The organism is Sulfurimonas sp. NW7 (assembly GCF_051132265.1).
Lineage (GTDB): Bacteria > Campylobacterota > Campylobacteria > Campylobacterales > Sulfurimonadaceae > Sulfurimonas > Sulfurimonas hydrogeniphila.
Map to the genome: position 1 here is coordinate 632,825 of NZ_CP093235.1, position 57,671 is coordinate 690,495.

A 57,671-nucleotide genomic window follows, 5' to 3' on the forward strand; every position below is an offset into this window, starting at 1 on the left:
TAATTAATAATTCAAAGGAATATTTTATGTATACGGTACAAATGGAAAAAGAGTGTGAGTGTTTTAAAAAAAGTGAATACGAAAACAATGTTACATTTCAAACACAGCAAGAAGCATATAAGTATGCAAATATAGTAGCTGAACTTATGAATGAAGAGTTCTGCGGGAAACACACTTTTGATGCACAGTTGGCCGAAGGTGATAAGTTTGTAATAAGAGTGGCTTTGAATGCTACCGCGGTTTCTGGTTGCAGCACAGGTGTGAGTTGTGATGTTGGCTGTGAATCTACCGATGACTGGTCTCTTGAATCAACACAGAAGTCCAATGGCGGCAGCTGCGGCAGTGGATGTGGTTGTGCTTAAACACAACTATTTTGATATAATAAAAAAAATAGAATCTACAGGCAGACTAAAAGAGAGAGTATTAATGAAAAAAGCATTTACATTACTGGAACTGGTATTTGTAATAGTTGTGATTGGGATATTGGCTGCTGTTATTCTCCCCAGAGTAAAGACAAACCCGGTTGCTGAAGCAGCTGTTCATTTACTTTCACAAATCAGATATACACAGCATTTGGCAATCATAGATGACAAGTTTACCCAAAATAATACTTGGTACAAAGACCGGTGGCAAATTGTTTTGAATGGCAACAGGTTTTCCATAGTGAGTGATAATAACACAAGATTTGCAAAAGATCCGCAAACTGACACTGATATAAGTAGTGTAGTTTTAAAAGGGGTAACTTCAGTTACAACTTCTGGCGGCTGTGCCAATCAGTCTATAATCAGTTTCGATCATTTAGGCAGACCGCTTGTCGGAAGTCTTGCCGCAACAACGGCTGCATATACTGTACCGGGTAATAATGGTGCACTTTTAACCGTTGATTGTAATCTTACACTTGCAAACGGCAGTGATGAGAATGTTACTATAACTATCAGACCGGAAACAGGATATGCGAGTATTGAACCGTGAAGCGCACTTACGCTCCACCACCAATTTCGGCATGCAGGTCAAGATAATGTTTGTCATTTCGGGGCATAGTATCACTCATATCACGGGCTTCTTCAAGTGCTTTGATAACTTCATCGAGTTTTTCATAAGGCAAATGTACTTTCCAGTCATGGTCGTCATCCCCTTCAAGTGAAATTCCTATACTAACGACGGGACTGCTGAAGTCACCATACGGTTGTTCAATATGAGCAACACTTATCTCTCCATACCTTGAATTCGGCAACTGAATTGTAGCTATTGATAATGCTGATTTAGGCATCTCTTCTCCTTAATTGTCAAGAGCACATAATAATCATAAAAAGTTATTTTTTCTGATTCAAATGTCTTGTATAAAATCTTATCAAATAAGACTGAAAATCTTTTCTTAAATAATATTTAATTATTTAACTACAGTAAAATAAACCGGAGATTATAAATAATTATATATCAGATTTTATTATATTATAAGAATTTAAATAATTATGATAATCATTCATATAAAAAGAGGATCTAAAGTCAGTCAGTATGCCCCTGCACGCAGTATATAAAAAAAAGAATCTATAAGTATGCTTTTATTTGAAGAAATAAAATTAGATTGTTTTTTTAAATTTTAGAATTAGTTTAATTTCAGTATATTGTACATAGACTTTGAAAAACTCTTTACTGAGTGCATGTCATTGATTGCCATAGTCGTCACATCAGATTTGATACTATGGTTTCTTGCAATATCTTTTATTATAAGAGTGCTTTTTCTGTAAGCATCCGCAATTCTTTTGTAAATTTCATCCATCTCTTTCATGGAATCTTCATCTCCCTGGATGGCTTTGTTAAAAGCCTGAATATTTTTGAGTATTTGATAGCGTATGTTTTTGTAAAACTGCTGTTCTTCTTTTGTATGTGCATTATAAAAATAATCCAAATCATACAGCATATCTTTTATGACTTTAGCGGCAGTGGCAAGATAATTGACTTCTTTTATGAGTCTGTTTAGCTTATCATTGTACTCTTCATCATTATTGACAGCAGAAAGTTCAGAGGCATAACGGTATATTTCACCTTCCAAAAGACGTATTTTTTCATATACTTTTTCAAATTCTACATTAAAACTGTGGGTGTATTTATCTAAAATTTTATCTATCGCCATATGCTCGTCAAGAACTTTTGACGGAGGCACATTGATGGCAAGCAGGGCAAACTCCTGAACTTTTTTCAAAAGATGCTCTATCTCTTTTTTGAGTGCTTCTATAGCAATTTGTGGAACTTCTGTAGATACATTACATATAAATTTTGTAACTTTGTCCTGTGCCTGGTGAAAGTATTTTTGTGTAAATGCCGTTAAAAATGATATAAAAGGATACCAGATAAGAACGCCCAGTATGTTAAACAAGGTATGAAAAATTGCAATTTTTATAACGCCGTCTGTATGCGGAAATGCAAAATTTACCAAACTAATCAATTGATATAAAAAGAGTAAACTGATAACTCCGGTAGAGACATTGAAAAGCAAATGGGCCAGTGCCACTCTTTTTTTATCCGCAATACCGCCAATACTGCCAAGTAAAGCTGTTACGGTTGTTCCTATATTTGTTCCAATTACAAAAGCAGCTGCAGCTTCAAAACCGATTACATGTGTGTAAAGCGCACTTTGTGCAATGGCTATGGAAGCTGAACTTGATTGTATGACAGCGGTTAAAGCGAGTCCTATTAAAGCATACCAGTAGGGTGTCGAAAACTGATATGCGGTCATATCAAAGTTTCGGGCACTGTCACTAAAACTCTCTTTCATTCCCTCAAGCCCTAAAAATATAAGACCAAAACCAACCAAAACACCAAAATAGTTTTTCCATTTGGATGTGTCAGAACTTAAGACCTGTCCCATGCCTCCTATTCCTATAACAGCATAGGAGAGCAGTTTTATATCCATGTTAAAGCCGATAACAGCAACAATCCATGCAGTGACAGTTGTTCCTATATTGCTTCCGAGTATAATGGCTATACTGCTTTGCAAACTCATCAGCTGGGTTCCGACAAGAGAAAGAGCCATAAGTGTCACTACGGAAGAGCTTTGAAATACAGCTGTTGAAAAGATTCCTGTAAGCAGGCTTTTAAAATGTGTTTTTGTTGCATTTTGGACAAATCGCTTAAAAGCATACCCTGCGGAAGATTTGATTTGTTCTTCAAGGTAAAGCATTCCGAAGAGGAAAAGTCCCAAACCGGAAAAGGCTTCAATCCAAATCTTATAATGCTCCATCTAGTGTCCGTTGCCAGGTTGACGCTTTCTTTTCAGATTGTCGGCGGGAACATAAAATTCTAAATTTCCGACCTTTTTAACCATGACAGCATTACATGTAAGCAAATTGTTCAGGTTCTCTCTGCTTTTTTCATCAAAAAGCAGAGCAATATCCTCCGGAGTCAAAGGACGCTTGTCTAAAGTATTGAGTACATCTTCTTTTGTATAATAGGAATTGTTTGGCTCTGCATGGAGCCGTGAAGCTATATGGATGGGTAAATCGGCATCAAACATAAGGGCTATGGTATGCAGCTCTTTGTAGCTTATTCCTGTCACAGGGTAGGCCGGAGGTCTGTCTATCGTACCGATATCTACTCTCTGACATTTTATTTTATGCAAAACTTCATTTAGTTTTTGTATCTCCTCTTTTGTATCATTCAAGCCATGTACAAAGAGAATCTCTATAAAAAGTTTTCCTCTATATTTTTGAGAAAAATCTATGACTTTTTGGACAACATTTTCTATCTTGATAGAAGGATGGGGTCTGTCTATCTTTTTAAATATTTCATGGCTTACAGCATCAAGAGAAAGTTTTACCTGGTCAAGTTTTAAAAGGGAGTTGAAAACTTTTTCAGTAACAAGCGTAGCACTGTTTGTCAGTATCAATGTTTGAGTATCTTCTTTTATCTCATTTATGGCATCTATAAGTCTGTCAAGATGAGGGTAGAGTGTAGGTTCTCCGTTGGCAGTCAGTGTTATGACATCTATTTTATCATGAAGGTGCTTACGCAGTTCAGTAATAATTTCATCAACTGAAACGATAAGTGTCTGTTCTTTTACTGTCGCACTTGGTGCCAGTTCGCAGTAAAGACAGTCAAAATTGCACTGTTTTGCTGATGGTGAAAGATCCACACCCAAACTCATACCGAAACGGCGTGAGTTGACAGGTCCGAAGATGATATTATTTTTTGCTGACACGGTGGCACTCTTGTATGAAGTGCTTTGCATTTTCAACAGGAACATCTGGAAGGATTCCGTGTCCGAGGTTGAATATATGGCGTTTTCCCTGCATAATATTTTGAATCTCTTCTACCGCCTCAGTCGTTGCTTCTTTTGAGTATAGACGGCATGGTTCCATATTGCCCTGAAGAACATATTTGTCACCGAGTTTTTCTTTGGCCAGTTCCATAGGTGTGGACCAGTCAACACCGAAAACATCGAAATTGCCGTATATTTTATCTAAAAATGCCGGAATGCCTTTGGGAAACATAATTACAGGAATATGGGGATATTTTTCTTTTAGATATTCGGCAATTTCTACCATATATTTCCAGGAAAACTCATCATATTTGTTTGGCTCAATCGCAGCAGCCCAAGAGTCAAAAATCTGTACAACATCTATGCCTGCTTCTATCTGTTTTTGCATGTAAAGTTTTACGACCTCAGTCACTTTTGCAAGAATTTTGTGCAGAAGTTCAGGGTTTGAATACATCATTTTTTTGCATACATTGTATGTTTTTGTTCCCTGTCCTTCTATCATATATGTTGCAAGTGTCCACGGGGAACCTGTAAAACCTATGAGAGCTTTGTCCTCAGCAAGCTTTGTTTTAATGAGTTTGATGGTGTCATACACATAGGTAAGTTTGCTCGCAGCTTCTTCCCCGCCTGTGAGCCTGTCAATATCTTCCTCATTCTTAATCGGGTCAGAAAATTTCGGGCCTTCTCCTTTGACAAATGACAAATCCATACCCATTTCATCAGGAATTACAAGGATATCGCTAAAAAGTATAGCCGCATCAACACCAACTATATCTACAGGCTGAAGAGTGACTTCACAGGCCATTTCCGGATTGTGACAAAGATTTAAAAAATCTCCTGCTTTGGCACGTACTGCCATATACTCCGGCAGATAACGCCCCGCCTGTCTCATCATCCATACGGGAGTGTATGGTGTCTCTTTTCCAAAACATGCATCTACAAATATTTTATTTTTTATTCCCATTTTTTTTCCTTAGTGATTGTGTCCGACTTTACTTAAAAAATACAAACCGACAGCAACGGCAGTAATAGATAAAGCCAAATAGAGTAATTCTAACGGTGTCTGGTAGCTTGCAAGTCCCACTTTTTTAAAGAAGCCTACAACCAAAACCATCACAATTACTTTGGATATTTTGTCTTTGAGCTGATCAAGCGAGTGAATAGACAAAATTTTGTTTTCTCTCGTAGTATCTTCTCTCGCCGCATCAATATCCGAGATAAACAATTCATACAATCCGAAAGAAAACAACAGCATAACAACGCCGATAAGATATAAATCCACGGCACCTATAATTCCACCGACAACCAGTTCATGAAAGTGCTCCGGGTGATGATGGTTCACATAGGTGTTTATTACAAGTTTAGCTGTATCATATATGTCAAAACTTGCAACAATAAAAAGCGCTACAGCTCCGATCAGACCGAAAATTACGGCCATTAAAACCATAAAGCGCGAACTCCAGAGTCCGCTTTCAAAGATTTTTTCAATCATTTACGATCCTTCTTCCATCTCTATCCATTTTTGGGCAATTCTTACTGCATTTGTAGCAGCGCCTACTCTTAAATTGTCTGCAACGACAAACATATGCAGCATATTGTTTGAAAAGAGGTCATTTCTGATACGCCCGACAAATGTTTCATTTTTGTCTATGCATGCAGCAGGCATAGGGTAGAGTGCTTCATCAGGATTGTCCAAAACCACTATGTTGGGTGCTTTTTTTAGGATTTCTCTTGCTTCGTTTGCATCTATTTTAGAATCAAAAGTCATAGTGATTGATTCTGCATGACCGCGAAGTGTCGGAACACGAACACAGGTAGCGCTCAGAGCAATTTCTTTGTGCATGATTTTTGTTGTCTCGTTCACCATTTTCATCTCTTCTTTCGTGTAACCGTTGTCTGTAAATACATCAATTTGAGGGATGACATTGAGTGCAATCTGATGGTTGAATGCCTTGTGCTCTGCTTCATCAAGTTTAAAGGCAAAAAATGCCTGCATTTGGCTGACCAGCTCTTCCATAGCGGTTTTTCCTGCACCGCTGGTTGCCTGGTATGTATCAACATCAACACGAACCAAATCATATGCTTCGTCAAGAGGTTTGAGTGCCTGTACCATTTGGATAGTGGAACAGTTTGGGTTGGCTATGATTCCTGTTTCTTTCCATTGCGCAATATCCTGAGGATTGACCTCAGGGACAACAAGAGGAACATTCGGATCCATTCTGAAGTGAGAGGTGTTGTCAATTACAACAGCACCTGCTGCAACTGCGGAAGGGGCAAATTCTGCGCTGACACTGCCTCCGGCACTAAAGAGGGCAATATCCACCTCTTCTTTTTCAAAGACATCATGTGTCAGTTCTATAATATCAAAGCTTTCCTTGTTAAACTCTACCTGCTTGCCGACGCTTCTTGCACTTGCAAGCGGTACCAGTTTTTTAAGAGGAAAATCAATTTCTTCCAATACTCTTAAGATCTCTTCACCGACAGCACCGTTTGCACCGACAACAGCTACATTATATTTTTTCATTCAATTTTCTCCTGTTCTATTTTCTGTTATTTAAAAAAAGTTCGTCTTTTTGAATTTCACTGGTTTCACTGAGTATGACAGAACGCTCCACTACTGAAAGCAACTCTCGAATATTTCCGGGCCAGGTATATGATAAAAGCTCACTTTCTGCCTCAGCAGAGAGCCTTTTTGTATCAAAACCATACTTTTGACAGTTGTGTGCAATCATCTTTTGTGCAATTTCCAATATTTCGTCTTTTCTTTCTCTCAAAGGTGGAATATGGAGAGGAATAGTATTGAGTCTGTAATACAGGTCCTCTCTGAATTCTCCTTTTTTTATCTTCTCGTTTAAATTTGCGTTTGTTGCCGAAACGACGCGTATGTCTATTTTAATGGCTTTTGCAGAGCCAAGTCTGCGCACCTCTTTTTCCTGTAGGGCCCGAAGCAGCTTTGCCTGAACACCATAGGGCATTTCCCCTATCTCATCCAAAAAGAGTGTTCCTCCGTTTGCCAGTTCAAACTGTCCCGCTTTAGCTTCGGTCGCATCGGTAAATGCCCCCTTTTCAAAGCCAAAAAGCTCACTCTCTATCAAGTTCTCAGGAATTGCCGCCATATTGATAGCAATAAAGGGTTTTTTTGCTCTTGGAGAGTTTTTGTGTATATAAGAAGCAAAAACTTCTTTGCCGACACCGCTTTCTCCCAAAAGCAAAATACTTGCATCTGTTTTGGAAGCCTTTTGGGCAATGCCTAAAACTTTTGTAAGTGCTTCAGACGAGCCTAAAAAATCATTCGTCGTTTTTTTGCTTTTTTGCGCCGATTTTTTTACTTTTTGGACAACTGCCTCGCGTTTAATCGCATCGACAAGCGTGTCTACATCAAAAGGTTTGAGCAAAAAATCTTTGACACCAAGATGGATAGATTCGATAGCCCGACTCAGTGTTGCATTCCCTGTCATGATAATAACTTCGTATCTGCCGCCCAGTTCTTTGACAAATTCTATGCCGTCCATTCCGGGCATATTGATATCGGTAATGACCAGATCAAAACTGTCATCAAGGACTTTAAGTGCATCTTTGGCATTTTTAAATGTTTTTACTCTAAACTCTTTGTAATCGCCCATAGCAATTTCAAGAGATTTACGCATATTGATATCATCTTCGACTATGGCTATTTTCACAAAAAGTCCTGTTTTTATTCGGCTATTTTAAAGCTGATATTCTAACAAAATTATCATTAAAATCGACTTTGAAGCATTGTGTGAAAAAAGTAATTGTGGTATTTGTGTGTGAATTGACTGTATCAAAAGAGTCATAACTCTTTACATGTAGTCCGAGTTTTTGGAAAAAATCAATCATTTTTTCTTTTTTTTCTTTTATGAACTTTTCAAATGTTTTATTGTTTTCTTTTTGAAAGATTACAGATTGACTGATGCTGCCAGAGCAGGACTGCATTGCTTTTGAAACAAGAATTTGTTCATTATAAAGTTGAAAATCTTTTACCACATATTTATAGGATATGTAGTAAAAGTCAGCATATGCTAAAGTAGAAAGTAGAATAAAATTAACGAATAATATCCGCATATTTAAGCTTTATTTCCATTTCTACTTGACATAGACCATCTTTAAAGCTTGTCTCTACTATATTAGTATTTCTTAAACATGCTGCCACATGTGTACGAATTGTTGATTTTTTAATCATCATATTCTTCACATAATCATTTCCCTCTACGTACACACCTTTTACTTTTTCTGCAATAAGACGATATGCATCTGCTATGGCAGCTCTTTTTGCTAAGGCTAAGGCTTGTGCTGGTGAACATGCTCCATTGCATGGTGCAACACCTTGCCCTACAACGCTGATTCTGAGCGGTTTGTTACACTGCAGAACTTGTGTGTTCTTAGGTAGTGTCGGTAATGTTTTTTTTGCTGTTTGAATAGTTTTTACTTTTTGTTTCACTATCGGCGGCTTTTGTGCATTACATTGTTTAGTAGTGTTGTAACTTCTGTATGTTCTATCTATATATGAATGACCACATTCGTCAGTGCCACACTGTTGTTTATAGGCACAGGCTGAAAATCCTAATGCTAAGATAGTAATAACACTTCCTGTAATGATATTTTTTTTCATGCTAAGTTCCTCTTTATTAAGTAGTATTTGACTTTCAGCAATTACTATTCCAAGTCTAAAGAAGGAGATGTGTCTTCCTCATCCTCTTCGCTTTTTTCTTCTTTCGGACAGCGTGAAATACTGACAACTTCATCCCCTTTTACTATATAGACCCCGGAAGTGTTTCTGCTTGATTTGGAGATTGTCTGCATATCAACACGTATCATTTTACCGGCTTTTGTGAGCGCCATCATATCCATGCCCTCATCTACCATTAGGCAGCCGACAATATGTTTGCCTGTTTTTGCAGTCATTTTCATGGCAATGACACCGGAACCGCCACGGTTTGTCAGTCTGTATTCTCCTGCATCCGTACGTTTTCCTATCCCTTTTTCAGCGACAATCAAAATCTCCTGATCATCACTTGCTATAATGTTTGCATCGACGACTTCATCACCTTCGTACTTGAACTTAATCCCTCTTACTCCACGTGTACTTCGTCCTTGTTCCCGGGTTTTTTCAATTTCAAATTTGATGCACTGTGCAAGTTTTGTCACAATAAAGAGGTATTTAATGCTTTTGTCCGCAATTTTTGCTGTAATGAGCGCATCATCCTCATCAAGAACAATTGCTCTGACACCGTTGCTTCTGATATTGCTGAATTCGCTTAAATTTGTTCGTTTGACAATTCCGTTTTTTGTAAAGAAAACCAAAGATTTCTCTTCGCTGAAATCAGTTGTCGGAATAATAGACTGAATTTGCTCATCCGCCATTAAATTAAGTAAATTGACAACAGCTTTTCCTTTGGCTGTACGACTTCCTTCAGGTATACGATAGACTTTCAGCCAGTGGAGTTGTCCTCTGTCTGTCACAAAAAGGAGCGTATCGTGCGTATTACATGTAAAGAAGTTTTCTATAAAGTCATCTTCATAGGTTGTAACAGCAGTTTTTCCTTTGCCTCCGCGTTTTTGCTTTTCATAGCTTGCAAGCGGTACACGCTTGATGTATCCTCTGTGTGTAATTGTGACAACCATCGGTTCATTGGGAATCAGGTCTTCTATGTCTATATCATCATAGTCATCTTCGATGTCAGTTCTTCGTTTTGTGGTATATGTTTGTAAAATTTCATCAAATTCATCACCTATTATACCGTGCAGTACTTTTTCGCTTTGTAGAATTGACTCAAGAAACTCAATTTGTTTCATAAGTTCTGCCAATTCATTTTCTATTTTTTCAATTTCAAGTCCTGTAAGACGACCAAGACGCATTGCAACAATGCTTGCAGCTTGGATTTCTGAAAAATCGAACTCTGTTACCAGGTTTTCTTTTGCTTCTTCTTCATTTGTGGAAGCACGGATAGTACGAATGACTTTATCAATAATATCTATTGCTTTTTTCAAACCTTCCAAAATATGTGCACGCGCTTTTGCTTTTTCCAAATCAAAAATTGTACGACGGATAATAATAGTTTTTCGGTGGTTGATAAAATGCTTGAGTATGTCAATAAGACCAAAAATTCTTGGTTCCTGGTTTAAAATGGAGAGCATTATGATACCGAAGGTTGTCTGCATTGCAGTTTGTTTAAATAAATTATTTAAAACAATTTCACTGATTGTGTCACGCTTGAGCTCAATGACAACGCGCATACCGTCCCGGTCGGATTCATCTCTGATTTCGCTTACCCCGTCTATCATTTTGTCTTTAACCAAATTGGCAACGTTTTCAATAAGACGGGCTTTGTTTACCTGATAAGGAAGCTCATCAATGACAATGACGTCTTTGTTTCCTTTTTTCTCAATATGTGTTTTTGCACGTACTTTTATACGGCCACGCCCTGTTTCATAGGCATCCATAATCCCTTTTTTTCCAAATATAATGCCACCTGTCGGAAAATCAGGCGCTTTGATATGTTCCATGATTTCAGAAAGTGTAATATTGGGATTTTCCAGGAGTGCTTTGAGTCCGTTCATAATTTCAGTAGGGTTGTGGGGAGGAATGTTTGTTGCCATACCGACCGCAATCCCTGAAGAACCGTTTATTAAAAGGTTCGGCACACGTGTCGGCATTACATCCGGTTCTTTTGTTGTACCGTCATAGTTGTCTATCATATTGACAGTGTTCTTTTCCAAATCTTTTAAAAGTTCACCTGCATATTTTGTCATACGGGCTTCCGTATAACGCATCGCAGCAGCTGAGTCACCGTCAACCGAACCGAAGTTTCCCTGTCCGTCTACAAGTTCCATCCGCATGGAAAAATCCTGCGCCATTCGCACGAGTGCATCATAAACAGCTGTATCTCCGTGAGGGTGGTACTGACCGATAACATCACCGACGATACGTGCTGATTTTTTATACTTTGCACCAAATGAGAGATTGAGTTTGTCCATTGCATAAAGAATTCTTCTATGAACAGGTTTGAGCCCGTCTCTTACATCAGGCAAGGCACGACCGACAATAACACTCATAGAGTAATCAAGATAGCTGTTTTGAAGAGTTTCTTCTATATTTATACTTTGTATATCACCATTGTTTAACAAGTTGCTCATTGAAACACCTAAAATTTAAATTTATATATATTATCTTATTGTCGCTTAATAAAATGTTTAAAACTGATGAATTTTTGTGTAATTGAATAAATAATAGAGGAATTGTAAAAGCTGCTTAAAAATTAATCAGTTTAAGCTGAAAAAAAAGATGTAATTATTCTATACTTTGTTTTGAAAATATTCAACAAAAGGATTCACATGAAGAAATGGTTATTAGCATTTTTATTTGCTTTACCAACATTCGTATTTGCGGAGGATACAGCAACACTTGATACAGGTGATACAGCATGGATGATGATGTCAACTGCATTAGTATTATTGATGACACCTGCAGGTCTTGCACTGTTTTATGCAGGTATGACAAGAAGTAAAAATGTACTCAATACATACGCTATGGTTTTTGGAGCGTTTGTAGTTGCATTTGTCGTTTGGATTGCTGCCGGTTATTCTATAGCATTTGGTACAGCAGAGTCTGCCGCTGTTCAGAATGTAATGGGTGGATTCGGTAATGTCTTCTTAAACGGAATCAGCTGGCATGATTTAAGCGGAACATATCCTACCTATGTATTTGTGGCATTTCAGGGTACATTTGCAGCTATTACAGTAGCTATTGCTGCAGGTTCGGTTATAGAACGTATTAAATTCTCTACATGGCTGGTATTTGTGGCTCTTTGGGGACTTGTCGTGTATGCTCCTGTTGCTCATATGGTTTGGGGTGGAGACGGTGCTTATCTCTTTGATTTAGGTGCTTTAGACTTTGCCGGTGGTACAGTTGTCCATATGAATGGTGGTCTGGCCGGTTTGGTTCTTGCTGTTCTTGTTGGCAAACGTGTCGGATATCCTAAGTCTGCAATGAAACCTGCTACAGTGCTTTTGACTGCGCTTGGTGCAGCTCTTTTATGGTTTGGCTGGTACGGATTCAATGCAGGGTCTGCATTTGGAGCGAATGCCATTGCCGGTGTAGCACTCCTGACTACAACGATAGCAACTGCCGCAGCTGCTATTACATGGATGCTTGCTGAGTGGGTTATTTATAAAAAGCCTACATTGCTGGGACTTGCTACAGGTGCTGTTTCTGGACTTGTCGCTATTACGCCTGCTGCCGGATTTGTTGGTGTGGGTGGTGCTTTTATCGTTGGTATCGTTGGAACGCTCTTCGCTTTTTGGGGTGTGACTGTGCTTAAAAAGAAACTTGGTTATGATGACTCTTTGGATGCATTCGGTGTTCACTTTTTAGCTGGTTTGTTTGGTGCACTTGCAACCGGTCTTTTGGCTTTAAAAGACAATGATCTGTTATGGGACGGACCGCTGAAAGAATCAGGTGACAGAATAGGACAGTTTATTGTTCAGGTTGAGTCTGTTGTTATTGTTGGACTGTTCACTCTTATCGGTACTGTTGTTGTTTACTATGTTGCTACTGCATTGACTGGTGGTTCACGTGTAAGTGAAGATGAAGAAACAATGGGTCTGGATGAATCTGTTCAAGGTGAAAGATACATGAATAACTAATCTCTTTTTGGGATTAGTGTATTGATTTTGTAATCAAAAATGGTTACAATTGATAAATAATAAAACTTTGGAGTAGTGATAATGAAAAAAGTAGAAGCGGTTATCAAACCATTTAAACTGGAAGATGTAAAAGATGCACTGGCAGAAATCGGTATTGACGGTATGACAGTAAGTGAAGTAAAAGGCTATGGCCGTCAAAAAGGGCATAGCGAATTGTACCGCGGTGCCGAGTATGTGGTTGATTTTTTACCGAAAATAAAAATGGAAATGGTTGTTACAGCAGACATGGTAGAACAGGTTACGGCAACAATTGTTGAAGCAGCACGTACAGGTAAAATCGGAGACGGTAAGATTTTTGTAAGCGACATAGAAAAAATTATCAGAATTCGTACAGGTGAAACTGACGAGGAAGCTATCTAAACAATAATGCTTTCTCGGAACCGGTACTTCAGTACCGGCTGTTGCAATGTCTTGCCACTTTCAGCCAGGACTGAAGTCCGCGTTGCAAAAAAATGCTTAACTTAATGGCGGTATCCCACCCCCTTTGGCTTCGCTGGCCGCTATGGCACTCAAGCCGACTCCTTTACAAGGAGTAGAAAATCCACATATTGACTTCTTTGGCATTTAAAAATAATGATTTAATTTTTAAAATATAAAGATTTTGCTACACTCAGCTTTTAAGTTCAATTTAAACCCGAATTATGCAATAGAAAATAATAAGTAGGTTCTATGCTTGTGTCCAAGGGATGTTTAGAAAATTGTTGTGCCAACCTTTTTGGTTGGTCAATAATTTTATGAATGTGCCTTGGGTACAATGATAGAGACTTTCTTGAGTTTTCTGTTGCATAATCCGGGTTAAAGGTTTATAATGTCTGAAGCTGATTTCAAATACATACTGGATACTTTCTTTACACTTTTTTCTATGGTTTTGATTATTTTAATGGTTCCGGGTTTTGCCATGCTTGAAGCCGGACTGGTAAGAACAAAAAATGTCTCTTCTGTTTTGACGGTAAATACCATGATTTATGCGGTAGCATCTATGGCATTTTTACTTGTCGGCTACTCTCTTGCGTTTGGTTCCTGGGAAAACTCTTCTATGAGTATATGGGCGGCATTTTTGTTTCAGATGGCATTTGTCGGTAAAACTATAAATATTATGAGTGGTGGAGTGAGTGAGCGTGTAAAAATTATACCACTGATGATATTTACGGTTGTTATGGGTGCTGTTATTTATCCTTTGATTGTTAATGTAAGCTGGGGCGCTGATCTTCTTGCGGGAACAGTGTTGGATATTGACATGTATGATTTGGCAGGTTCAACTGTTATTCACTCCACCGGAGGCTGGGCATTGCTGGCTGCGATTTTGATTATGGGACCAAGAAAAGACAGATACAAAGACGGAAAAATAAAAGTGATACCTGCATCAAATGTACCGCTTGTGGTTCTTGGAGCACTTCTTTTATGGATAGGATGGTTCGGATTTAACGGTGGCAGTGTCGGTTCTATTTCAAGTATCGAAAATGCCGATACGGTTGCAAAAACGATTATGAATACAAATACGGCAGGTTTGGCGGGTGCAATCATTGCAGCTGTTATCATGTATGCACGCTATAAGCTTTTAGATATCACAATGATATTAAACGGTGCGCTTGGAGGGCTTGTTGCAATTACTGCAGGACCTGATTTGTATGACATGTACACACCAATCCTGATTGGTGCCATTGGCGGTGCACTTGTTGTTTTTGCTGTACCAATGTTTGACAAATTAAAACTTGATGATCCTGTAGGTGCACTTTCTGTTCACCTTGTCAACGGTATTTGGGGTACACTCGCTGTTGGTATTTTTGTTGATAAAGTGTCACTGGTTTCACAACTCAAAGGGATTGTAGTCATCGGAGTTTTTGCATTTGTGAGTTCCTATATTGTTATTTACATTATCAACAAGATTGTTGCATTCAGAGCAGAGGATGATATTCAGGTAGAGGGGCTTGATGTCAATGAGGTTGGCGTTGAAGCCTATCCTGAATTTAAACGCGCCATTTAAAATAATGTATGCTTAATCACTCAAAGTCTCTTTTTCTTTCTTTGCTCGTTCATGCGCTTATTCTGCTGAGCCTGTTTGGTGTTTATAAGTATGTGGTCTCATCTGCCGCATTTGTTGAAGAAGAAAAAAGAGTGTGTGTAAATTTGAGATGTATCAAACAACAGGCTGAAGAAACACATAAGAAGAAAAAAGAGAGAAAAAAAGTTATCTCTGAAAAAAAAGCGAAAAAAATCCCGCAACATAAAAAAGTGATTCCTCCCAAAAAACAAAAAACCCAACAAAAACCCAAGAAAATTAAGAAAAAAATTCCTTTAAAAAAACAGATTAAAAAGAAAGAAGAAACGATAAAAGAGGCGAAGATTGAAGAAAAGACAAAACTGGAAAAAAGAATAGAACAAACAGCAGAAGAGAAACCGGAAAAAAAAGTAGAAGAAGTCGTGAAAAACATGCCTGTTGCAGAAGAAAATCTTCGCAGGGAAAAGAGGACAAAAAAAACTGTTGAAAAAAAGGTGAGTGAGAAAGAAGCGTATTTGCAGGAAAATCTGGCACAGATTGCCCAATTGATAAAAGAAAACCTCTACTATCCGCGAATGGCACGTAAGCGAGGCATACAGGGTTCTGTTACTGTTCGCTTTATGCTGTTAAAAGATGCTACTGTTATACAAATTACAACAATATCTTCAAGCAGTGGTATCTTGACGCGTGCGGCGATTAAAACAATCGCTGAGCTTTCAGGAAAATTTCCAAAGCCGAAAACAGATATAATGTTGAGTGTACCGATTCGATACTCTCTCCAATAACAGTTTTACTCAACAGGCTTGAAATACTCTTTTTGGGCACCGCAACCCGGACATTTCCAGTTCTCAGGAAGATCCTCAAAAGCTGTTCCGGGAGGAATGCCACTTTTTTCATCACCGATTTTCGGGTCATAAATATGACCGCAAAACACACATTTATATTTTTGCAATTTATCCATAACTGGCTCCTGTTACTTATTATATCTTATTTTCCTGCATTGAGCAGTGCCTGTTGCAGATGATATGCAATACGTGTAATGTGTACCGATGAACGTTGCAGCCACCGAATTGCTTCTAAGTGGTAGGTGCCCTCATCTATGCTAACTGTCCCGTCGGCCATTAACAGTGTTATTTCTTCTCTCTTTTGTTCTGTTTTCCTGTCAATGTCATAGTTGCTCTGCTGTGTATAATTGGCTAGTTCCTGTAAGGATGTTTTTTCAAGGAGTTGCAGACTTGTTTGAATAAGCCCAATAAATTGATTTTTTTCTAATACCAACAAGGGTGATGACTGAAGAAACAGTGCTTTGTGCTCATCTTCACGGCATCGGTCAAAAAGCCGTTGCAGATGGTCAATAACATGAATGAGACTGATAAGCCGTTGCCAGTTTGCATCCTGTGTATTTTTTAAATTAATTTTGTCTAAGAAATTCTGTGTTTCATCTAAAAGCTTGTCAAAAGTATGCAGATTGATTTTGTGTGCATTTTTTTTCGCTCCAAGTAAATAGAGCATATACCGCAATAACGTTTTGAATTCATTTTCAAGAGATTTTTGCACAACACTCAAAGCCAAAGGGATATTTTCAAGTAATGCAGGATCAAAATCCTGTATATACTTTTGTTTTGGTTCGGGTATGATTTTTTCCATAAGATGCGCAAAAGGTATTGTAAAAGGTATAATTGCAATGACACCTAAAAAGTTGAAAAAAGTATGAAACAGTACTAAGACAATTTCAGCCTGTTGCATGAAAAAACCGGGCGCGAAAGATTCAAAGAACAGAGTGTAGGGTGCTATTAAAAAAAGCGCGGCAATACCGGTAAATATATTGTATACAACATGTGAAAAGCCGGTTCTTTTTACTTCTGCAGAGCCACCTATGGTTGCTAAAGCCGCTGTAACTGTTGTACCTACATCCATGCCGACTACCAAGGCTGCTCCCTGCTCAAAACTGATGGCACCTCCGTAAATCATTGTGAGTGTCGCTGCAACACCTGCGCTTGATGACTGTGTGATAATTGTGACAAGAATCCCAAGTAAGAAGAGCTCAAATCGGCCAAAAAAAGAATCTCCCGGAAAGTATTCAGGTGAAATGATGTCTTTATAGACAGACATGCCCTCTTGCATAAAGCTGATACCGACAAAAATTAGACCAAATCCGGCAATGGCAAAACCGATATCCGCTGCTTTTCCTTTTGAAAAAAGTTTTAAACTTGACCCTACAAGTATAAAAGGCAAAACCAGAGTGCCCAGTTTGAGTTTAAATCCGAGAAGTGCTACCATCCATCCTGTAATAGTGGTACCGATATTTGCGCCAAAGATAATACCGAGTGCTTGGGGAAATGTTAATAATCCTGCAGATACAAACCCTACAGCAGCAACTGTTGTAGCACTTGATGACTGTAAAACAGCGGTACTGACAGCTCCTGTTATAACTCCGGTAGTGGGTGTTTTTGTAAAACGAATTAAAGCATTTCTGATAGTATCTCCGGCAAGAGCATGTAAACCCTGGGTCATGATAATCATACCAAGTATAAAAATACCGATGCCCCCAAATGCCTGGGAAAGTGTAGTCCATGAATGCATAACTATGTTGTTCCCTCTTTATAGGATAATGTTATTATGACATAAATTTCTAATGATTGTTTGAAAGTGAGAAAAGTTGGTCAGTAAGGTTGATAACCTTGATAGTATGCCAAAGCAATACAAACACTACCCAATACTCAAAACCTATTACGATGTTTTAGTCTGCCAGAAGCTTGTAATCAAGTGCATGATGCTGTATATTCCATAGAGGATATTAATCCTAGCCTTTTAGAACAAGCTGTACGTGAGCAGACTGGATTTGAGGTGAAGATTAGTAAAGAGTAAAAGTGTAGAGCCTCTTTGAGACTCATTACACAAAAAGGTTTATTGCTTTTGAGTCTAAATCTTTCATTTGCTCTATAAAGATTAGTTTGTCATTGTAACTTTAATGATACTCTTTCATTATCTATTAAAATAATTGAAGAATCTAATAACTGTTGTCCAGTGATATCTTTGTTTTTATATTTTTTTACAATATCTGCGGGTATCATAAAATGATATTCAATCGAATGATCTGAATCATCGTCATTAATAAAGTTCTTAGTGTAACCAATAACAATTATATCATAGCCATAAAGAAGGTGATTACTATCTAACACATTTAAAGGATTTAAAATTTTTCTCACTAACTTATCAAATAATTTTTTACCAATATCATATTTATTTAATTTTAATGAATTATATACGGTTGCATTTTTAAATTTCATTTGTAAATAATTTTTATGCTTAAACGAAATTTTATTAATTGAGCCATATTCTAAAACTGAATCTGCTAAATAACCTTCTATTACTATAGAATTTACATATTTTAAAATACTATTTTTCAACTTTTCATTATTAAGGCTTTTATAAAAAATCTGATTTAGATAATCACTTGGCTGATTTAAAATGATTGTTATGTGATCTTCATCATATGAACATGGATATTCACCAGTATGATATAAAAAATTAGATTGTTTAGGATAATATCCTTTTTTAGAGACTGAAAATTTTATTTCAGCATCACATACCCATGTAGAGTACTGTTTATCTCCAATTACCCATTTTCTATTATAAGAATTTATTTTTGGTTTAATAGTATAATTTTTTGAAAATATTATGGTTTTTTCCATTTTTGCATTAGATATCGAATCTTTGATTATGTAATCTAATTTTACATTGTTCAACGGCTTACTATTAGAATCAACGACATTTATCGTAGCTTTATAAACTGATACAGGTGTTTTTTCTACAACTCTAGGATTTGCACCTCCACAACCATTACTAAACACTACAATACCCAGCACTATTAATGCAAGTAATACTCTTTTTTTCATTTTAACTCTTTTTTGATAGATTAACTAGTAAACACTAGTTGCTAGAAATACTATAACATCATATCATTCAGTTAATCTTAAAAACTAGGCATGAACAGTTGAGAAATGCTGATGAGCTACCATCTGAAACAATAGATAACTTCTATAAACAAATCGGCATCAATGTTAAAAAGCAACGAGAGTTAAAAGGTCTCACGCAATTAGCATTGGCTCACGCACTTGGTCATAAGTCCGTCGGTCTTGTCTCTCAGGCAGAACTTTATCTCAAAAAGCAACACTTTAATATCGAGCATCTCTATAAAATTTCTTATATTTTAGAATGCAATCTTTGTGACCTGCTTGAAACTAAAAACTTATAATTATTATCAATACCTAAAACTAAACTAATTTCATACTGATGTGGGTGGGTTACCCTTATTCATACTCAGAACATTTAGCAATTCTAAGATAAAAGATCACTCATACAATTACAAGTGACAACGGCAAGGAATTCGCATATCATAAACAAGTAGCAGCTGCACTGAACACAGATTTTTACTTTGCTAATCCATATCACTCCTGGGAAAGAGGATTGAATGAGCATACTAACGGATTAATCAGGCAGTATTTACCCAAGAAAAGCACCTTTTTAAATGTCTCAAAGGATGAAATCATTATGATTCAGAACAGACTTAACAATCGACCTAGAAAATCCTTGGATATAAAACTCCATATGAGGTGTTTTTTAGTGAAATGAGTAAAAAGTTAGCTAGTTAAATTAGGTGGAAATTGCACTTGATATTAGAATTGGCGATGTAAAATAATTGCTGTAAGCATGCCTAAAAATATTCTGTTCTTTGAACCCAATGCTATCTCTCTTTATAATGATTGCGTGAGAGTATAGCAAATTATCAATAAGTATGAAATAGGGTTGACACATCAGAGGTGTTTTTTAGTGAAATGAGTAAAAAGTTAGCTAGTTAAATTAGGTGGAAATTGCACTTGATATTAGAATTGGCGTTCTAATGATTGTTTGAAAGTGAGTAAAGTTGGTGACCCCGAGGAGAATCGAACTCCTGTAACATGGATGAAAACCATGGATCCTAACCGCTAGACGACGGGGCCACTTTTTGTAGTTGTTTTTTGATTAGTTGTGCCGAAGTTTAAAGTGAATCGTACATAAGGTACGTGAACTTTAATCTGAGGTGCAAATAACAAAAAAATGGTGTCCTGTGATGGATTCGAACCATCGGCCACATCATTAAAAGTGACGTGCTCTACCAGCTGAGCTAACAGGACTCTTGCCTCTTATTGTTAAGAGGTCGAAATTATAGACAAATACAATTGATATGTCAAGAAAAAAGAGTGAAAATTTATAAATTTTATAAGAAAGCATAGATTTATTTACAATTAAATGCTTTTTAACTACAATCGTTTCACGAAGAGGAGTTTTATGAAAAATATTACAAATATACTAATGGCTTTTTTTATTGTTTTTATGAGCGGATGTTCTCAGAAAGTGACTGTACAGGCACTTGAGCCTGCACAAATTGACAGAATATCGCAAACAAAAGTAATAGCAGTGACAGATTTCACACATGACAGAGTAGGACTTTCGAGAAAAATAGAGGCAAAGCTTTCTAATTTTGAGATAAACAATAAAAAATATTTTACTGTTGTCAGCAGAAACGATATAAATAAAGTTATAGCAGAGCAAAAACTGCAAAACAGTGGTCTTGTCAATGATGAAAAGATTGTCCAGGTTGGAGAACTGATAGGCGCGCAGGCTATAATTTCTGGAAATGTAAGCCCTGTTACCAAAGAAGACAGTTATTTTTATGAGGCTCGTGTCCGTTGTGCAAATAGAAAATGTACAGAACTCGAAACATACCGTGTGCGCTGTATGAAACGGCTTATAGGACTTTCTGCAGAAGTAAGAATAGTGGATGTTGCCAAAGGCGATATCATTTATGCTGATACTTTAGGCAGAACAAGTTCATTTAAGCACTGTGCTGATGATTCGCGGGCGATCCCGTCAAAAATGATGGTGGCGCAAAAGCTTGCCGATGATATAGCAGATACATTTATTTATAAGCTGACTCCGCATTACAGAAAATTTCATGTAAAATTACTTGAGGATCCTGATTTGGATTATACAGATGAACAAGAGAAACTTTTGAAAATCTCTTTAAAATATATTGAGCAGAGGCGTTATGACAAAGCAGAAAAATTTTTGAAAGAGTTGATTGATGCGACAAATATGAAAAGTTATGTGGCATTTTACGATTTGGGTGTGATAAAAGAGGCACAGGGGAAATATGAAGAGGCGAAAGAGTACTATGAATATGCGGACGATTTGATGATAGAGCCGGTTGAGGAGATTAATGAGGCTGTTGTCCGTATCAACTCTCTTATCTCCAAAAGAAAAAAAACACTTGAGCAGTTAAACAGATGAACAAATTAAGCCTACTCTTTCTTATTACAGGGCTGCTTTTAGGCGGTTGTGCTGCAAAGCAAAGAGTTGTTGTTGCAAAAAAAGAGCTTCCGTCATGGTATATGCAACCTCCACAGTCTGACAGTTCTACGCTTTATGCACTGGGGGAAGGTGAAAACCAGCAAGATGCCATTACGAATGCCTTGAGTCTTTTAGCCTCGACATTACATGTAGCGGTTTCATCAAATTTTCGTGCAAAAACAGTTGTAAAAGAGGGAAGTGTCAACAGCTCCGAGGCAACATACATCAATGAAACACAAAGCAGTGTTGAAAAAATAAAAATCAGCGAATATGAAATACTCCATACAAAAAAACTCGGCTTTAAAAGATATGCGGTGCTTATAAAGGTCAATAAACAAAAGTTGTTTCAAGGCTTAAAAAATGAACTGGACCAAAAACTGAAAATATACAGGAGCAAAGTCAAAAATTTACAAAAATGTGATGCACTCAAACGCTTGGCATATTATAAAAAGATGAAAAAATCATTTACATATATACAGAATGCTCTGATAGTGATGAAAGTGCTGCATAAAGGCTTTGACGAGACAAAATACATAGCATGGATGAGTAAAGTAAATGAAGAGTATGATTATCTTCTAAAACATATCAGCTTTTGGGTAAATTCCAATGTGAAAAGTCTGGCTGAACCACTCAGAAGTGCCCTGACCAAACAAAAGTTTATCATAAAAAATGTGAAATCAAACATGCACTATACTGTTTTTATTCATGCAAAAATCAAAAAGGCAAGCGCGTACGGTTTTACGCTTGCCCGCAGTGAAATATCTTTTGTAACGAAAAACTATAAAGGGGAAGTGTTAGGAGAAAATGTCATACATGTAACCGGACAGTCTTCCCAGGGCTATGAAATAGCCAGGCAGAATCTTGTCAAAAAGCTTCATTCGCTCATACAAAAAGAGGGCATTTCAAAAGTGTTAAATATTGGTATTTAGTAACCGTTTACTTCTTGGGAATATACTTGCAATAATAATAAAAAGAAATAGTAATAACTGAGGTATAAAAATGATTAATAAAATACAAGAGGTAAAAAAAGAAGTTGCAAAAGTAGTTGTCGGGCAGGAAAAGATGATAGATTCTCTGCTGATTGCACTGTTGTGTGAAGGGCATATCCTTATAGAAGGTGTTCCTGGACTGGCAAAAACAACAACGGTCAATGCACTTTCAAAAGCTCTGGGGCTTGACTTTAAGCGGGCACAGTTCACACCGGATTTACTCCCTTCGGATATTTTGGGGGCTGAAATATACGACCCGCAGAACAATCAGTTTAAAATCAAAAAAGGTCCGATTTTTACGAATCTTTTGCTTGCGGATGAAATTAACCGTGCTCCGGCAAAAGTGCAGTCTGCTTTGCTTGAAGTGATGCAGGAAAAGCAGGTGACAATCGGTGATACGACATTTAAACTTGATCTGCCGTTTTTTGTCATGGCAACACAAAACCCGGTAGAACAAGAGGGCGTCTATCAGCTCCCTGAAGCGCAGCTTGACAGATTTATGCTTAAACTTGTCGTCGGATACAACACAAAAAAAGAAGAGCTTGAAATCGCAAGAAGAATTTCAAGCGGAAATTTTGAGACAATCAATCCGGTTTTGAATAAAAGCGAACTTGAAGAGCTGAAAAAAGTTGTACGCGATATACATGTAGACGAAGAAGTGGAAGAGTACATGATAGAACTCGTCAATGCAACAAGACATCCTGAAGAGTACGGACTCGAAGAGGTCAAAGAGTACATTCAGTTCGGAGCTTCTCCCCGTGTGAGTATAGACATGTTCAAAGCCGTGAAGGCGATGGCATTTATGCGTGGCAAAGACTTTGTTACTCCTGTTGATGTTGCTTATATTGTAAAAGAGTTGATGCGTCACCGTATTGTACTTACATACGAGGCTGAGGCTGAAGGTATCACGACAGATGAAATCATTCAAAAAGTGCTTGAAACTGTAGCGATACCATAAGGTCGCCATAATGAGCAAACTACAAAAAATACTTGTACGGGCCCGCCGTCAGGTTTTTAGTGAGATGGTTGGAAACAATCCGTCTATTTTTCAAGGCGAGGGCTATGACTTTATAGAATTGCGTGAATATATGCCCGGTGACGACATTCGACATATTGACTGGAATATCACGGCAAAACTGCAAAAGCCTTATATTAAAATATTTCGTGAAGAAAGAGAGTTGAATGTAGTCGTGGCATCAATGCTCAACGGCAGTGTCTATTTTGGCTCCAAACGGTTTAAACAGGATGTTATTGCAGAAATTACAGCCATGCTGAGCTTTTCGACGATAAAAAACGGTGATTTGCTGAGTTCCTACATCTTCAGTGATAAGCTGGAATCTTTTTTAAAACCGAGTAAAAAGCTTTTTCAGGTCCATAAAAGTACGAATGAAATTTTGGATTTTGATCCTTTGAACAAAAAAGCAGACTATAAAGTTTTGGCAGATACTCTGTTTAAAAGGCTCAAAAGAAAATCTTTGATTGTCATTGTCGGAGATTTTTTTGAAATCCCTGATTTTAAAGTATTGGCAAAAAAACATGAAGTAGTGGCTGTTATTGTACGTGACAGACTTGAAGAGAGACCGCCGGAGATGGGTTTTACCTCTTTGGTGGATCCTGAGAGCGGTGCTGTTTTAGAAGGTGATTTTAATGCACAAACAGTCAAAGAGTATGCGAAAAAAGTTTTAGTGCATGACAGAAAACTTTATGCAACATTCAGAAAACACCAGATTCGATTTACAAAAGTTTATACAGACGGAAAAACCGGTGTTTCCTTACGACGATTATTTGAGGGCAGATAGATGCAAAACCTACAACAAAATGAAATTCCTTTGCATGATATTAAGCCGCTTATAGAGATACATGAGTACTCTTTATATTATCTTATCGGAGTGAGCCTTTTAGTTGTTCTGATACTTTCGGGTTTTATATATTTGGCATACAAATGGATGCAAAACAGAAAAAAATACAACAAAAGAGCAGAGCATTACAAGAGGCTATTTTCGGTAGACTATTCAAATCCGAAAAAAGCGGCATATGATTTGACATTTTACGGAGCAACTTTTAAAGATGACAGTGAACGTCATTTAAAAGCCTATGAAAATATGTTGCAAATACTCCAAAAATACAAATATAAAAAAAATGTAGAAAATTTTGATACAGATACTTTACATGTAATAGAGTTATATAAGGGAATGATAGATGTTTGACGGCATATATTTCGAATTTCCAAAATTACTGTTTGTTATATTCTTTTTTATAGCATGTGAAACACTTTGCAAAATGAAGCTGCCTTCAATTTACTTTCCGCATGCTTCACAGTTTATGAAGAGCAATGTTTCTGCATCAAAACTGCTTTTCTTTTTAAAATGGCTCACAATTGTTATGATGATTTTGGCACTTATGTCGCCGGTAAAAGACGAACCGTATGAGTTGAAGCCAAAACACGGGCATGAGATAGCCCTTATTCTGGATGCTTCGGGTTCTATGAAAGAGCGTGGATTTGACCCGCTCAACCCCGCTGCATCACGCTTTGATGTTGTGAAATCAATTGTACGGGATTTTATAAACAAAAGAGAAAATGACAATATGGGACTTGTCGTTTTTGGTTCCTACTCTTTTATCGCTTCACCGTTGACATATGACAAGCATATACTGTCCCGCATTGTTGCTCAGCTTGAAGTAGGAATGGCGGGAAAATATACAGCCCTGTATGAAGCATTGGCACAGGGAGTGAACCTGTTAAAAATGAGCAAGGCAAAATCAAAAGTGGCTATTTTGCTTACAGACGGCTACTCCACAGCCGGAGTGGATAAAATTCCTTTGGATGTGGCACTGGATATTGCCAAAAAAGAGGGGGTAAAAGTTTATCCGATAGGGATAGGCGCTCCTGATGAGTACAACAGAGCCGTGCTTATGAAAATTGCAAAAGAGACAGGCGGTGTTGCCTTTGGTGCTGCAAATGCCTCACAGCTTAAAGAGGTCTATGAAAAAATTGATGCACTGGAAAAATCAGAGATAAAAAATGAAACATTTTCCTATAAAAACTATTACTATTTTTATCCGCTGTTTATAGCATTGTTGTCTCTGCTGCTTTATGTCTATTTACGAAATAAAAGAGGGAGTGTAATATGAGTTTTTTACATCCGGAATTTCTTTACTATATGTTACCGTTAATTGTTATACTCTTTGGATTGTTGCTTACACAAAAAGAATCGCATGCAACATTTTTTTCAAGCGAGGTGATGCAAAGACTCAGAGTCTCTTCAAACACTTTGACACTCAAAGCAAGAAATGCACTCTTTTTTCTGATTGCTGTATTGATGACACTTGCTTTGGCAGGTCCTGTCATCAAAGACGGAAAGATTGAAGTGACGGCTAAGAGTGCTGATATTATGATAGCTTTGGATATATCAGATTCTATGTTGGCAGAAGATGTTTATCCAAACAGATTAAAACTGGCAAAACAAAAGGCTCTTGAACTCTTGCGTCTGGCACCAAATGAGCGCATCGGTGTGATTGCATTTGCAAAAAATTCCTATCTGGTGTCGCCCTTGAGTTTTGATCATGAAGCTGTTGCTTTTTTACTGAAAAAACTTAACACGAATTCTATAACAGAGCAGGGCACAGACTTTATGTCGATGCTGCAGGTTGTCGATAAAAGTATAAAAAAAGATGCAAAAAAATATTTGCTGATATTGAGTGACGGCGGAGACAAAAAAGATTTTTCTCAAGAGACTGCTTTTGCAAAAAAGCATGACATAGCGGTATTTGTGCTTGGTGTAGGCACACCGCAGGGAGCACCGATAAAGCTTGAAAATGGAGAGTTCATCAAACAAAACGGAAAAATCATTGTTTCAAAACTCAATGATAAAATTGCAGACTTGGCAACAAAAACAGGTGGTGTTTATATTGAAAGTGTCAATTCTGATGCCGATGTCAAAGCAATGCTTAAAGAGATTGAGCGTCACAGTAAGAAAAAAGAGCTCAAATCCGAGCAGATTGAAAAATATATACCATTGTTTTATTATCCTTTGGGACTGGCACTTCTGCTACTGCTTATAGCGACATCTTCTATGAGTAAACGGGTAAAAGTCGAGGTGCCGGGATTGTTTGTTTTAGCCATTTTGCTCGGAAATCCTGCTCCGTCATATGCGGGATTGCTGGACTTTATGCATCTGGATGAGGCAAAAAATGCCTACAAACACAAAGAGTATGAAAAATCGGCAAAAATATATGACAGTTATGCAAAAAAGAGCAACCGCAGTGAAAGTTACTATAATGCAGCCAATGCCCTGTACAAGGCAGGAAAGTACAAAGAAGCGGTTCGAAATTATGAAAAAGCAACTTTTGATGACAAAGCTGCACGTGCGAAAAATTTTTCAAATATGGGGAATGCCTATGCAAAAATGGGTAATGAAGCAAATTTGAAAAAGGCGATAGAATCTTATGAAAAATCTTTAAAACTTCATGAAGACAAAGATACAAGAGAAAACCTAGAAGCCGTAAAAAAAGCCTTAAAGAACAAAGAGCAGAAGAAACAACAGCAGCAAAACAAAAATCAGAAGAACAAAAATCAGAAAAACAAAAATCAGAAAAAACAGCAGCAGAAGAATCAAAAAAAACAGCAGAACCAGCAGAATAAAGATAACAAAAAGAACGAAAAAAAGCAGGATAAGAACAACCAAAAGAACAATCAGCAGCAAAACAACAAGCAAGATTCCAAAAACTCCAAAGGCAAAAAAGACAAAAAGAGTGAGCAGAGAAAATCTCAAAAGCCGAGCGAAGAAGAGAAAAAGCAGCAAGAAAAGAATGGCGAACAACAAAAAAATCAGAAACAAAAAGAGCAAAAGAAAAAAGAACAGCAGCAAAAATCTCAGCAAAAGAGTGCGGAGAAAAAACAGAAAAAAGACAAAAAGAAGTCTGCTTCCGCATCAGCTGCACAGGCAGAAAAAATGAAAAACAGGATGAGTGATGCAGAAGAGGCAAAATGGCTTAAAAGCCTTAATAATGAACAAAGTACGTATTTATACAGATTAAACCAAAGTAACAAGAAGAAGGAAAACAGTAATGAAAAACCTTGGTAAAATAATAATAATTTTTAGCCTGCTTGCAACGGCAGGATATGCAAAGGTTGTGGCAAAGGTATATCCTAAAAGCGTTGTCAGCGGAGAAGTCGCAACCTATACCCTGACAATTACAGGCGGTGAAGTCAATAAACCGCTTATCAGTACAATATGCGGCAGCAATGTATTGGGGACAAGTTCTCAGACAAGTATTGAGATGATAAACAATGATTATAAAAAAAGCTATGTACTGAGTTATCAGTTTATGCCGCAAAAAAGCTGTGTGATTTCACCGGTGAGTGTTGAAGTAGATGGAAAAACAGAGCAATCCAACAGTGTAAAAGTAACGGTAAAACCGGCAGTACAGGATAAAAATGCCGATTTTGTACTGAATTTGATTCCCTCAAAAACAGAGTTGTTTGTGGGGGAACCGTTTACGCTCAATCTGGTGCTGAAACAAAAAGAAGATGCCGAAGCCGTTGACAGTAAATTTATAGCGCCGGATTTTAAAGGCTTCTGGATCAAAGGCGAATCACAGGCAACAAGAACTCAAAAAGACGGGTATGTCATCACAAAAGCAAGCTACAGACTGGCTCCGCAAAGAGAAGGAAATCTTACAATTAAACCGGCACAGCTTAAAATTGCGACAAGAATTTCTTCAAGGGATGTCTGGGGAGGTTTTATGCCTCAGATAAAATGGAAGAGCTATTTTTCAAATCCGGTGGAGTTACATGTAAAGCCTTTGCCTAATAATGCAAAAATAGTCGGTAACTTTACAATTGAAGCGACTGCCGACAAATTGGAGATTAATCCTAATGAAGCAGTGAATGTTACCGTCAAAGTGACAGGTGAAGGTAATTTGGAAGATATTAAGAGTTTTAAACCCTATATACCGGGTGTAAATGTTTTTGATGAAAAAATAAATATCAAAGGCAATACTCTGACACAAAAGTTAGCCTTTGTTTCAGATAAAGATTTCACAATTCCGCCTTTTTCACTGGCATTTTACAATCTTAAAACAAAACGGGTAGAAAAAATCTCTACACAGCCCATTCATATCAAAGTAAACGGTGCGGTGAAAAAAACAGCATTGAAAATACAAAGAGAAGAGTCTGTTCAAACTCCTGAACAGCCTTTACATGTAAAGGACAGAGCAAAAGTCTATGACAAACTTTCTATAGGTATAGCTTTTGTTGCAGGAGTTATCATTGGAATATTGATTATGATATTTGCAAAACCGGTGAAATTTTTGAAAAAAGAAAGAGTATTGAATCTCAATGATGAAAAGCTGTTGCTTATAAAACTGTTGCCGTATAAAGACAAAGATAAGGAAGTGAAAAAAGTTGTAGATATTTTGGAAGCTAATCTTTACTCTTCAAAAAAAGAGAAGATAGATAAAAAGCTTGTAAAAGAACTGCTGAAAAAATATGATATATCCTAATCCAGGATATCATGCAGTTTGTTGGCATTGGCCATCTCTTGATGGACTTTGTCCCACTCTTCGTTTTGAATGTTTTGTTTGAGATTTGTAAGCTCTGTTTCAAAAAGTTCTATAGCTTCAAGCAGATTCTCTTTGTTCTGTCTGAAAATATCTTCCCACATATAGGGAGAACTCTTTGCCAGACGACTCATGGAACGAAACCCACCTGCAGCCAAGGCTAAAATTGTGTGCTTGTTTTCCTGCTTTAACACAGTGTTGGCAATAGAATAAGAGATGGCATGGGGCATATGTGAAATAAAAGCGGCATGACGGTCATGCTCCTGAGACTTCATAAAATGTTTTTTCATATGCAGCGATTTAAATATTTTTTTGGCAACCTTTGTCTGCAGTTCTCCACTCTCTTCAAGATCGCACAATACAACAACCTTGTCGTAGTAAAGATTTTCAACCGCGGCATGCGGGCCAAAGTTTTCTGTTCCGGTCATAGGGTGTGCGGCTACAAAGTTTTTGCGTATCTGCGGCGGGACAGAGGCTACAATTTTTTCTTTTGTGCTTCCCAGGTCGATAATGGTGGTATCTGGCCCGACATCCGTCAGTTCTTTTAATATTTTAATTACACCGTTGACAGGAATGGCAAGAAAAATAACATCACACTTCTTCACCTCTTCAAAAGAGACTATTTTGTCTACCAGTCCAAGGCAAAGGGCATCCTGTGTATGCTTTTGATTATGATCATAACCTACAATAGAGTCAACATAATTTTGTTTTTTTAATGAAAGGGCAAGGGAACCTCCCATCAAACCTAATCCAATAATTGCTATATTCATATTTGTTCTTTCTGTTAATTTGTAAAATTATACTCAGTTTAGTTGATAATTTTGCTAAAATCAGATAAATCTATGGTACTGATGATAAGTTTTAAAGTTTGTGAACCTAGAAAAATTTTGATTCAGACTAGCAATGTTAACAAGAAACTTCTGTATGTTATTGATAAAGTTATTATGAAATAAAATAATATACAAATTTATATCCCTATATTACGGGCTTAAAAAGTTAGAAATATTATTTCGTAATAACTCAATATTTTAAAGTTTCAGCACCATTACCTTCCTTGAATTTAGCTTTGATTATCTTCGCAATGAAGTTTGGAAGGTCATTGATGCTTGTATCCACTTAAGTAATACTTTTTAAAGCCATGTGTTATTTGTCTTCTAACTGGTCAATTAGCACTTTGCTGAATTCCTGTCTTAAATATTCAGGTATCAAACGCAAAGGTAAAATGTAATCTTTAAATAATTAAAGCAAAATAATGTTATTCATAAAAGGTACATAAAATTGACTATATTAAGTTTATTGAGTTTATTTATTGAGGGGGGGTATAATTAAGATTATTGAGAGTTGATTTTAGCAGAAACCGTTTAATATTAGTTGTGCATCCTTTTTAGTGATTCTTCTTGTAAAATGACATTTAGGATAAGTACTACAGCCTAGGAAAGGAGTGTTTTTATTTGCATTTCTTAAAACTAATGGTTGATTGCAAAATGGACATGAACTACCAACCGATAATTTTTCAGTTTTTTTACTGTCGCTATCTTTTTCGATAATTATATCTATTGCTTCCTTTTGTATATTCTCTTTTGGTTTAGCAATTTTATATTTTTTCTCATACTCAAAAACAACAGGGGAATGGTGTGCAATTAAAAATTTTGCTAGTTCTTGAGCTTTTTCAATAGTAACCATCTTTGATGCACTTTTAAAGGCTTGTAGTGTGCTTATATTATCGATTTCATCTCTTCGGGTATTGATATAAGAGTCTGCTCTATAAAATTTTTTTGGTAGTGTTTTGTTTGTTATATATGTATTTGGATTTAATAAAACTGCATTACTTAGAATAGGGAATCCACCTAATACTTTGATGCGCTTTCCAATGTCGAAATTATTATTTATAAAATCACCGAGTAATTTTGCATGCCTTTTACTTTGCTCTATTGGGTTTGGAAAGCTTTTAATTTTATTATTATATTTTACATTGATAGAGTTGTCGTCATTTATAGTTACTTCACCACTAAAACTTTTACTTTCTATTAACTCAATACCAAAGCGTGTAATAAGCATATGGTCAATTTGTGCACTTTCTCCGTTATACTCAATTCTTAAATCATGCAACACAATTATATGTTTACTGTCTTTTAGATAAAAATCTATATAGTAGGCATTTTGTTTTTCTGCTTCATAGCCATTTTTTAAAGCTAATAAGTCTTGTTTTATAAGAATTTTTTGTTTTTCGCTTGTACTTTGATTTAATAATAATTTAAGTGCTTTTATTGATTTTGGCTTTGAATCAAATTCTTTCAATATCATAATGTAATTATTATCCTGTTTAATTGTTGATTGAATTATATCTAATTATATTTGTATCAAGAAGGTCGTAATAGTAGAATATAAATTTTGTACTTTTTTTGTATCATTTTTTTACAAGAAAATTGCAAAATTTTAAGAGAAAGCTTGTTTATAGAGACGCTATTTACTGGTTACATTTGCATTACAAATGCACTAATTTCAGTTTCGTTTTACTTAATATTAACCACATAATGGGTAAAATCTTTACTAATTTTTTAAATGGAATATGAATGAAAATACTTTTGTCTTTTTTGCTGGTTGTATTGACAACTAATATATATGCGCGTGTAGTGAAAACTATTGATTATAATGGATTAATCCACCTTTCCAAGCCGGTTGCCTTGAGAATTTTAGGATTTGGCGAAGGTGATGACATAGACAAAGAGATGGTTGACAAAGCGATTAAAAAATATTTTGATCAAGGCTATTTTAATGATATCTGGACAGAATTTGATGAAAAGGGAAAACTGACTTTTTATTTTAAAGAAAAAGCAATTATCTCCAAGGTGGAACTCAAGGGCTGGAAAGAAGATGATGATGAAGTCAAAGAGTCTGTCATTCAAATCAAAAAAGGGTCGTTATATGATGAAAAGAAAATTGAAGCTGCTAAAAAAAGAATCATTGACGCAATTTCACAAGAAGGTAAAATTGACAGTGTCGTAGAAGTTGAAACGACATATTTGGAAAACGGAAGTGTAAAAGTTACTTTTGTTGTGAACGAAGGCGAAGAAATTATTATCAAAAAATTACAATACAGTGGTGTATACGGCTTGGATCCGGATGATTTTGATGATGTTATAGCCAATAAAGAGCAAGAATTCATGGGCTGGTTCTGGGGACAGAATGACGGTAAAATGAGTCTGAGAGATTTGGAATACGATAACCTGAGAATACGTGACTATTATATGCAGTACGGGTATCTGGATGCGAAAGTAGATGAACCTTTTGTGCGGGTTGATTTTGACAACTACAGTGCTGATATGAGTTATCTGATTTCAGAAGGCAAACCATATAAAATAAGCAAAATTTCTGTCAATCAACTTGTCCATGTTGCAGATGATGCAAAATTACGAGATGCCATCTCGCTGAAAAAAGATGAAACTTTCAATATCAAAACTTTTAGAGAGGACTCAAAAAAGATTAAAACACTTGTTGCAGATTTGGGTTATGCTTTTGTTCAGGTAGTGCCTGACTTGAAAAAAGACAAAGAAAACCATACAGTCGAAGTAGTGTTCAAAGTTATGCCCGGCGAGAAAGTAAGAATCAGAAATGTATTGATTTCAGGTAATAACAGAACACTTGACAGGATTATTCGCCGAGAGTTGTATTTGGGACCGAATGATATGTATTCATTGACGGATTTGACAGATTCTCGTGCAGCACTTGGAAGGCTTGGGTTTTTTGATGGCAATACAATTGAGGAAAAAAGAATTGATAACAAGACTATGGATTTGATTGTTAAAGTCAAAGAAGCTCCCACGGGCAATATTCAGCTGGGAGGCGGCTATGGAAGCTATGGCGGTATTTTGCTAAGTATAGGTGTGAATGACAGAAACATTTGGGGTTCTGGGATTAATGTCGGAGTAAAGGCTGAAAAATCTGAAACGACGCAAAACTACTCTTTTAATATTTCAAATCCTCGTCTTAATGACAGTGATTTCAGTGGAAATTTTTCCATTTATCATTCTGCTACTGATTATATAGACTACTCTGTCTTAAGTGATGGTCTGGCAATGGGAATTGGACATCGTTTTACACGTTATATTAATGGCTATCTTGGGTACGCTTTTTCTAGTAACAGTTACACTTTTGGAAACGATTTTAATGCGAGTGCATATGATATAAATGCTTTTGAATCATATACAAAAAGTAGTGTAACGGTTAGTGTAAAATGGGATAATACCGATGATTTTTATTTACCTCGTAAAGGTTTTACACTTTCTCAAAGTATTGAAAAGTCAGGATTAGGAGGAACGGCAGACTTTATAAAAACAAGAACCAACTTTTCCAAGTATTACGGTTTGGAACATATTTTGGGATTTGATGCTATTTTTAGATATAAAGCAAGATTTTATGTCCTTATAGATAACGGATATATACCAGTCGCAGAAAAATTTTATATGGGCGGGATTGGAAGCGTGCGAGGCTATCAGGCATATTCACTTTCTCCAACCGTAGCAGATGCCAATGCAACAGATGGAATAAGAAGAATAGGCGGAACACAAACTTTTTCAAATAATATAGAATTGAGTATGCCTTTGATACCAAAAGCAAAAATGCGTATAGTGGCTTTTGTAGACTGGGGAATGATTTCGGATAATGTAACAGATAATTTACTAACCAACAATATTTCAAGAGCCGGATACGGGCTTGGACTGGAGTGGTTCTCACCTGTCGGCCCGATTCAGCTAATGTTTGCCCGTCCGATAAACCCTCAGGATGGCGACCAGACTGCAAACTTTGAGTTTACAATGGGACAGAGATTTTAGAATTTTACGCTAAAACTGTTATGTTCACACTCTAGTTTCAGTACGGCTTCTTTGGCGAGATAAAGTTTTTTTGAAGAGTTTACATGTAATGTGTTTTTTTCAAACACTAACTCAAAATCCAGGTTTCTTGGCCTGTGGCTTAAGAGTGCTATACTTAAAGAGAGCAGAAAACTGAGTGTTTTCGTAATCTGTTCTTTGGGAAGAAGTTTTTTGTAGAGTTGCAAATGGGTACTTGACGGCAGTTTGTTTTTAGCGTACTTTGTCAATGTGGCAATGAGCATGATGTCGTGATGTCTGAAACCAAACTCCAGGGCACTTTTTATCAAATAATAGGTATGCTTGTTTTGGGAATAAAAATGGACACTGCTTCCTGCGGGATATAGTTTTGCGGCTAAGGCAAGATTGTATCTGTATTTGTAGTCTATACCAAAATATGCATGGGTTAAATCAAAGAGTTTTTTAGCCAATAAGCTTAAATTATTTGAAAACTGTCTGTCTTTTATATGCGAATCTATAATATAGCGCACGGAGGTATTGTAATTGTGCGGAAATTTATGTTTGGAGTTCCTTAGCAAATCACTCAGATATACACCCTCTCGTACACCTACACCGCTTGTAATTACTTTTGAGATATTTATCTTTTTGATAAGTCTTTGTAAAATAAGCGTACCGGGTTTAATGACATCAAATCTGTTACTGTTGATAAAAAGGCTTTTGAGTTCTTTGTTGCTTTTTGCATTGAGCAGTTCTTCTATAAACTCCTGCAAGAGAGTGACCTTAAATTCATAAGCGTGAAGTTTATTCAGCGGATATGTTTCTCTCTTCATGATAGAACTGGATATTGCCCGAAATGTTCCGCCGATTCCGATGAGTGTTTCAACTTTCATAGCAGGAAGCATTTGGAGTTGTTCGTCAATATACCTGATGGCACCTTCTATGTCATCAGCATCAAAATAAAGCTCTTTAAGACGTACTGTTCCAAGTTTGAGAGATAGAGGATGGGAGACATTGTTTTTGTCTATATAGGCAAGCTCAGTAGAACCGCCTCCTATATCTATGCTGAGTGCATTTTCCTGCATTGGCAAAAGATTGGCACAGGCAATGCCTCCGAAGTACGCTTCTTTTTCGCCACTGATAATTTTTATATTGAGTTTGAGTTCTTTTTTTACTTTTTGTAAAAAATCTTTTTTATTGGGGGCATCTCTGAGTGCCGAAGTTGCAACACAAAAGAGTTTGTTTGTCTTAAAAGAGTTGCTGATCTGTATAAAGTCACTCAGTGCATCAAAAGCTCTTTGCATAGGAGTCTCTTGCAGAGCTCCTCCGTGTTTGTAGGCATCTTCAGAAATTCTGACCTTTGACTTCTCTTCATGAAGCAAATGAAAAGCAAAACGTGACACTTTCTCATATATCACCATTCTCACTGAATTGGAGCCTATGTCTATGATTGCAACACGCTTTGCCAAAGAACTACTCTTCTATTTCTAAATTTTTATATTTAAACTGCAGTTCTGCTACAGTTTCAACATTATCTTTATCCGGCACTATGCAGTCAACAGGACAAACAGATATACAGGCAGGTTCATCATATATGCCGACACACTCAGTACATCTGTCGGGATCAATGTAATAAATCGGATCACCTTCTTCTATTGCCAGTGTAGGACATTCTTCTCTACATGCATCACATGCTATACATTCATCATTTATTATTAAAGCCATATTCAAAAACCTTATATTTTATATTTATTTTTTAATCTGACGATTTATAGCAAATTAAAGCTTTATTATTTTTGAAAGATTACCTCTTCTTTGGAATTATACAGGATAATTTAGAATTAAGCTGCAAAGATGCTACTGTTCCGTCAATTCCGTCTTTTCTGTTTCTTATGCTTATTTTCGCTCCTAAGGCATCTGCGGCGCTTTTTGCCAGGAAAAGACCAAGACCGACGCCGGATTTGTTTCCTTGACGCTTAAATGGTGCAAATAAATCTATACTGTCATCAATTCCACATCCCTCATCTACAACCTCTATCAGTAATCCGACATCATCCTGTGAACTTCTGAGTATGATAGATTTGTCCTTGGGCGTAAATTTAATGGCATTTTGCAAAAAGTTTTGCAGAATCTGGTTTAAAAGACTTATCTGCAGTGTTGCCATAAATCCGTCGGGTTTAAAATCCATATGCAGCTGTTTGCCTTCGTTTTCGGCAAGCAGTTTGAAGTCATTTGCTTTTTGTTTTAAAAAGGCTATGACATCCACCTCTACAGGTCTGTCAAGCTGCGCTCCTTCCTGACGGCCTATGTTGAGTATGTTTGTTATAATTATATTCATTTCATCGACAGTTTTGTTGGTTGTTTTGATAGCTTCTATATACTCTTCGGGTGAGCGTTTTTTTATGAGAGTTACCTGGTTTTTTAATTTTATAACCGCCAAGGGAGTTTTCAGTTCATGTGCGGTCCCTATAAAAAGCTCTTTTTGATATTTGACAAAATTTTCAATTCTTAAAATCAGATGGTTGAGCGTTGCCCCCAAAGGTTCAAACTCTTTAGGAAGTTTTTTCATATCTATCTCTGTGATGAGGTGCTCATTCATATTTGCCAGTTTGTTTGAAAATGTCTGAATAGGAGCAATAAGCATTTTGGACAAGGCAATAGCATAGATAATAACAAGCAGGATACTTGCTATATTGATAACAAAGATATATCTTTGAATCTTTTTCAGAAGATGCTTTGTCTGTGTAATATCTTTTGTAATTTTCAGATAGCTTTTATCATCAAGGTTAAAGGGATAGATGAGCGTTAAAAAAGTATGATTATTTTGAGAAGTTTCATAAATATCCATACCGGTATGAGAATTTTTCAAATTAATGATGCCGACATTTAAAGAGAAAAAGTTTTCTCCCATTGATTCATCTGTCTGAAAAACTGATTTGTATGCAGAAATATTTTTGGCATATTGTACCAATTCCTCTTTTTTTTCATCATATATTGATTTTTCTATATAAAAATACAAGAGAGATGAAAAGATGATAATGAGTGTCAGTGATGAGAATATCAGTTTGATTAAAAAGTTTGTCCGAATACTTCGTGAAGAGAACATGATATAACCCCATAAATATTTTTATGAAATTATATCATTATTTAAAATTTTATTAGATTTCTTTTGGAAAGCAGAAGCGGTAGCCTCGACGACGTACAGTTTCTATAGTAGTGATTGATAATGGTTTGTCCATTTTTTGTCGAATCTGATTGATTGCTACTTCAATGACATTTGGCGTAACAAGTTCAGGCTCTTCCCAGATAGCGTCAAGAAGCTGTTCTTTGGAAACAATCTGATCACGATGACGTGCAAGGTGAGTCAGTACTTCAAAAGGTTTTCCTTTGAGCTCTATTTCAGTCTCTTTATAGGTAATTTTTTCTTCTTCAGGATTAATTGTCAAGTCTTCAATCTCTATGATATTGCTTCCGCCAAAACGCAAACGCGCTTCAATACGAGCGATTAATACGTCAAAATCAAAAGGTTTTCTGATGTAGTCATCAGCACCGGCGCGCAGTGCCTCGATCTCACTTTCATTGTCATCTCTGGCTGAAATAACAACAACAACTGTCTTAGGAGTTTTTGTTTTGATATCACCTATGATATCCACTGAATTTCCGTCTGGAAGCATCCAGTCCATCAGAACCAAATCATAGTTACGGATGTCTAAATAGTATTCACCGTCTTTTAATGTCTCTACTACATCACTTTGGTAACCAAATTCTTTGAGTCCTTCTGCTAACATTTTGTTTAATGTTACTTCGTCTTCTATAATTAATATACGCATTAATTCTTTCCTGTGCTTAAATATTTGGTGGAATAATAGCATAAATTTAGGTTACTTTAAAGTTTTTTTCAATTTTTTTTAAAAAAAAATGAAGTTAGGATTAAGATTGGAAGTTTGTAATATTGCTTACACTGACCTTGCAGTCGGGTAAAATGGAGGGTTTTGTGATTTTTAGATATAGAGTATTTATTTTTGAAAAGTTATTTTTAAGCTCTCTGCTCAAATCATGAAGTGCATCTTCAATAAGTAAAAATTTTTTGTTTTGCATATCTGTTTTTATAAATTCTGCCACCTCCGCATAGTTTATAAAAACATTGTCCTCAAAATCATATTCTATTGCAACATCAATAATGACTTCCTGCTCATTTTGTCTCTCATGTTCCAAAATACCGATGATACATGTAAAGCGTAACTCTTCTATATGAATTTTCAAGTTATATGACTCTTTTTTCTTCACCCTTGATGACACGAATGATATTGGGGATATGTTTATAAAACAGAATAAATACAATAAATACAACCGGTGCATGCGGCATATTCGGATGAAGAACAAAACTTGTAACAAGCAAAGATAAAACACCCGTGAGGGAAGAGACGGATGAGATGCGGACTGTTTTAGCCATAACAAGCCACACAACAAGAGCAATTGTTGTCTCCAGCGGCAAAAGAAGCATCATAACGCCCATTCCTGTTGCGATACCTTTGCCTCCTTCAAATCCAAGATAGGGGGAAAAACAATGACCAAGAACTGCCAAAACAGCAATAGCCCATAAAACGGATTCGTCAAGCCCCATGAAGTAAGCAACAGCTAAAACGCTGACACCTTTGAGTGCATCCAATGCAAGGGTTGCAATACCGAGTTTTTTTGCCAGGTCCGGATTTTTTTCCTTGACAACGCGTAAAACATTTGTAGCACCAATACTGCCGCTTCCTGCAGACTTGACATCAACACCTGCAAATTTCTTTGCAAGCAAAAGACCAAAGGGAATACCTCCAATGAGATATGCAGCAATATAAAACTGTACATTGATATTAAATAAAAAATCCATAAATTACCTTAAAATATTTGAGTGACAGCATTCTACAGTTTTTATGCTAAATATATTTTGATATAATTGCATAATAATAAAATTATGAAATACAGGATGATTTTTTGCAGTTAACAAATGATGAATTAAAAAAACGAATTTCCGAGCTCAAAGAAAAACTGAGTGTCACAGTTGTTGCGCACTTTTATCAGCGTGATGAAGTGTTTGAACTTGCTGATATTACAGGCGATTCATTGGAATTGGCTATGAGAACAATGGCAGATGATGCAGAATTTGTACTCTTTTGCGGTGTCGGATTTATGGGACAGAGTGTGAAAGTTCTTTCACCGGACAAGCGTGTTGTTATGCCAAAAATTGCCTGTTGTGCAATGGCCCGTATGATTGACTCGCTTTATTATGATGATTCTGTGAAATTTTTAGAAGATAACGGCATTGCCAGAGAAAACATATTGCCAATCACCTACATAAACTCCAATGCTGAGGTAAAAGCAAAAGTAGGAGAGATGGGCGGAATGGTTTGTACAAGTTCAAATGCCAAAAAAATCATTACAACAGCATTGGCGGAGGGGAAAAAAATTCTTTTTGTTCCTGATCGATGTCTTGGACAAAATATTGCCAACCAGATGGGACTTAAATCTATGGTGATTGGACAAGCTGGTGATCCCAAAGAGGCAGACATTATCTGCTATGACGGTTTTTGCTCGGTGCATCAGCTTTTTACACTGGATGATATAGCTTTTTACCGTAAAAAATTTCCGGGTATAAAAATTGCAACACATCCTGAATGTGATCCTGCTGTTTGTGATGCCAGTGATTTTGTAGGTTCAACCTCACAGCTTATCAAATATATTACAGAGTTGCCCGAAGATCAAAAAGTGGCAGTCGGTACAGAGTTTAATATGGTAAACCGACTGCGACCAAAAAATACCTATGTGTTAAGCTCTACAAAACCGGAATGTCCGACAATGAATGAAACAACGCTTGAAGATGTTTACCTGACACTCAAAGCAATAGATGAGGGTGCGCCGATAAACGAGATAGAAGTTGATCCAAAAACGCAAAAATGGGCAAAAATCGCATTAGAGCGAATGTTGGCATTATGATAGAACAGTTTGTAAAAGAAGCCTTGGCTGAAGATGTGGGGCGTGGTGATTTATATGCACTCGTAGAGCCTGCGGTACCTGCAAGTGCTAAAATCATAGCAAAAAGTGATGGGGTTGTCGCGGGACAGAAGTATATAGACGTTTTGGCAAAGCTTGAAAACTTTTCTATTCAATGGTTAAAATCTGACAGGCAGTCATTTCACAGTGGAGAAACGATTGCGGTCTTGGAAGCAGATTCGCATACACTGCTTCGCTGTGAAAGAACAGTTTTGGATATGCTTTTACACGCAAGTTCTATTGCTACACTGACAAGAAGATATGTTGCAATAACAGAGTCGTATAAGGTAAAACTTTTGGACACAAGAAAAACAAGACCATTATTGCGAATATTTGAAAAGTATGCAACACGCTGTGGCGGTGCTGTAAATCACAGAATGGGACTTGATGACTCTCTGATGATAAAAGACACCCATCTCAAAACAATTCAAAATCTGCAAAGCTATATAGAAAATGCAAGAAAGGTTATTCCCTTTACTGCAAAAATTGAAGTAGAGGCCGATACTCTTTTTATAGCACAGGAGGCTATGCAGGCGCAGGCAGATATCGTTATGTGTGACAATATGACACCGGCTCAGGTTGAAGAGGTTGTGGCTTTTAGAAACGAAAACTATCCGCATATCCTTTTAGAAGCGAGTGGAAACATCTCTTTGGAGACCATTGAGTCTTATGCAAAAACAGGAGTAGATGCTATCAGTTCAGGTTCATTGGTGCATCAGGCCAACTGGATTGATTTGTCAATGAAAATGGATTAGAGGTCATAATCTATGGCTGATGATGCTGAAAAAACAGAAGAGATCATTATTCCCAACAAAAAAGGAATACATTTCTTTTTCTGCGTTAGCCATTGCGGCACTAAAGAAAAATCTATTTTAGATTTTTATGAGTTCTTCTAGGAGATATGTATGGCTGATGATGCTGAAAAAACAGAAGAACCCACCCCCAAGAAAATAGAAGATGCCCGAAAAGAGGGAAATGTTCCAAAGTCCCAGGACACTTCGGGAGTGATAACACTTTTTGTTGCCATACTTGGTATTTTAATGCTTTTTCCTTATATGGCAACACATATGATCCGTCTTTTTCAATACTATTTTTCCCTCATAGGCATGCCTGTAGACAAATTATTTGCAATAGATATTACCATTGTTACTATAAGGGAGTTTTTGCTTATGGTCATTCCTCTGGCTGCTGCTGTGGCGATTGCCGGTGTAGTGGCTGCACTTGCGCAGTTTGGGTTTCTATTTACTACAAAGGCTATCATGCCGGATTTTAAAAAGATTGATCCCATCAAAGGAACAAAGAATCTTTTTTCTTTAAAAAAGCTTATTGAAGGTGTGAAAGTAACACTGAAATCTTTTACAACCCTGGGTGTCGGATTTCTGTTTTTCTTCTATTTTATTGAAGAGTTGCCCACAGTTGCACTCTTCGGACTGCATGATCAGCTTGTCTGGCTCAAAGATAAAATGATAATTATTGCTTTTGTGATGCTCTTTATTATCTTTATCTTTGCAATAATAGATATAATTATCGTAAGAAAACAGTATTTTGACGGGTTGAAAATGTCAAAACAGGAGATTAAGGATGAAATGAAAAATATGGAGGGTGATCCACTCATAAAATCAAAAATCCGACAGATTCAAATGGAAGCTTCTCGAAAAAGGATGATGGCAGAAGTTCCAAATGCCGATGTGGTGATAACGAATCCTACACATTACGCTGTTGCCATAAAATATGACGAGGCAAAGGCACGGGCTCCGATTGTCATTGCAAAAGGAATGGATCATATAGCACAGCAAATCAAAAAAATAGCCAGAGAGAATCATGTTCATATTGTACAAAACCCCTCTTTGGCCAGAAGTCTTTACAAAGAAGTTGATGTCGACAAGCCTATTCCCGAAGCATTGTTTCATGCTGTAGCCGAAGTTTTAGCCTATGTTTACAAGATGAATAAAAAATAGTATATAATTATATTTAAAAAAGTAGACATTTGAGAGCTTTTGATGATATAAAAAATGCAAAACATATAGTAATTCAAACAGACAACCTTTCATTTGCAAATGCAAATGCTCTGTATTCTTATGTATTGACTCTGCATAAAAAAGTCTCCCTGGCTGCTATTGAACAAATTGATGAGAAGTTTTCTTTTTTACCGTGGTTTACCCGCGTACGTGAAACTGTACCAAAGCAGGCAGACTGCATAATAGAAGCAAAACCTGATGCAACAGAACTCTATTTTGCATTAAAACAAGAAGGTGTTTCTATCAATCCAAAAATGGCAACAGCACTGTTTGGGGCTCTTTTGGAATTTACACAGGGATTTTCAAATGCAAAATGCACGGGTACAGCTTTTGCTGTGGCTGCTGAGCTTATAGAACTGAAAGCTGATCAGTTTACATGTAAAGAGTTTTTACAAAGAAGAGAACCCTTGTCATTGTTTCGTTTGAAATCTATACTGTATAAAAAGATGCTGCAGAGTGATAATGCGCAGGTTATGAATATGTATGTCTCAGATGAAGATTTAAAATCAAGCGGTGCAAGGTTGAAAGATGCAGAAGAAATAATGAAAGAAGTATTGAAAACGGTACATGTAAAAGAAGTCAGGCTTTATAAAAGTGACGAAAATAACAAAATATTAAAATCAATTAAGGAAATATAATTTGAGAAACAAAAAAAACAGATCTTCGGTTGGCGGATTTTTTATAACGGCCCTTCTTATAGGCGCAGGAGCATATGTCTATTTTTCTGCAATGTTTGAAAGAAATGCTCCTGTAGTTACACTGCAGACAAATGGTTACTGGAATCTCAAGAAGCCATTGCCGTTAAAGATAGAAGATGAGAGCGGTATCAAATCATATAAAGTTATTTTACGAACCAAAAATGGTGAGAGTGAGTTGTTATACAATCAACTGCTGTATCCCGAAAAAGCAGTTAGTTTGAAATTGGAACCGCCAAGAGGTGCTTCAGCAATCAAAGACAAAAATATTGAAATTATTGTACAGGCACAGGATGCGAGTAAATGGAATTTTTTAAATGGCAATACGGCGGTAAAATCTTTTAAACTGAGAATTGACAAAAAAAGACCGCAGGTAAACATTGTGAACAATTCGTATAAAATATCCCGGGGAGGTGCGGCCCTTGTGATTTTTAAAGCGGAAGATGAAAACTTAAAAGAGTTGTACATAAAATCAAATCACAATAAACATTTTAAGGTAGAACCTTTTTATAAAGAGGGATATTATATAGCTTTGCTTGCCTGGCCTGTGCAGGATGAAGGTTTCAAAGCAACAGTTGTAGCAAAAGATTCTGCGGGAAATGTAAGAAAAACCTATGTTCCGCTTTATTTGAAAAACAAAACATACAGGCTTTCAAAAATTACAATTTCCGATAAGTTTTTAAACGGAAAAATTGCCGAACTGGCTGAAGAATTTGATGAGACTCAGGGAGTAGAGGATCCTCTGGAAAGATTTAAAATTATTAATGAAAATATACGAGAAAAAAATGAGGCGTTGATACATAAACTCACGTCAGATGTTCCACAGGAAATGATCAGTGATTTTAAAATTAAAAAAATGTATCCTTTGAAAAACGGAAAGGTTGTGGCATACTTTGGAGATCATAGAAAATACTACTATAAAGGTCGGTTTATCAGCGAAGCCTACCATTTGGGTTTGGATATGGCCAGTCATGCAATGGCTCCTGTACGTACTCAAAACGGCGGGAATGTAGTATTTGCAGATTATAACGGACTGTATGGGAATTCACCTGTTATTGCACACGGATTGGGGCTTTATACTCTCTACGGACACTGCTCAAGTCTGGAGGTCTCCGCGGGTGATGAGGTAGCACCAAACAGTGTTATTGCAAAAACAGGAAAAACCGGTTATGCGATGGGAGATCATTTACATTTTGGTGTATTGGTGCAAGGTATAGAAGTCCGTCCTCAAGAGTGGATGGACAAAAAGTGGATAAAACTTAATATTAATGATATTATTAAGAGTGCTAAAAAAATCATTGATGGCAAATAAAGGATAACAGATGTATCAAACAACAATCAAAAAAAGTGTGGAGCTTGTCGGGATAGGCTTGCATAAAGGTTCTCCTGTGCGCTTACGATTAGAACCTCTGGAGTCAAACAGCGGTATTGTGTTCTATAGAAGTGATGTGGATGTTTCTATTCCCTTGGTTCCTGCGAATGTTGTTGATACGAAAATGGCGACAGTTATAGGCAAAGACAATTATGTTATTTCTACAATAGAACATCTTTTGTCCGCGGTATATGCATACGGCATTGACAATCTTCGTGTTGTTGTTGATGCGGATGAAGTACCCGTGATGGACGGGAGCAGTGCAAGTTTTTGTATGCTTTTGGATGAAGCGGGCATACAGGAACTCGATATTCCAAAAAAAGTAATGATGATTAAAAAAGAAGTAGAGATAAAAGAAGGAGAAAAATATGTAAAACTTTCTCCTTCTCCTGATTTGAACTATGACTTTACCATTAAATTTCCTCATCCTGTTATTCAAACACAGGCGTATGTATTGAAATTTACCAAAGAAAGCTATAAAAATGAGATTGCCCGTGCAAGAACATTCGGATTTTTACATGAAGTACAGTACTTGCGTTCAAAAGGACTTGCTTTGGGAGGCTCACTGGAAAATGCAGTGGTTTTGGATGATAAAAAAATACTTAACCCTGAAGGTTTACGATTCAGTGATGAGTTTGTACGGCATAAAATTTTAGATGCAATTGGAGATATGAGTCTGATTGGAATGAATTTCATAGGAAATTACGAAGCATTGGCAGGAAGTCATGATCTCAATCATAAATTGACACTGGCTCTGCTTAAAGATGCCGACAATTATGAAGTGGTAGAACTTGTCGGTGAAAAAACCAGAGAGTTAGAAAAAGCCTATGCCTAAGGTTGATATTTTATGTATAGCATTGGGTTCACCGATTCTTATTGGTATATATGCAGAGAATAGACTTATAGAAACGATACAGAGCCATGAAAAAAGTTCGGATGCCCTGCCTTTAATCTATAAAGAGATATTTGACAAATATAGTGTGAAAAAACTTTTGTATGCCAATGGACCGGGAAGTTTTATGTCCATCAAAGTAGCCTATATATTTCTAAAATCACTGAGTATATTAAAAAAAATACCGCTTTTTGCAACAGATGCTTTTTATTTTAATAAAAATCAGCCTATCAAAGCGATTGGAAAGCTATATTTTGTTAAAATTAACCAAGAGATAAAAACTCAAAAAATAGAAACAGCACCGCAGGCAGATTTTATATTGCCGGATGTGTTGGATTATAAAGAGTTTAGCACAAATACAGCGCCCCTTTATATGATAGGTGCAGTTGGATAGGATAATCAGTGACAATAAGTGTACCGGCAACATCTGCAAACCTCGGACCAGGTTTTGATACTCTGGGTTTGGCAGTAGATTTGAGAAACAGAGTTGAGTTTCATCCCTCGAAATTTTTCAGTGTGAGTATAAAAGGTGAGGGTGAAAACAACCCGAGACTCAAAGGAAACAATCTTTTTATCAGTATTTTTAATGATCATTATTCAAGATTGACAAAAAACAAACAAAATTTCAAATTTACATTTTACAATCAAATTCCAATGTCCCGTGGACTTGGAAGTTCTTCTGCTGTCATAGTGTCAGCGATTGCTTCTGCGCATGAAGCGGCAGGTATAAGGGTTTCAAAACGCCGTATATTAAATCATGCACTTGTGTATGAGTCGCACCCTGACAATATAACACCTGCTGTGATGGGTGGATTTAATGTTGCAACAGTTGAAAAAAACAAAGTGTTTTCTCAAAAAAAACATCTGCCGGATTATCTCAAAGCTGTAGTTGTCATTCCGAACAAGCAGATGAATACCTCAAAATCCAGGACCGTGCTTCCTAAATCCTATTCGAAAGAGAATGCGGTTTACAACCTTTCTCATGCAGCCTTGACTGTAGCTGCATTTTTTAATGAAGACTGGGAAATGCTGAAACTTGCAGCACAGGACAGATTTCATCAAAAAGCAAGAATGAAAACACTGCCGGAACTTTTTTCTGTACAAAAGGTAGCCTATGAAAGCGGAGCATTGATGAGTACTCTTTCAGGGAGCGGTTCTACATTTTTTTCACTTGTTTATGATGAAGATTCCGCGATGATTGCCAACAGAATGAAGCAGAAATTTCCTGACTTTAATGTAAAAGTTTTGAATTTTGATAATGATGGGCTTATAATAGAGCGATAACTCTATTAAATAAAGTAAGATTTAGATATAATGGCAAAAAAATTTCATCAACCAACGAGAATGTGCGTTTCTTGCAGAATAAGAGAACCGCAATGTAATCTATTGAGACTGCAATGTTTTAATGGTGAATTGACAGCATTTGACGGGACGAAAAGAAGTTTTTATTTATGTCAAAGTTGTCTAAAAGAAGAGAAAAAACTTCTTCGAGCTTTAATGCGTCAATGCAAAAGCCCAGATAAAGATAAACTTATGAATAAATTAAAGGAGATCATCACTGATGATAGAAAAAGTTAGAGTACACGAAATTGCAAAAGAGCTGGGAATAGCTTCTAAAGATGTTTTAGAAAAAGCAAAAAAAATGGGTCTTGAAGTGAAATCTGCACAGAGTGTAGTAACAATGGAACAAGCAGAAAGTTTAGCAAATTACATAATGAATGGTGATGATACTGCTGAAGCGCAAAAACCAAAAGTTGTAAAAAAGACATCTAAAAAAGTTAATGATGATACTCCTGAAGAAACAAAAAAAGATGAACAAGAGAGACCTGTAGCACAAGAAGAAGCTGCAACCGAACAACAAAGTACAGCCAAAACCCAGACCGAAGTCCAAAAAGAAGCTGAAGTTGAAAAAGAGACAAAAGCTGAAAGTGCAGAAGAAAAAGAGAAAAGTGTTGAAGAGAAAACACTCAAAAAAGAAGAAGCACCGAAAAAAGAGGTGAAAAAAACGACATTAAAGGTTGTGTCGCCATCACTCAGACCTGCTATTAAAAAATCAGGTTTAAAGATTGTTAAAAAGAAAAAACCGAAAGTTGAAGAAACATACAGTATGCCTCAAAAACAGGCATCAGTATCTTCTTATGGAAAAATGAGCGCAGAAGCACTTGAAGAACTGGCTCGTAAAAAGAAATCTACTACAAAACAGGCACCGACATCAAAAAAAGACCAAGGAAAAAAACTTGATATTTTTGGCGGTTCATTGGCTGAAGTATCCATGGATATGGATGATCAGGTAACATTGTTGGATTTAAATGCAACAGAACGCGCTCCAATAGCTCCGGAAGAACCTAGAAAACCAAGAGCGCCGAAACCGGCCGGTAGAAATGCAAACAAAAAACAGGCACCGCGTGGAAGAAAAGTTTCTCGTGACAAAAGAAAAAAATATGCAAAAGCATCTCATGAAGAGGAAATTGTCACACATGTGGAAATTCCTGAAGATATTCGCGTCTATGAGTTTGCCGAAAAACTAAAACGTCCGATGTCAGACATTATAAAAGTCCTTTTTGATCTGGGTATGATGATGACGAAAAACGACTTTTTGGGCGCAGATGAAATTGAAATACTTTCTGAAGAGTTTGGCGTTGAAGTGACTGTCATTGATCCTAAAGATGAATTTAATTATGTTCAGGAAACTGATGAAGAGGATCCTAACGCTGTTGAAAGACCGCCTATTATAACAATTATGGGACATGTTGATCATGGTAAGACTTCATTACTTGACTCTATACGAAAAGCAAAAGTAACGCAAGGTGAAGCCGGTGGAATTACACAGCATATAGGCGCCTATACGATTGAACAAAAAGGCAAAGCAATTACATTCATAGATACACCGGGACACGCTGCTTTTAGTTCTATGCGTCAACGCGGTACGGATATTACAGATATTGTTATTATTGTTGTTGCTGCTGATGACGGTGTGAAACCGCAAACACTTGAAGTCATAAAAATTGCCAAAGATTCAGGTGTACCGATTATTGTGGCTCTCAATAAAATGGATAAAGAGACGGCAAACCCTGATCTGGTTAAAGGTCAAATGGCTGAACACGGAATTTCTCCTGTTGACTGGGGCGGGGACGTAGAATTTGTTCCTGTATCTGCAAAAACAGGTATGGGCATTGATGATTTACTTGAAAACATTCTTCTGACTGCAGAGGTCTTAGAACTCAAAGCCAACCCTGAAGCACCGGCAAAAGCAGCAGTTGTTGAATCATCTCTGGAAAAAGGACGCGGTCCTGTTGCAACTGTAATTGTGCAAAACGGAACTTTAAAAGTCGGTAACAATGTAGTCTGTGGCAGTTCGTACGGTCGTGTAAAAGCTCTTATCAATGAGAACGGCAAACAGATTAAAGAGGTCGGACCATCACATACAGCAGTCGTTGTGGGTCTGAATGAAGTTCCTGCAGCCGGTGAAATTATGATGGCAATGAACAGCGATAAAGAAGCCAAAGAGTATGCACAGAAACGTTATGAATATGAGAGAAACAAAGAGCTTTCGAAATCAACGAAATCTACATTGGAAGATATGACTTCTATGATTGCAGAAGGCAAACTCAAATCTCTTAAAGTCGTTCTTAAAACGGATGTTCACGGTTCACTTGAAGCGATTAGAAGTTCATTGACAGAACTCAGAAATGACGAAGTGAAAATTGATGTTATTTCAAGCGGTGTCGGCGGTATTACAGAGAGTGATGTCGAACTGGTAAGCAACTCTGAGAACTGTGTGTTGTTAGGTTTTAATGTCCGTCCGACAGGTTCGGTAAAAGCACTTGCAAAACAGAGAAATGTAGATATCAGAACATACTCTATTATTTATCAGCTTCTTGATGATATGACTGGAATGCTTACAGGTATGATGGCGCCGAAATTTACAGAAGAAAATACAGGTCAGGCAGAAGTAAAAGATGTCTTTAAATCACCAAAAGGGATGGTTGCAGGATGTCTTGTAGTTGACGGCAAACTGATTCGCGGCGGACTTGTGCGTGTTATTCGTGAAGGTGTTGTTGCATACGAGGGTGAGCTTGTATCACTCAAACGCTTTAAAGATGATGTTGAAGAAATAGGAAACGGCTATGAATGTGGTGTGATTATCTCTAACTATGATGATGTAAAAGTCGGTGATGTGATTGAAACATTCAAAAAAGTTGAACAAAAAGTATCCTTGTAAAGAAGACAAATGAATGAAGCACAGATAAAGCTGAAAAGAACGGAAGCTCTTTTAGCCGAACTTATTCCCGAAGCACTCAGCCAGCTCAATGACAACCGTTTGCATGAACTCAGTGTCATTGAAGTGAAATGTTCCCGAGGAAGAAGCGACGCAAAAGTTTATATTGACCCGAGTAATTTCAGCGAAGAAGAAAAGAGAGCCTACCTGAAGCAGTTAAGAAAAGCCCGCCCTTTGGTAGAAGATTTTTGTTTGAAAGACCAGGGGTGGTACAGATGCCCAAAACTGGCATTTGAATTTGACGAACAGTTGAAAAAATCTCAAAATATTGAAGATTTGTTTAAAAAAATAGCCAAAGAGCATAAAGGAGAAGCATCATGAGTTTGCAAGGTGATATAGAATCCGTAGTCAAATCAGTAGATTTGGAACTTTATGACACGGTTGTTGTGAATGAAAATGATGAAACAATTTTCAGGGTAAGCGTCATTTCTTCCGAAATAGAAAACGGCAAACGCAAAGGGGTCAGTCTTGATGAGTGCGTAGAGTTAACACATTTAATTTCACCGTTGCTTGATGTCACTCCTCCTGTTTCCGGTGAATACAGATTAGAAGTGGGCAGTCCGGGAATTGAGCGAAAACTGACGACGCTTGAGCATTTTAAAAAATCTCTTGGTGAAAATGTTTCATTACTTTTAGATGAAAAAGAAAAACTCAAAGGGAAACTTGTCAAGGTTGAGGGAAGTAAAATCTTTATTGAAAAAGATGGAGAGATGCACGAAGTTGATTTTAATGCCATAAAAAAAGCAAAAACTTATTTTGAATGGAAATAGATCATAATTTTTATATGAACCTCGCAATAAACGAGGCTTGGAAATATCAAGGATTAACCTATCCCAATCCTGCAGTCGGTTGTACGGTAAGAGGTGAACACGGCGAGCTTTTAGCCGTGGAAGCACACCATAAAGCGGGTGAGCCTCATGCTGAAGTCAATGCTCTTAAATCTGCATACTATAAACTTACTCAAAACAAAGCAATACTCAAACTTCACGACTCTGAAAAAATTCATACTTTTTTACTCCAAAATCATAAAAATATTTTTAATAACTGCTCTCTTTACTCTACCTTAGAGCCTTGTTCACATGTAGGGAAAACACCCTCCTGTGCAAATCTAATAGCAAATCTCGGTATAAAAAACATTTATATCGGGGCAGAAGACATAAATGCCGTTGCAGCCAAAGGCAATGAAATCTTAGCAAAGAGCGAGTTACATGTAACCATACATGTAGAAGCACAAAGATGTAAAGATTTGCTTTTGCCCTTTTTGAAATTTATGAAAAATAATTTTGTTTTTTTCAAGTGGGCACAAAGGCTTAACGGCACAACAGATGGGGGAATTGTAAGTTCTGAGGCATCAAGAAAAAATGTCCATGCTATGCGTAATGTATGTGATCTGCTCGTCATCGGCGGCAATACGGTCCGCAGTGACAGACCGACACTTGATGCGAGACTTGTGAATGGAAAAGCACCTGATATTTTAATACTTTCACGTGAAAAAGATTTTGACAGAACCATTCCTCTTTTTAGTGTGCCAAATCGAAAAGTAACTATAGCAAGTGATTTTTCAGTGCTCAAAAACTATAAAAATATTATGATAGAGGGAAGTGAAAAAATGTACGGACTCAGCCGTGATATTACTGATTATTATTTATGCTATCTTGCTCCTAATTTTGGCGGAAAAGAAGGTTTTAAAAATATTGAAGATAAATTTGATATTTTAAATGCAGGCAAAGAAGCAGAAGATATAATACTGTGGATGAAAAGAAGGATATAAGTTTATGAGCATTTTAGACCAAAAAGGTGACGCAAAACAAGAAAAAATCGTCTCTATGTTTGATGACATCGCAGCAACGTATGATACGGCAAACCGTGTTATGAGCATGGGTGTGGATATTTCATGGCGCAAAAAAGCCTGCGATTTGGCTTTTGAGTATTACGGCAAAAAAAGTATTGATAAAATTGTAGATGTTGCCTGCGGTACCGGAGATATGATGGGTTACTGGAAGAAACAGTCGCAAAAATCCGGTGTCAATATCAGTGAATTTGTAGGTGTTGATCCATCAAACGGCATGGTTGATGTCGCTCGTAAAAAATTTCCAGATTTTTCGTATCATATTGCAAAAGCAACTCAAATTCCTCTTGAAGATGCAAGTGCAGATTTTTTAAGTATCACCTACGGCATTCGCAATGTTGTTGAGCGTCAAGAAGCATTTGATGAATTTAATCGTGTCCTTAAAAAAGAGGGACTTGTTGTCATTTTAGAATTTATGAAAGATGAGAACAAAAACATTCTTAAAAAAATCCGCGATATTTACATGCACAAAATTCTTCCCTATGTGGGCGGTGTAATTTCCAAAAATTTGGAAGCTTACACCTACTTACCGGACTCTATTGAGAACTTTGTAACCATACAGGGCATGCAAAAAGAACTGGAGAATGCAGGTTTTGAAATGCTCCACACCCAAAGTTTTTCCATGGATATTTCAACACTTCTTATTGCTCGTAAAAAGTAGTTACTATTTAAAATCTAAACTTTTGTTTTAATGCCCTGAAGTTATGCAAATTTTTTGGAACCCGTACTTCAGTGCGGGCTTTGTATTTCTAAGTTACACTTTAGCGTTTAAAACCTAAATTCCAAGGAAATATTAAGTTTTTTCTTACATTAATGGTAGTGAAACTTTTGTCTGGATCGTATATACAGTCATTTTATAGAGTTGTAAAATATAACAAAATATTGTACAATTTTATAAAGGATTGATTATGCAAGCTGTAAATTACTCTTATGCAAGGAATAATTTAAAATCTATTATTTCTGAGGTATGCCAAAAAGATGAAGAATGTCTCATCACAAGTAAAAATAATCAAAATGTGGTATTGATACCTCTTAATCATTATAATCAAATAAAAGAAGAGATTAAAAAATCACTTCAAAATATAAAAGATGGTGATTTATTTAGTGTAGATGAGGCATTTGAAAAAGTTTTTGTAAAATATGAAGATTAAAGTTTTATTTACTTCAAATGCAGTACATAAGCTTGATAAGATTGCAGATTATATTTATGAAAAAACCCAATCAAAGAAATTAACACGGAATTATTTAAAAAAATTACGTGAATTTCTTGCTTCTACATTACAAAATTTTCCAAAAGCGGGGCGGCCTGCTGATGAAATCTATAAAAATACGAGAAAATTAGTTTATCAAAGTTATTCAATCATATATAGTTATGATGAAGAAGATCATATTGTTTATATATTGACACTTTACAGAGAAAACTTACCTTGAAAAATGGAATATAATATGCACACACTCAGCGTTTCAGCACTCAACGAACAGATAAAAACTGTTCTTGAAAGCACCTTTGAACGTGTTTTTGTCGAGGGTGAACTCTCTCGCATTACTTTTCACAACTCAGGACATATCTATTTTACACTCAAAGACAAAGACTCGGCTGTAAGCTGTGTGATGTTTCGGGGAAATGCTTCAAAGCTGAGATTTCGTCTTGAAGAGGGGATGAAGGTTATCATAGATGGAGCTGTGACACTCTATAAACCGCGCGGAAGTTATCAAATTAACTGTTTTTCCATTGAGCCTGCCGGACAAGGGGCTTTGGCATTGGCATATGAACAGCTCAAACAAAAGCTCTCTGCGCAAGGCTATTTCGCTCCAGAGAGAAAAAAAGAACTTCCGAAATTTCCATCTCGCATTGCTCTGATTACTTCAGGGACCGGTGCAGCACTGCAAGATATGCTGCGCGTAGCAAATTCACGATACAGACTTTTGAAAATTGATGTCTATGATGTGCTTGTTCAAGGCGAAGGTGCTGCATTTTCTATAGTAAATGCTCTCAAAATCGCCGATACAAAAGGGTATGATATTATAGTCATAGGTCGCGGCGGCGGAAGTATTGAAGATTTGTGGGCATTTAATGAAGAAAGTGTTGCTGATGCTCTTTTTCATGCAAAAACACCGGTAGTCTCGGCTGTCGGGCATGAAATTGACTGGGTAATCAGTGATTTTGTGGCAGACCTGCGTGCCCCGACACCCAGTGCTGCTATGGAGATGATACTGCCTGACACCAATGAACTCTATCAGTATTTAGACTCTTTATCAACACAGTTAACCCAAAAAATAACCCATAAAGTATATAATCTACAGCAAGAACTGTTACATGTAAAGAACTCTTATCTCCAACATTCAGTGGAAAAAAAATTACAATATCGCGTTGATGAGATTAAAAAACTGCAAAAAGATTTTGCGCAGGCAATTACCTTTCGTCTGCAAAATTATAAAAAAGAAGTGGATTCATTACAGCAACGATTTCCGCAAACAATTCAGAGCGTGTTAAATATTGCGCAAAATCAACTTTTAAACCTGCAAAAAATGCTAGAATCCAATAATCCAAAATACAAAAATAAAAAAGGCTTTGCACAGATTGTAAAGGATTCACAGGTAGTGGATTTGTCTTCACTCAATGTAGATGATGTATTTGAAGCTCAGAGTGATACATATATAGTCAGTGCAAAAGTCTTAAAAAAGGAAAAAATCAGATGAATTATCCACAATTTTTTGATGCCGTACAAAGTATACCACTCAAAGACCCTTTGGCGCAGGTTTTAGGCGCTTTTGAAAACGGAGAATATGAAATAACATACTTAGAAGTTGTCAAAGCAGCAGGGCACTCCTGCCCGACAGTGGCCGGTGCTTACATTATGGCAAGCGAGGCTTTAAAAGCTTTATACCCAAATCAGCGAGCCGTGCGCGGTACTATAAAAGTAGAGTTTAAAGAGTCTATAGAAGAGGGCGTTGCCGGAGTGATAGGCAATGTTATTTCACATATTACAGGTGCAACGGAAAAAAGCGGATTTAAAGGATTAAATGGACAGTTTGCCCGCCATTCTTTGATGTTTTTCAATGCAAATATAGACGCATCTGCAAGATTTACAAGAGCAGATACGGGAAAAAGTGTAGATGTAAATTATAATCCTTCGACGGTACCGGCTTCACCGAATATGATGCCGTTAATGCAAAAATTGACAAGCGGAGCAGCCAGTCCTGAAGAAATCAAACATTTTGGTGAATTATGGCAAGAGAGAGTAAAAAGAATTTTTGAAAACTTAGAAGAAGTCGTCGAAGTTACGGAGTTGTAAACTCTGTAACTTATTTTAAAATCAGATCAGGGAAGTAGGTATTTAATATTACAGCCGTTGAGGCGGAGAGTTTTTTGAGCAGTTTGTCAAACTTGTCTTCTTTGTTCCATACAGGATGCAAAACACCGCTTAGCTTTGCCAAGGCGTTTTTTGCATCAAATTCGACCCCGATATTGTCAATGAGACCGACTTTTTTTGCCTGTGCTGCCGTAAATATATGGGCATTTGCATAGGTGTCTCTTTTGTTAAAATCCAAATGTCTTGCATCGGCAACATCTTTCGTAAACATATCATATGTTCCTTGAATGACCTTGTTTAACTCAGCGACTTCATACTTTTTCCATGGCCGGTCAGGTGTGCCTATCTGTTTGTAGCGTCCGGCTTTTACTACCTGTGTTTTGATACCGAGTTTTTGCATGATGCCGCTTAAATCGGCACCCTGCATAATCACACCGATGCTGCCTATCATACTGCCTGGGTTTGCTATTATTTTATCAGCCCATATGCTTGCATAATAGCTTCCGCTTGCCATGGTGCCTTTGGCATAGGCTATGACAGGCTTTTGCTCTTTTAGTCTTTTTATGGCATACGCGATTTCGACAGAAGGTGAAACGGCACCACCGGGAGAATCGACAATGAGCAAGACACCTTTTACAGCACTGTTGTTTGCGGCTTTATTTATTTTTTGTACAACTTCTCCGGCATCCATAATCGGACCGCTGAGATTGATTTTTTCCAAATTATAGCTTGTAAACTCTTTTTCACTTGCCGGAGCAAAGAGTAAAATCAAAATCAGCACAAAGAGCATGGCTTTGAAATGATTTTGGATATAGTTCATAATTGCTGCGATGGGAGAAAATATCTTTTTCAGTAATTCCATTTATTCATTTCCTTTTGCAAGTTTTCCGTTAATGAAAACTTTTGAGATATTATAGCGATGCAGTATTAAATGAATGGCTAACTCTTCATTTGGTTGGGCATCCAGGTCAAGAACAAGCATATCTGCATTTTTGCCTTCCAAAATTTCTCCCGTATTGAGTCCCAGTGCCTGGGCGGCATGGACGGTGACTCCTTTTATAAGTTGTTTTGCGAATTCCAAGAGAGGCGCATCACTGTGCATAAAAAGAGAAATTTTCATCTCTTCAAACAGATCAAGCTGATAGTTTGAGCTTAAACCGTCAGTCGCAACAATCCAGCGAATCTTTTTTTCATCTAGTTTTTTGATATTGAGTGTAGGATTGCCAAGGAGTCTGTTGGATATAGGACAGTGAATGATGGTGTGATTCTGCTCGGCAATCTTTTCTAACTCTTCTTCATTTGTTTTGACCGCATGTGTGAGCAGTGCTTCAAAACCGTCAAAATAGTTCAAAAACTCTTTGGCATCACTGATGCTTCTGTCCTGTTTGAGCAGTGTTTTAAAAAATTCCTTAAAATCACCGCTGCTTGAATCAAGCCAGTTGCGTTCGGCTTCACTTTCCATAAAATGTGCCGTAAGTTTTAGATTTTCATTTTTAACAATCTCGAGAGCTTTTTGTATAAGAATCGGGTGAACAGAGTAGGGGGAATGAATGGCAACTGCAGGATAAAATCCTTCCCTTTGAACAGCTTTTGAGGCATCTAGCCGCGCAAGAAAATCACTAAAAAGAGCATCCGCCATCCCTGCCTGTGAACCGATAAGTTCATTGAAAAATACAACATTCTGTTGAGCGTTTATACATGCTTCAAGATCCATGGCATGAGAACTTATGGCACCAAAGGTTGTGATACCGCTTGTAAGCATGGCATCTATTGCTTTGTCCATACATGAAAGGTCACAGCCTGCGATAAGGTCTTCACGATTTTCTATAACACTGTAGAGCCAGTTTAAGAAATCACCGTAACTGAGCTGGTTTTTATTGGCAGAGAACTCTACATGTACATGAGCATTGATAAGGCCGGGCATAAGCAGAGAATTTTTTTGCAACTGTATGATTTTTGCTTCTGGAAATTTCTGCTCCAGTTCTTCTAAAACACCTATGCAGCGGATAGTTTTGTCAAATGCAATTGCCTTGTCTGTAAGGAGTATATCCGGTGTTAAAATATAATTGGGAACGAGTATTGTCATCTTTTTTTCTTTTTTTCAAATTATACACTTTTTTTAATATTAGTTTGGATAAAATAGTCCTTCAGAAGATAAATCATCATAATAAGGGTAAAAATGAAAATAGTAGTTATTCAAGGTCCAAATTTAAACATGCTCGGAATCCGTGAACAAAATATTTACGGTCCGATGAAGTTAGAGCAGATTCATGCACAGATGAAAGATGTAGCAACCCAAAACGGTGTGGAAATAGAATTTTTTCAAAGCAACCTCGAAGGTGAAATTGTAGATAAAATTCAGGAGTGCTACGGTGAAGCACAGGGATTGATTATCAATGCTGCTGCCTATACGCATACTTCTATTGCAATTCGTGATGCGATTTCTGCCGTAAGCCTGCCTACCATAGAAGTACATATCAGCAATATTCACCGACGTGAAGAATTTAGACAAAAAAATATGATTGCACCTGTCTGCACATCATCTGTTGTCGGTTTCGGACCTTTTGGCTACCATTTGGCTATGATGGGTATGCTTCAGATTATGAACGAAATCAAAGCGGCCCAAGAAGCGCAGGCGCAAGCACAGAAACAGGCCTAAGTCTTTACATGTACAGAAAATGCAAGATAAACAAAAGATTAACCTCTTTTTACAACTTGCATTTCCCTTATACTGCCCGTGGCAAAAGTCGGCATAGATATGAAACTGTTGTAGGTATTGGTGGAAATGTCGGAGATGTACGTCGAAGATTTGAACATCTTCTTGTGGTGTTGCAAAAAGACAAAAGAGTATCAGTAGTAAAAACATCATTGATTTTAAAAAATCCTCCTTTTGGCTATACAGACCAGGATGATTTTTTCAACTCAATACTTGTTTTAAAAACTTCAATGCAGCCAAGAGTTTTTTTACGCTATTTACTGGGATTGGAAAAAAAATTTGGCAGAAAAAGAACTTTTGAAAATGCACCAAGGACGCTAGATTTGGATATTATATTTTTTGATAACCGTACAATACATACACAAGATTTAATTGTGCCACATCCTTTTTATGCGCAAAGAGAAAGTGTAATGATACCTTTGTCAGGTGTTGGTAGATGAAAATATTGACATTTACCGGGCGCAGTCCGTCAGAGGCACTCAAAAAAGCAAAAATGGAAATTGGGGATGAGGGGATGCTCATTGAAACCAAAGAGATTCAAAAAAAAGCTTTAGGCAGAGAAGCCCTCTATGAGATAGTAATCGGTATAGATGAAGAAATGATTCCGGCTACTTATAAAAAAACAAAAAAACCGCTTTCCAAACAGCAACCGCTCAAAGAAGAGAGTCGGGAAATACTTTTTGATATTTCCAATGCGGCACAACAAATTTCTAAAATTTCAAATGTGACCGATCCTTTGGAGAACCT

The 57,671-nt window shown here is 36.9% G+C and carries 60 protein-coding genes, 2 tRNA genes and 1 pseudogene (1 of these 63 cut by a window edge); 39 read left to right on the forward strand and 24 right to left on the reverse strand.

The features are described from left to right. Positions 1-26: 26 nt before the first annotated feature. Together MLC35_RS03445 and MLC35_RS03450 are read left to right on the forward strand one after the other, a co-directional pair. Positions 27-362, forward strand: coding sequence for a hypothetical protein (locus MLC35_RS03445; protein ID WP_434637818.1), 336 nt, complete (start codon positions 27-29; stop codon positions 360-362). Further along, positions 325-972 (forward strand): type II secretion system protein, encoded by a 648-nt coding sequence (locus MLC35_RS03450; protein ID WP_434637820.1) that lies wholly within the window; start codon positions 325-327, stop codon positions 970-972. The genes MLC35_RS03445 and MLC35_RS03450 overlap by 38 nt, the downstream gene beginning before the upstream one ends. 7 nt (positions 973-979) lie before the next feature. Here the strand turns inward: MLC35_RS03450 and MLC35_RS03455 are convergent, their stop codons facing one another. From MLC35_RS03455 to gyrA, 9 genes are all read right to left on the reverse strand, one after another. Further along, a complete protein-coding gene (locus MLC35_RS03455) occupies positions 980-1,270 on the reverse strand; it encodes a hypothetical protein (protein ID WP_151900825.1) in 291 nt (96 codons plus the stop codon). 336 nt (positions 1,271-1,606) lie between these two features. Beyond that, entirely contained in the window at positions 1,607-3,241 is a 1,635-nt protein-coding gene (locus tag MLC35_RS03460) for a Na/Pi cotransporter family protein (protein ID WP_434637822.1), read from the reverse strand. Beyond that, complete coding sequence (locus MLC35_RS03465) at positions 3,242-4,198, reverse strand: radical SAM protein (protein WP_418641147.1); 957 nt, start codon at positions 4,196-4,198, stop codon at positions 3,242-3,244. After that, entirely contained in the window at positions 4,182-5,222 is a 1,041-nt protein-coding gene (gene hemE, locus MLC35_RS03470; protein WP_434637824.1) for a uroporphyrinogen decarboxylase, read from the reverse strand. The genes MLC35_RS03465 and hemE overlap by 17 nt, the downstream gene beginning before the upstream one ends. 9 nt (positions 5,223-5,231) lie before the next feature. Continuing rightward, positions 5,232-5,750, reverse strand: a complete 519-nt coding sequence (locus MLC35_RS03475; protein ID WP_346389531.1) for a YqhA family protein — start codon at positions 5,748-5,750, stop codon at positions 5,232-5,234. After that, positions 5,751-6,782: an aspartate-semialdehyde dehydrogenase gene (locus MLC35_RS03480; RefSeq protein ID WP_434637826.1), complete on the reverse strand. Its 1,032-nt coding sequence runs from the start codon at positions 6,780-6,782 to the stop codon at positions 5,751-5,753. A 16-nt stretch (positions 6,783-6,798) separates the two neighbouring features. Then, complete coding sequence (locus tag MLC35_RS03485; RefSeq protein WP_346389533.1) at positions 6,799-7,938, reverse strand: sigma-54-dependent transcriptional regulator; 1,140 nt, start codon at positions 7,936-7,938, stop codon at positions 6,799-6,801. A gap of 383 nt (positions 7,939-8,321) precedes the next feature. Beyond that, positions 8,322-8,888, reverse strand: a complete 567-nt coding sequence (locus MLC35_RS03490; protein WP_434637829.1) for an LPP20 family lipoprotein — start codon at positions 8,886-8,888, stop codon at positions 8,322-8,324. 44 nt (positions 8,889-8,932) lie between these two features. After that, positions 8,933-11,413 (reverse strand): DNA gyrase subunit A, encoded by a 2,481-nt coding sequence (gyrA, locus tag MLC35_RS03495; RefSeq protein ID WP_434637831.1) that lies wholly within the window; start codon positions 11,411-11,413, stop codon positions 8,933-8,935. 198 nt (positions 11,414-11,611) lie between these two features. Here gyrA and MLC35_RS03500 point away from each other — a divergent pair, with 198 nt between their 5' ends. The 4 genes from MLC35_RS03500 (at position 11,612) to MLC35_RS03515 (ending at position 15,766) form a co-directional block, all read left to right on the forward strand. After that, a complete protein-coding gene (locus MLC35_RS03500; protein ID WP_151900818.1) occupies positions 11,612-12,922 on the forward strand; it encodes an ammonium transporter in 1,311 nt (436 codons plus the stop codon). A gap of 81 nt (positions 12,923-13,003) precedes the next feature. After that, complete coding sequence (locus MLC35_RS03505) at positions 13,004-13,342, forward strand: P-II family nitrogen regulator (RefSeq protein ID WP_151900817.1); 339 nt, start codon at positions 13,004-13,006, stop codon at positions 13,340-13,342. A gap of 448 nt (positions 13,343-13,790) precedes the next feature. Further along, positions 13,791-14,966 (forward strand): ammonium transporter, encoded by a 1,176-nt coding sequence (locus MLC35_RS03510; RefSeq protein ID WP_346389535.1) that lies wholly within the window; start codon positions 13,791-13,793, stop codon positions 14,964-14,966. An 8-nt stretch (positions 14,967-14,974) separates the two neighbouring features. Continuing rightward, positions 14,975-15,766, forward strand: coding sequence for an energy transducer TonB (locus tag MLC35_RS03515; protein ID WP_434637833.1), 792 nt, complete (start codon positions 14,975-14,977; stop codon positions 15,764-15,766). Positions 15,767-15,771: 5 nt separating this feature from the next. On the opposite strand, the gene MLC35_RS03520 is transcribed toward MLC35_RS03515, so the two are convergent. From MLC35_RS03520 to MLC35_RS03530, 3 genes are all read right to left on the reverse strand, one after another. Then, complete coding sequence (locus tag MLC35_RS03520) at positions 15,772-15,942, reverse strand: rubredoxin (RefSeq protein ID WP_430739208.1); 171 nt, start codon at positions 15,940-15,942, stop codon at positions 15,772-15,774. A gap of 26 nt (positions 15,943-15,968) precedes the next feature. Next, positions 15,969-17,564, reverse strand: coding sequence for a Na/Pi cotransporter family protein (locus MLC35_RS03525; RefSeq protein ID WP_346389537.1), 1,596 nt, complete (start codon positions 17,562-17,564; stop codon positions 15,969-15,971). Between the two features lie 374 nt (positions 17,565-17,938). Beyond that, positions 17,939-18,880, reverse strand: a complete 942-nt coding sequence (locus MLC35_RS03530; protein ID WP_434637835.1) for a hypothetical protein — start codon at positions 18,878-18,880, stop codon at positions 17,939-17,941. 98 nt (positions 18,881-18,978) lie between these two features. Between MLC35_RS03530 and MLC35_RS03535 the strand changes: the two genes are divergently transcribed. Continuing rightward, positions 18,979-19,239, forward strand: a complete 261-nt coding sequence (locus MLC35_RS03535; protein WP_434637837.1) for a helix-turn-helix domain-containing protein — start codon at positions 18,979-18,981, stop codon at positions 19,237-19,239. 95 nt (positions 19,240-19,334) lie between these two features. After that, positions 19,335-19,636, forward strand: a pseudogene (locus MLC35_RS03540) (IS30 family transposase); the annotation flags it as partial. Positions 19,637-19,909: 273 nt separating this feature from the next. On the opposite strand, the gene MLC35_RS03545 reads toward MLC35_RS03540, so the two are convergent. Next, a tRNA-Glu gene (locus MLC35_RS03545) sits at positions 19,910-19,984 on the reverse strand. A 98-nt stretch (positions 19,985-20,082) separates the two neighbouring features. Then, positions 20,083-20,158, reverse strand: a tRNA-Lys gene (locus MLC35_RS03550). Between the two features lie 154 nt (positions 20,159-20,312). On the opposite strand from MLC35_RS03550, the gene MLC35_RS03555 reads away from it, so the two are divergent. The 8 genes from MLC35_RS03555 (at position 20,313) to MLC35_RS03590 (ending at position 28,867) form a co-directional block, all read left to right on the forward strand. After that, positions 20,313-21,314, forward strand: coding sequence for a CsgG/HfaB family protein (locus MLC35_RS03555; protein ID WP_434637839.1), 1,002 nt, complete (start codon positions 20,313-20,315; stop codon positions 21,312-21,314). Continuing rightward, entirely contained in the window at positions 21,311-22,303 is a 993-nt protein-coding gene (locus tag MLC35_RS03560) for an LPP20 family lipoprotein (protein ID WP_434637841.1), read from the forward strand. Before MLC35_RS03555 ends, MLC35_RS03560 begins: the two co-directional genes overlap by 4 nt. Positions 22,304-22,373: 70 nt before the next feature. Next, on the forward strand, positions 22,374-23,321 hold the full coding sequence (locus tag MLC35_RS03565; protein ID WP_151900811.1) for an AAA family ATPase: 948 nt from the start codon (positions 22,374-22,376) through the stop codon (positions 23,319-23,321). A 10-nt stretch (positions 23,322-23,331) separates the two neighbouring features. Beyond that, positions 23,332-24,162: a DUF58 domain-containing protein gene (locus MLC35_RS03570; RefSeq protein ID WP_418641159.1), complete on the forward strand. Its 831-nt coding sequence runs from the start codon at positions 23,332-23,334 to the stop codon at positions 24,160-24,162. Beyond that, entirely contained in the window at positions 24,163-24,570 is a 408-nt protein-coding gene (locus MLC35_RS03575) for a hypothetical protein (RefSeq protein WP_346389541.1), read from the forward strand. Further along, positions 24,563-25,495 carry a vWA domain-containing protein gene (locus tag MLC35_RS03580; protein ID WP_151900809.1) on the forward strand — a complete coding sequence of 311 codons (933 nt, stop codon included), beginning with the start codon at positions 24,563-24,565 and terminating at the stop codon, positions 25,493-25,495. The genes MLC35_RS03575 and MLC35_RS03580 overlap by 8 nt, the downstream gene beginning before the upstream one ends. Beyond that, positions 25,492-27,447 carry a VWA domain-containing protein gene (locus MLC35_RS03585; RefSeq protein ID WP_434637843.1) on the forward strand — a complete coding sequence of 652 codons (1,956 nt, stop codon included), beginning with the start codon at positions 25,492-25,494 and terminating at the stop codon, positions 27,445-27,447. Before MLC35_RS03580 ends, MLC35_RS03585 begins: the two co-directional genes overlap by 4 nt. Next, entirely contained in the window at positions 27,431-28,867 is a 1,437-nt protein-coding gene (locus MLC35_RS03590) for a BatD family protein (protein ID WP_151900807.1), read from the forward strand. The genes MLC35_RS03585 and MLC35_RS03590 overlap by 17 nt, the downstream gene beginning before the upstream one ends. Here MLC35_RS03590 and MLC35_RS03595 read toward each other — a convergent pair. After that, positions 28,864-29,694 carry a prephenate dehydrogenase gene (locus tag MLC35_RS03595; protein ID WP_151900806.1) on the reverse strand — a complete coding sequence of 277 codons (831 nt, stop codon included), beginning with the start codon at positions 29,692-29,694 and terminating at the stop codon, positions 28,864-28,866. The two genes, MLC35_RS03590 and MLC35_RS03595, sit on opposite strands and share 4 nt — an antisense overlap. Positions 29,695-30,271: 577 nt before the next feature. Further along, positions 30,272-31,228, reverse strand: coding sequence for an NERD domain-containing protein (locus MLC35_RS03600; RefSeq protein WP_434637846.1), 957 nt, complete (start codon positions 31,226-31,228; stop codon positions 30,272-30,274). A 269-nt stretch (positions 31,229-31,497) separates the two neighbouring features. Here MLC35_RS03600 and bamA point away from each other — a divergent pair, with 269 nt between their 5' ends. Further along, positions 31,498-33,756 carry an outer membrane protein assembly factor BamA gene (bamA, locus tag MLC35_RS03605; RefSeq protein WP_434637848.1) on the forward strand — a complete coding sequence of 753 codons (2,259 nt, stop codon included), beginning with the start codon at positions 31,498-31,500 and terminating at the stop codon, positions 33,754-33,756. Here bamA and MLC35_RS03610 read toward each other — a convergent pair. The 6 genes from MLC35_RS03610 to plsY form a co-directional block, all read right to left on the reverse strand. Next, entirely contained in the window at positions 33,753-35,219 is a 1,467-nt protein-coding gene (locus tag MLC35_RS03610) for a Ppx/GppA phosphatase family protein (RefSeq protein WP_434637850.1), read from the reverse strand. The two genes, bamA and MLC35_RS03610, sit on opposite strands and share 4 nt — an antisense overlap. Positions 35,220-35,223: 4 nt before the next feature. Then, positions 35,224-35,475, reverse strand: coding sequence for a YfhL family 4Fe-4S dicluster ferredoxin (locus MLC35_RS03615; RefSeq protein ID WP_151900803.1), 252 nt, complete (start codon positions 35,473-35,475; stop codon positions 35,224-35,226). A 79-nt stretch (positions 35,476-35,554) separates the two neighbouring features. After that, a complete protein-coding gene (locus MLC35_RS03620) occupies positions 35,555-36,856 on the reverse strand; it encodes a sensor histidine kinase (protein ID WP_346389545.1) in 1,302 nt (433 codons plus the stop codon). A gap of 52 nt (positions 36,857-36,908) precedes the next feature. Continuing rightward, complete coding sequence (gene hsrA / locus MLC35_RS03625) at positions 36,909-37,580, reverse strand: homeostatic response regulator transcription factor HsrA (RefSeq protein WP_151900802.1); 672 nt, start codon at positions 37,578-37,580, stop codon at positions 36,909-36,911. A gap of 100 nt (positions 37,581-37,680) precedes the next feature. After that, positions 37,681-38,013 (reverse strand): dihydroneopterin aldolase, encoded by a 333-nt coding sequence (locus tag MLC35_RS03630; RefSeq protein ID WP_434581339.1) that lies wholly within the window; start codon positions 38,011-38,013, stop codon positions 37,681-37,683. Between the two features lies 1 nt (position 38,014). After that, a complete protein-coding gene (plsY, locus tag MLC35_RS03635; protein WP_434637853.1) occupies positions 38,015-38,629 on the reverse strand; it encodes a glycerol-3-phosphate 1-O-acyltransferase PlsY in 615 nt (204 codons plus the stop codon). A gap of 104 nt (positions 38,630-38,733) precedes the next feature. Here plsY and nadA point away from each other — a divergent pair, with 104 nt between their 5' ends. The 19 genes from nadA to MLC35_RS03730 all read left to right on the forward strand — a co-directional run bounded on the left by nadA (position 38,734) and on the right by MLC35_RS03730 (position 54,190). Continuing rightward, a complete protein-coding gene (gene nadA, locus MLC35_RS03640) occupies positions 38,734-39,732 on the forward strand; it encodes a quinolinate synthase NadA (protein ID WP_151900799.1) in 999 nt (332 codons plus the stop codon). Beyond that, positions 39,729-40,544, forward strand: coding sequence for a carboxylating nicotinate-nucleotide diphosphorylase (gene nadC, locus MLC35_RS03645; RefSeq protein ID WP_434637856.1), 816 nt, complete (start codon positions 39,729-39,731; stop codon positions 40,542-40,544). The genes nadA and nadC overlap by 4 nt, the downstream gene beginning before the upstream one ends. A 12-nt stretch (positions 40,545-40,556) precedes the next feature. After that, entirely contained in the window at positions 40,557-40,685 is a 129-nt protein-coding gene (locus MLC35_RS03650) for a hypothetical protein (protein ID WP_269138895.1), read from the forward strand. Between the two features lie 9 nt (positions 40,686-40,694). Further along, positions 40,695-41,747: a flagellar biosynthesis protein FlhB gene (flhB, locus tag MLC35_RS03655; protein WP_434637857.1), complete on the forward strand. Its 1,053-nt coding sequence runs from the start codon at positions 40,695-40,697 to the stop codon at positions 41,745-41,747. A 29-nt stretch (positions 41,748-41,776) separates the two neighbouring features. Next, a complete protein-coding gene (locus tag MLC35_RS03660) occupies positions 41,777-42,445 on the forward strand; it encodes a DHH family phosphoesterase (protein WP_418641164.1) in 669 nt (222 codons plus the stop codon). Position 42,446: 1 nt separating this feature from the next. Further along, positions 42,447-43,814 (forward strand): M23 family metallopeptidase, encoded by a 1,368-nt coding sequence (locus tag MLC35_RS03665; RefSeq protein WP_434637859.1) that lies wholly within the window; start codon positions 42,447-42,449, stop codon positions 43,812-43,814. 10 nt (positions 43,815-43,824) lie between these two features. Continuing rightward, positions 43,825-44,709 carry a UDP-3-O-acyl-N-acetylglucosamine deacetylase gene (gene lpxC / locus MLC35_RS03670; protein WP_151900795.1) on the forward strand — a complete coding sequence of 295 codons (885 nt, stop codon included), beginning with the start codon at positions 43,825-43,827 and terminating at the stop codon, positions 44,707-44,709. Next, entirely contained in the window at positions 44,702-45,160 is a 459-nt protein-coding gene (locus MLC35_RS03675) for a hypothetical protein (protein ID WP_151900794.1), read from the forward strand. Before lpxC ends, MLC35_RS03675 begins: the two co-directional genes overlap by 8 nt. A gap of 8 nt (positions 45,161-45,168) precedes the next feature. Next, positions 45,169-46,050, forward strand: coding sequence for a homoserine kinase (gene thrB / locus MLC35_RS03680; protein WP_226068627.1), 882 nt, complete (start codon positions 45,169-45,171; stop codon positions 46,048-46,050). Positions 46,051-46,080: 30 nt separating this feature from the next. Further along, a complete protein-coding gene (locus tag MLC35_RS03685; protein ID WP_151900792.1) occupies positions 46,081-46,344 on the forward strand; it encodes a DUF448 domain-containing protein in 264 nt (87 codons plus the stop codon). Continuing rightward, entirely contained in the window at positions 46,328-48,988 is a 2,661-nt protein-coding gene (infB, locus tag MLC35_RS03690; RefSeq protein ID WP_434637861.1) for a translation initiation factor IF-2, read from the forward strand. The genes MLC35_RS03685 and infB overlap by 17 nt, the downstream gene beginning before the upstream one ends. A 9-nt stretch (positions 48,989-48,997) precedes the next feature. Further along, the gene (gene rbfA / locus MLC35_RS03695) at positions 48,998-49,366 is read left to right on the forward strand and encodes a 30S ribosome-binding factor RbfA (RefSeq protein WP_346389552.1); all 369 of its coding nucleotides are present in this window, start codon (positions 48,998-49,000) and stop codon (positions 49,364-49,366) included. Then, positions 49,363-49,815: a ribosome maturation factor gene (locus tag MLC35_RS03700; protein WP_434581343.1), complete on the forward strand. Its 453-nt coding sequence runs from the start codon at positions 49,363-49,365 to the stop codon at positions 49,813-49,815. The genes rbfA and MLC35_RS03700 overlap by 4 nt, the downstream gene beginning before the upstream one ends. After that, positions 49,806-50,816, forward strand: a complete 1,011-nt coding sequence (gene ribD, locus MLC35_RS03705) for a bifunctional diaminohydroxyphosphoribosylaminopyrimidine deaminase/5-amino-6-(5-phosphoribosylamino)uracil reductase RibD (protein ID WP_434637863.1) — start codon at positions 49,806-49,808, stop codon at positions 50,814-50,816. Before MLC35_RS03700 ends, ribD begins: the two co-directional genes overlap by 10 nt. A gap of 4 nt (positions 50,817-50,820) precedes the next feature. Then, complete coding sequence (gene ubiE / locus MLC35_RS03710; RefSeq protein WP_434637865.1) at positions 50,821-51,555, forward strand: bifunctional demethylmenaquinone methyltransferase/2-methoxy-6-polyprenyl-1,4-benzoquinol methylase UbiE; 735 nt, start codon at positions 50,821-50,823, stop codon at positions 51,553-51,555. A gap of 247 nt (positions 51,556-51,802) precedes the next feature. Then, positions 51,803-52,045, forward strand: a complete 243-nt coding sequence (locus MLC35_RS03715) for a type II toxin-antitoxin system Phd/YefM family antitoxin (protein WP_151900786.1) — start codon at positions 51,803-51,805, stop codon at positions 52,043-52,045. Further along, entirely contained in the window at positions 52,035-52,325 is a 291-nt protein-coding gene (locus MLC35_RS03720; RefSeq protein ID WP_346389556.1) for a type II toxin-antitoxin system RelE/ParE family toxin, read from the forward strand. The genes MLC35_RS03715 and MLC35_RS03720 overlap by 11 nt, the downstream gene beginning before the upstream one ends. Positions 52,326-52,340: 15 nt before the next feature. Continuing rightward, positions 52,341-53,594 carry an exodeoxyribonuclease VII large subunit gene (gene xseA, locus MLC35_RS03725; RefSeq protein ID WP_434637867.1) on the forward strand — a complete coding sequence of 418 codons (1,254 nt, stop codon included), beginning with the start codon at positions 52,341-52,343 and terminating at the stop codon, positions 53,592-53,594. Continuing rightward, entirely contained in the window at positions 53,591-54,190 is a 600-nt protein-coding gene (locus MLC35_RS03730) for an FmdE family protein (RefSeq protein WP_434637869.1), read from the forward strand. Before xseA ends, MLC35_RS03730 begins: the two co-directional genes overlap by 4 nt. A 10-nt stretch (positions 54,191-54,200) precedes the next feature. Here MLC35_RS03730 and sppA read toward each other — a convergent pair whose 3' ends face one another. Beyond that, entirely contained in the window at positions 54,201-55,070 is an 870-nt protein-coding gene (gene sppA / locus MLC35_RS03735) for a signal peptide peptidase SppA (protein WP_434637871.1), read from the reverse strand. Next, positions 55,071-56,294: an aminofutalosine deaminase family hydrolase gene (gene mqnF, locus MLC35_RS03740; protein ID WP_434637873.1), complete on the reverse strand. Its 1,224-nt coding sequence runs from the start codon at positions 56,292-56,294 to the stop codon at positions 55,071-55,073. A 93-nt stretch (positions 56,295-56,387) separates the two neighbouring features. Between mqnF and aroQ the strand changes: the two genes are divergently transcribed. The 3 genes in view from aroQ to flhF are tightly spaced (at most 8 nt apart) and all read left to right on the forward strand, a layout consistent with a single transcriptional unit that may run on beyond the window. Next, positions 56,388-56,867 carry a type II 3-dehydroquinate dehydratase gene (gene aroQ, locus MLC35_RS03745; RefSeq protein WP_151900781.1) on the forward strand — a complete coding sequence of 160 codons (480 nt, stop codon included), beginning with the start codon at positions 56,388-56,390 and terminating at the stop codon, positions 56,865-56,867. 8 nt (positions 56,868-56,875) lie between these two features. Next, positions 56,876-57,364 (forward strand): 2-amino-4-hydroxy-6-hydroxymethyldihydropteridine diphosphokinase, encoded by a 489-nt coding sequence (gene folK, locus MLC35_RS03750; RefSeq protein ID WP_434637875.1) that lies wholly within the window; start codon positions 56,876-56,878, stop codon positions 57,362-57,364. After that, positions 57,361-57,671, forward strand: partial view of a flagellar biosynthesis protein FlhF gene (gene flhF, locus MLC35_RS03755; protein WP_346389562.1) — the 5' end (the start) only. The gene runs 970 nt beyond the window's last position; only the first 311 of its 1,281 coding nucleotides appear in the window; it begins with the start codon at positions 57,361-57,363; its stop codon lies beyond the right edge, outside the window. The genes folK and flhF overlap by 4 nt, the downstream gene beginning before the upstream one ends.

Excerpts from the sequence above, each read along its gene's own strand:
- MLC35_RS03445 (WP_434637818.1), top strand. The coding sequence starts at position 27 with ATGTATACGGTACAAATGGAAAAAGAGTGTGAGTGTTTTAAAAAAAGT.
- MLC35_RS03450 (WP_434637820.1), top strand. The coding sequence starts at position 325 with ATGGCGGCAGCTGCGGCAGTGGATGTGGTTGTGCTTAAACACAACTAT.
- MLC35_RS03455 (WP_151900825.1), bottom strand. The coding sequence starts at position 1,270 with ATGCCTAAATCAGCATTATCAATAGCTACAATTCAGTTGCCGAATTCA.
- MLC35_RS03460 (WP_434637822.1), bottom strand. The coding sequence starts at position 3,241 with ATGGAGCATTATAAGATTTGGATTGAAGCCTTTTCCGGTTTGGGACTT.
- hemE (WP_434637824.1), bottom strand. The coding sequence starts at position 5,222 with ATGGGAATAAAAAATAAAATATTTGTAGATGCATGTTTTGGAAAAGAG.
- MLC35_RS03475 (WP_346389531.1), bottom strand. The coding sequence starts at position 5,750 with ATGATTGAAAAAATCTTTGAAAGCGGACTCTGGAGTTCGCGCTTTATG.
- MLC35_RS03480 (WP_434637826.1), bottom strand. The coding sequence starts at position 6,782 with ATGAAAAAATATAATGTAGCTGTTGTCGGTGCAAACGGTGCTGTCGGT.
- MLC35_RS03490 (WP_434637829.1), bottom strand. The coding sequence starts at position 8,888 with ATGAAAAAAAATATCATTACAGGAAGTGTTATTACTATCTTAGCATTA.
- gyrA (WP_434637831.1), bottom strand. The coding sequence starts at position 11,413 with ATGAGCAACTTGTTAAACAATGGTGATATACAAAGTATAAATATAGAA.
- MLC35_RS03500 (WP_151900818.1), top strand. The coding sequence starts at position 11,612 with ATGAAGAAATGGTTATTAGCATTTTTATTTGCTTTACCAACATTCGTA.
- MLC35_RS03505 (WP_151900817.1), top strand. The coding sequence starts at position 13,004 with ATGAAAAAAGTAGAAGCGGTTATCAAACCATTTAAACTGGAAGATGTA.
- MLC35_RS03510 (WP_346389535.1), top strand. The coding sequence starts at position 13,791 with ATGTCTGAAGCTGATTTCAAATACATACTGGATACTTTCTTTACACTT.
- MLC35_RS03515 (WP_434637833.1), top strand. The coding sequence starts at position 14,975 with ATGCTTAATCACTCAAAGTCTCTTTTTCTTTCTTTGCTCGTTCATGCG.
- MLC35_RS03520 (WP_430739208.1), bottom strand. The coding sequence starts at position 15,942 with ATGGATAAATTGCAAAAATATAAATGTGTGTTTTGCGGTCATATTTAT.
- MLC35_RS03525 (WP_346389537.1), bottom strand. The coding sequence starts at position 17,564 with ATGCATTCATGGACTACACTTTCCCAGGCATTTGGGGGCATCGGTATT.
- MLC35_RS03530 (WP_434637835.1), bottom strand. The coding sequence starts at position 18,880 with ATGAAAAAAAGAGTATTACTTGCATTAATAGTGCTGGGTATTGTAGTG.
- MLC35_RS03555 (WP_434637839.1), top strand. The coding sequence starts at position 20,313 with ATGAAAAATATTACAAATATACTAATGGCTTTTTTTATTGTTTTTATG.
- MLC35_RS03560 (WP_434637841.1), top strand. The coding sequence starts at position 21,311 with ATGAACAAATTAAGCCTACTCTTTCTTATTACAGGGCTGCTTTTAGGC.
- MLC35_RS03565 (WP_151900811.1), top strand. The coding sequence starts at position 22,374 with ATGATTAATAAAATACAAGAGGTAAAAAAAGAAGTTGCAAAAGTAGTT.
- MLC35_RS03570 (WP_418641159.1), top strand. The coding sequence starts at position 23,332 with ATGAGCAAACTACAAAAAATACTTGTACGGGCCCGCCGTCAGGTTTTT.
- MLC35_RS03575 (WP_346389541.1), top strand. The coding sequence starts at position 24,163 with ATGCAAAACCTACAACAAAATGAAATTCCTTTGCATGATATTAAGCCG.
- MLC35_RS03580 (WP_151900809.1), top strand. The coding sequence starts at position 24,563 with ATGTTTGACGGCATATATTTCGAATTTCCAAAATTACTGTTTGTTATA.
- MLC35_RS03585 (WP_434637843.1), top strand. The coding sequence starts at position 25,492 with ATGAGTTTTTTACATCCGGAATTTCTTTACTATATGTTACCGTTAATT.
- MLC35_RS03590 (WP_151900807.1), top strand. The coding sequence starts at position 27,431 with ATGAAAAACCTTGGTAAAATAATAATAATTTTTAGCCTGCTTGCAACG.
- MLC35_RS03595 (WP_151900806.1), bottom strand. The coding sequence starts at position 29,694 with ATGAATATAGCAATTATTGGATTAGGTTTGATGGGAGGTTCCCTTGCC.
- MLC35_RS03600 (WP_434637846.1), bottom strand. The coding sequence starts at position 31,228 with ATGATATTGAAAGAATTTGATTCAAAGCCAAAATCAATAAAAGCACTT.
- bamA (WP_434637848.1), top strand. The coding sequence starts at position 31,498 with ATGAAAATACTTTTGTCTTTTTTGCTGGTTGTATTGACAACTAATATA.
- MLC35_RS03615 (WP_151900803.1), bottom strand. The coding sequence starts at position 35,475 with ATGGCTTTAATAATAAATGATGAATGTATAGCATGTGATGCATGTAGA.
- MLC35_RS03620 (WP_346389545.1), bottom strand. The coding sequence starts at position 36,856 with ATGTTCTCTTCACGAAGTATTCGGACAAACTTTTTAATCAAACTGATA.
- hsrA (WP_151900802.1), bottom strand. The coding sequence starts at position 37,580 with ATGCGTATATTAATTATAGAAGACGAAGTAACATTAAACAAAATGTTA.
- plsY (WP_434637853.1), bottom strand. The coding sequence starts at position 38,629 with ATGGATTTTTTATTTAATATCAATGTACAGTTTTATATTGCTGCATAT.
- nadC (WP_434637856.1), top strand. The coding sequence starts at position 39,729 with ATGATAGAACAGTTTGTAAAAGAAGCCTTGGCTGAAGATGTGGGGCGT.
- MLC35_RS03650 (WP_269138895.1), top strand. The coding sequence starts at position 40,557 with ATGGCTGATGATGCTGAAAAAACAGAAGAGATCATTATTCCCAACAAA.
- flhB (WP_434637857.1), top strand. The coding sequence starts at position 40,695 with ATGGCTGATGATGCTGAAAAAACAGAAGAACCCACCCCCAAGAAAATA.
- lpxC (WP_151900795.1), top strand. The coding sequence starts at position 43,825 with ATGTATCAAACAACAATCAAAAAAAGTGTGGAGCTTGTCGGGATAGGC.
- MLC35_RS03675 (WP_151900794.1), top strand. The coding sequence starts at position 44,702 with ATGCCTAAGGTTGATATTTTATGTATAGCATTGGGTTCACCGATTCTT.
- MLC35_RS03685 (WP_151900792.1), top strand. The coding sequence starts at position 46,081 with ATGGCAAAAAAATTTCATCAACCAACGAGAATGTGCGTTTCTTGCAGA.
- infB (WP_434637861.1), top strand. The coding sequence starts at position 46,328 with ATGATAGAAAAAGTTAGAGTACACGAAATTGCAAAAGAGCTGGGAATA.
- rbfA (WP_346389552.1), top strand. The coding sequence starts at position 48,998 with ATGAATGAAGCACAGATAAAGCTGAAAAGAACGGAAGCTCTTTTAGCC.
- MLC35_RS03700 (WP_434581343.1), top strand. The coding sequence starts at position 49,363 with ATGAGTTTGCAAGGTGATATAGAATCCGTAGTCAAATCAGTAGATTTG.
- ribD (WP_434637863.1), top strand. The coding sequence starts at position 49,806 with ATGGAAATAGATCATAATTTTTATATGAACCTCGCAATAAACGAGGCT.
- ubiE (WP_434637865.1), top strand. The coding sequence starts at position 50,821 with ATGAGCATTTTAGACCAAAAAGGTGACGCAAAACAAGAAAAAATCGTC.
- MLC35_RS03715 (WP_151900786.1), top strand. The coding sequence starts at position 51,803 with ATGCAAGCTGTAAATTACTCTTATGCAAGGAATAATTTAAAATCTATT.
- MLC35_RS03720 (WP_346389556.1), top strand. The coding sequence starts at position 52,035 with ATGAAGATTAAAGTTTTATTTACTTCAAATGCAGTACATAAGCTTGAT.
- xseA (WP_434637867.1), top strand. The coding sequence starts at position 52,341 with ATGCACACACTCAGCGTTTCAGCACTCAACGAACAGATAAAAACTGTT.
- MLC35_RS03730 (WP_434637869.1), top strand. The coding sequence starts at position 53,591 with ATGAATTATCCACAATTTTTTGATGCCGTACAAAGTATACCACTCAAA.
- sppA (WP_434637871.1), bottom strand. The coding sequence starts at position 55,070 with ATGGAATTACTGAAAAAGATATTTTCTCCCATCGCAGCAATTATGAAC.
- mqnF (WP_434637873.1), bottom strand. The coding sequence starts at position 56,294 with ATGACAATACTCGTTCCCAATTATATTTTAACACCGGATATACTCCTT.
- aroQ (WP_151900781.1), top strand. The coding sequence starts at position 56,388 with ATGAAAATAGTAGTTATTCAAGGTCCAAATTTAAACATGCTCGGAATC.
- folK (WP_434637875.1), top strand. The coding sequence starts at position 56,876 with ATGTACAGAAAATGCAAGATAAACAAAAGATTAACCTCTTTTTACAAC.